The 56,839-nt window shown below is 64.2% G+C and carries 51 protein-coding genes, 2 tRNA genes and 1 riboswitch (1 of these 54 only partly in view); of the genes, 23 read left to right on the top strand and 30 right to left on the bottom strand.

The window, feature by feature from the left end:
* The 3 genes in view from IVB48_RS29275 to IVB48_RS29265 are tightly spaced (at most 8 nt apart) and all read right to left on the bottom strand, a layout consistent with a single transcriptional unit that may run on beyond the window.
* Positions 1-586, bottom strand: the 5' portion of a protein-coding gene (locus tag IVB48_RS29275) for an SDR family oxidoreductase (protein WP_247405393.1). It extends 734 nt beyond the left edge of the window; only the first 586 of its 1,320 coding nucleotides appear in the window; it begins with the start codon at positions 584-586; its stop codon lies off the left edge, out of view.
* Positions 587-594: 8 nt separating this feature from the next.
* Positions 595-1,062, bottom strand: coding sequence for a DUF2269 domain-containing protein (locus IVB48_RS29270; RefSeq protein ID WP_247405390.1), 468 nt, complete (start codon positions 1,060-1,062; stop codon positions 595-597).
* Entirely contained in the window at positions 1,059-1,958 is a 900-nt protein-coding gene (locus IVB48_RS29265) for an alpha/beta fold hydrolase (protein WP_247405387.1), read from the bottom strand. The genes IVB48_RS29270 and IVB48_RS29265 overlap by 4 nt, the downstream gene beginning before the upstream one ends.
* A 262-nt stretch (positions 1,959-2,220) precedes the next feature.
* On the opposite strand from IVB48_RS29265, the gene IVB48_RS29260 reads away from it, so the two are divergent.
* Complete coding sequence (locus IVB48_RS29260; protein WP_007598725.1) at positions 2,221-2,730, top strand: GNAT family N-acetyltransferase; 510 nt, start codon at positions 2,221-2,223, stop codon at positions 2,728-2,730.
* A 177-nt stretch (positions 2,731-2,907) separates the two neighbouring features.
* A complete protein-coding gene (ppa, locus tag IVB48_RS29255) occupies positions 2,908-3,444 on the top strand; it encodes an inorganic diphosphatase (RefSeq protein ID WP_247405384.1) in 537 nt (178 codons plus the stop codon).
* Positions 3,445-3,574: 130 nt separating this feature from the next.
* Here the strand turns inward: ppa and folD are convergent, their stop codons facing one another.
* The 3 genes from folD to IVB48_RS29240 are packed head-to-tail and all read right to left on the bottom strand — an operon-like array spanning position 3,575 to position 5,125.
* A complete protein-coding gene (gene folD, locus IVB48_RS29250; protein WP_247405380.1) occupies positions 3,575-4,459 on the bottom strand; it encodes a bifunctional methylenetetrahydrofolate dehydrogenase/methenyltetrahydrofolate cyclohydrolase FolD in 885 nt (294 codons plus the stop codon).
* A 10-nt stretch (positions 4,460-4,469) separates the two neighbouring features.
* The gene (locus IVB48_RS29245; RefSeq protein ID WP_027566322.1) at positions 4,470-4,814 is read right to left on the bottom strand and encodes a DUF167 domain-containing protein; all 345 of its coding nucleotides are present in this window, start codon (positions 4,812-4,814) and stop codon (positions 4,470-4,472) included.
* A gap of 20 nt (positions 4,815-4,834) precedes the next feature.
* Complete coding sequence (locus IVB48_RS29240) at positions 4,835-5,125, bottom strand: YggT family protein (RefSeq protein WP_007598721.1); 291 nt, start codon at positions 5,123-5,125, stop codon at positions 4,835-4,837.
* 188 nt (positions 5,126-5,313) lie between these two features.
* Between IVB48_RS29240 and IVB48_RS29235 the strand changes: the two genes are divergently transcribed.
* Positions 5,314-5,389, top strand: a tRNA-Ala gene (locus IVB48_RS29235).
* Positions 5,390-5,505: 116 nt separating this feature from the next.
* On the opposite strand, the gene IVB48_RS29230 is transcribed toward IVB48_RS29235, so the two are convergent.
* The 7 genes from IVB48_RS29230 to IVB48_RS29200 all read right to left on the bottom strand — a co-directional run bounded on the left by IVB48_RS29230 (position 5,506) and on the right by IVB48_RS29200 (position 13,341).
* Positions 5,506-6,318: an enoyl-CoA hydratase gene (locus IVB48_RS29230; protein WP_247405377.1), complete on the bottom strand. Its 813-nt coding sequence runs from the start codon at positions 6,316-6,318 to the stop codon at positions 5,506-5,508.
* Positions 6,319-6,415: 97 nt separating this feature from the next.
* Positions 6,416-7,210: a glutamine amidotransferase gene (locus IVB48_RS29225; RefSeq protein ID WP_247405374.1), complete on the bottom strand. Its 795-nt coding sequence runs from the start codon at positions 7,208-7,210 to the stop codon at positions 6,416-6,418.
* Between the two features lie 127 nt (positions 7,211-7,337).
* Positions 7,338-8,117, bottom strand: coding sequence for an SDR family oxidoreductase (locus tag IVB48_RS29220; protein ID WP_247405372.1), 780 nt, complete (start codon positions 8,115-8,117; stop codon positions 7,338-7,340).
* Positions 8,118-8,343: 226 nt separating this feature from the next.
* A complete protein-coding gene (locus tag IVB48_RS29215; RefSeq protein WP_247405369.1) occupies positions 8,344-8,832 on the bottom strand; it encodes a TerB family tellurite resistance protein in 489 nt (162 codons plus the stop codon).
* A gap of 279 nt (positions 8,833-9,111) precedes the next feature.
* Positions 9,112-10,521 (bottom strand): adenylate/guanylate cyclase domain-containing protein, encoded by a 1,410-nt coding sequence (locus IVB48_RS29210; protein ID WP_247357308.1) that lies wholly within the window; start codon positions 10,519-10,521, stop codon positions 9,112-9,114.
* A 50-nt stretch (positions 10,522-10,571) separates the two neighbouring features.
* Positions 10,572-11,939, bottom strand: coding sequence for a cytochrome P450 (locus IVB48_RS29205; RefSeq protein WP_247405366.1), 1,368 nt, complete (start codon positions 11,937-11,939; stop codon positions 10,572-10,574).
* Between the two features lie 34 nt (positions 11,940-11,973).
* Positions 11,974-13,341 carry a hydrolase gene (locus IVB48_RS29200; RefSeq protein WP_247405362.1) on the bottom strand — a complete coding sequence of 456 codons (1,368 nt, stop codon included), beginning with the start codon at positions 13,339-13,341 and terminating at the stop codon, positions 11,974-11,976.
* 172 nt (positions 13,342-13,513) lie between these two features.
* Here IVB48_RS29200 and IVB48_RS29195 point away from each other — a divergent pair, with 172 nt between their 5' ends.
* Complete coding sequence (locus tag IVB48_RS29195) at positions 13,514-15,202, top strand: MFS transporter (protein WP_027566314.1); 1,689 nt, start codon at positions 13,514-13,516, stop codon at positions 15,200-15,202.
* A gap of 25 nt (positions 15,203-15,227) precedes the next feature.
* On the opposite strand, the gene IVB48_RS29190 is transcribed toward IVB48_RS29195, so the two are convergent.
* Both IVB48_RS29190 and IVB48_RS29185 read right to left on the bottom strand, forming a co-directional pair.
* On the bottom strand, positions 15,228-15,440 hold the full coding sequence (locus tag IVB48_RS29190; protein ID WP_247405358.1) for a hypothetical protein: 213 nt from the start codon (positions 15,438-15,440) through the stop codon (positions 15,228-15,230).
* Positions 15,441-15,606: 166 nt separating this feature from the next.
* Complete coding sequence (locus IVB48_RS29185; protein ID WP_247285455.1) at positions 15,607-15,933, bottom strand: hypothetical protein; 327 nt, start codon at positions 15,931-15,933, stop codon at positions 15,607-15,609.
* Positions 15,934-16,186: 253 nt separating this feature from the next.
* Here IVB48_RS29185 and IVB48_RS29180 point away from each other — a divergent pair, with 253 nt between their 5' ends.
* A complete protein-coding gene (locus IVB48_RS29180; RefSeq protein WP_247357311.1) occupies positions 16,187-17,233 on the top strand; it encodes a polysaccharide deacetylase family protein in 1,047 nt (348 codons plus the stop codon).
* A gap of 75 nt (positions 17,234-17,308) precedes the next feature.
* Here IVB48_RS29180 and IVB48_RS29175 read toward each other — a convergent pair whose 3' ends face one another.
* The 6 genes from IVB48_RS29175 to IVB48_RS29150 form a co-directional block, all read right to left on the bottom strand.
* Positions 17,309-17,698 carry a hypothetical protein gene (locus tag IVB48_RS29175; protein WP_247405354.1) on the bottom strand — a complete coding sequence of 130 codons (390 nt, stop codon included), beginning with the start codon at positions 17,696-17,698 and terminating at the stop codon, positions 17,309-17,311.
* 104 nt (positions 17,699-17,802) lie between these two features.
* Positions 17,803-20,178, bottom strand: a complete 2,376-nt coding sequence (locus IVB48_RS29170; protein WP_247405351.1) for a hypothetical protein — start codon at positions 20,176-20,178, stop codon at positions 17,803-17,805.
* Between the two features lie 212 nt (positions 20,179-20,390).
* Positions 20,391-20,466, bottom strand: a tRNA-Thr gene (locus tag IVB48_RS29165).
* 100 nt (positions 20,467-20,566) lie between these two features.
* Complete coding sequence (locus IVB48_RS29160) at positions 20,567-22,366, bottom strand: heme biosynthesis HemY N-terminal domain-containing protein (RefSeq protein ID WP_247405348.1); 1,800 nt, start codon at positions 22,364-22,366, stop codon at positions 20,567-20,569.
* A gap of 36 nt (positions 22,367-22,402) precedes the next feature.
* Positions 22,403-23,674 (bottom strand): hypothetical protein, encoded by a 1,272-nt coding sequence (locus IVB48_RS29155; protein WP_247405345.1) that lies wholly within the window; start codon positions 23,672-23,674, stop codon positions 22,403-22,405.
* A gap of 69 nt (positions 23,675-23,743) precedes the next feature.
* A complete protein-coding gene (locus IVB48_RS29150; protein WP_247405342.1) occupies positions 23,744-24,490 on the bottom strand; it encodes a uroporphyrinogen-III synthase in 747 nt (248 codons plus the stop codon).
* Between the two features lie 164 nt (positions 24,491-24,654).
* On the opposite strand from IVB48_RS29150, the gene tsaD reads away from it, so the two are divergent.
* The 3 genes from tsaD to IVB48_RS29135 are packed head-to-tail and all read left to right on the top strand — an operon-like array spanning position 24,655 to position 27,127.
* The gene (tsaD, locus tag IVB48_RS29145; RefSeq protein ID WP_247405339.1) at positions 24,655-25,728 is read left to right on the top strand and encodes a tRNA (adenosine(37)-N6)-threonylcarbamoyltransferase complex transferase subunit TsaD; all 1,074 of its coding nucleotides are present in this window, start codon (positions 24,655-24,657) and stop codon (positions 25,726-25,728) included.
* Between the two features lie 2 nt (positions 25,729-25,730).
* A complete protein-coding gene (locus tag IVB48_RS29140; RefSeq protein WP_247405336.1) occupies positions 25,731-26,711 on the top strand; it encodes an NAD(P)H-dependent glycerol-3-phosphate dehydrogenase in 981 nt (326 codons plus the stop codon).
* 2 nt (positions 26,712-26,713) lie between these two features.
* A complete protein-coding gene (locus IVB48_RS29135; protein WP_247405333.1) occupies positions 26,714-27,127 on the top strand; it encodes an EVE domain-containing protein in 414 nt (137 codons plus the stop codon).
* An 81-nt stretch (positions 27,128-27,208) separates the two neighbouring features.
* Here the strand turns inward: IVB48_RS29135 and IVB48_RS29130 are convergent, their stop codons facing one another.
* The gene (locus IVB48_RS29130; protein WP_247405483.1) at positions 27,209-28,303 is read right to left on the bottom strand and encodes an adenylate/guanylate cyclase domain-containing protein; all 1,095 of its coding nucleotides are present in this window, start codon (positions 28,301-28,303) and stop codon (positions 27,209-27,211) included.
* Between the two features lie 100 nt (positions 28,304-28,403).
* Here IVB48_RS29130 and IVB48_RS29125 point away from each other — a divergent pair, with 100 nt between their 5' ends.
* Positions 28,404-28,859, top strand: a complete 456-nt coding sequence (locus IVB48_RS29125) for an SRPBCC family protein (protein WP_247405329.1) — start codon at positions 28,404-28,406, stop codon at positions 28,857-28,859.
* A 10-nt stretch (positions 28,860-28,869) separates the two neighbouring features.
* On the opposite strand, the gene IVB48_RS29120 is transcribed toward IVB48_RS29125, so the two are convergent.
* Positions 28,870-30,039 carry a DNA topoisomerase IB gene (locus IVB48_RS29120; protein WP_247284991.1) on the bottom strand — a complete coding sequence of 390 codons (1,170 nt, stop codon included), beginning with the start codon at positions 30,037-30,039 and terminating at the stop codon, positions 28,870-28,872.
* A gap of 398 nt (positions 30,040-30,437) precedes the next feature.
* On the opposite strand from IVB48_RS29120, the gene acs reads away from it, so the two are divergent.
* Together acs and IVB48_RS29110 are read left to right on the top strand one after the other, a co-directional pair.
* Complete coding sequence (gene acs, locus IVB48_RS29115) at positions 30,438-32,384, top strand: acetate--CoA ligase (RefSeq protein ID WP_247405326.1); 1,947 nt, start codon at positions 30,438-30,440, stop codon at positions 32,382-32,384.
* 465 nt (positions 32,385-32,849) lie between these two features.
* Positions 32,850-33,365, top strand: a complete 516-nt coding sequence (locus IVB48_RS29110) for a L,D-transpeptidase (protein ID WP_027566299.1) — start codon at positions 32,850-32,852, stop codon at positions 33,363-33,365.
* Positions 33,366-33,420: 55 nt separating this feature from the next.
* Here IVB48_RS29110 and IVB48_RS29105 read toward each other — a convergent pair whose 3' ends face one another.
* Both IVB48_RS29105 and IVB48_RS29100 read right to left on the bottom strand, forming a co-directional pair.
* Positions 33,421-34,011, bottom strand: a complete 591-nt coding sequence (locus IVB48_RS29105) for a thermonuclease family protein (protein WP_247405323.1) — start codon at positions 34,009-34,011, stop codon at positions 33,421-33,423.
* A 57-nt stretch (positions 34,012-34,068) separates the two neighbouring features.
* Positions 34,069-34,278 (bottom strand): DUF1674 domain-containing protein, encoded by a 210-nt coding sequence (locus IVB48_RS29100; RefSeq protein WP_027566297.1) that lies wholly within the window; start codon positions 34,276-34,278, stop codon positions 34,069-34,071.
* Positions 34,279-34,465: 187 nt separating this feature from the next.
* Here IVB48_RS29100 and IVB48_RS29095 point away from each other — a divergent pair, with 187 nt between their 5' ends.
* From IVB48_RS29095 to purH, 3 genes are all read left to right on the top strand, one after another.
* Positions 34,466-35,812: a transcription antitermination factor NusB gene (locus IVB48_RS29095; RefSeq protein ID WP_247405320.1), complete on the top strand. Its 1,347-nt coding sequence runs from the start codon at positions 34,466-34,468 to the stop codon at positions 35,810-35,812.
* Between the two features lie 156 nt (positions 35,813-35,968).
* The gene (locus IVB48_RS29090; protein ID WP_247405480.1) at positions 35,969-37,690 is read left to right on the top strand and encodes a heparinase II/III family protein; all 1,722 of its coding nucleotides are present in this window, start codon (positions 35,969-35,971) and stop codon (positions 37,688-37,690) included.
* Between the two features lie 49 nt (positions 37,691-37,739).
* Positions 37,740-37,821: riboswitch (ZMP/ZTP riboswitch) on the top strand.
* Between the two features lie 25 nt (positions 37,822-37,846).
* Positions 37,847-39,439, top strand: coding sequence for a bifunctional phosphoribosylaminoimidazolecarboxamide formyltransferase/IMP cyclohydrolase (purH, locus tag IVB48_RS29085; RefSeq protein ID WP_247405318.1), 1,593 nt, complete (start codon positions 37,847-37,849; stop codon positions 39,437-39,439).
* A 139-nt stretch (positions 39,440-39,578) separates the two neighbouring features.
* Here purH and IVB48_RS29080 read toward each other — a convergent pair whose 3' ends face one another.
* Positions 39,579-40,964: an MFS transporter gene (locus tag IVB48_RS29080; protein WP_247405313.1), complete on the bottom strand. Its 1,386-nt coding sequence runs from the start codon at positions 40,962-40,964 to the stop codon at positions 39,579-39,581.
* Positions 40,965-41,063: 99 nt separating this feature from the next.
* Here IVB48_RS29080 and ggt point away from each other — a divergent pair, with 99 nt between their 5' ends.
* A complete protein-coding gene (ggt, locus tag IVB48_RS29075) occupies positions 41,064-42,815 on the top strand; it encodes a gamma-glutamyltransferase (RefSeq protein ID WP_247405311.1) in 1,752 nt (583 codons plus the stop codon).
* Positions 42,816-42,924: 109 nt separating this feature from the next.
* A complete protein-coding gene (locus IVB48_RS29070; RefSeq protein WP_027566291.1) occupies positions 42,925-44,220 on the top strand; it encodes an MFS transporter in 1,296 nt (431 codons plus the stop codon).
* A 10-nt stretch (positions 44,221-44,230) separates the two neighbouring features.
* Here IVB48_RS29070 and IVB48_RS29065 read toward each other — a convergent pair whose 3' ends face one another.
* Positions 44,231-44,896, bottom strand: a complete 666-nt coding sequence (locus IVB48_RS29065) for a glutathione S-transferase (protein WP_247405309.1) — start codon at positions 44,894-44,896, stop codon at positions 44,231-44,233.
* Between the two features lie 150 nt (positions 44,897-45,046).
* On the opposite strand from IVB48_RS29065, the gene IVB48_RS29060 reads away from it, so the two are divergent.
* The 4 genes from IVB48_RS29060 to panE all read left to right on the top strand — a co-directional run bounded on the left by IVB48_RS29060 (position 45,047) and on the right by panE (position 48,910).
* Positions 45,047-45,643, top strand: coding sequence for a DUF2239 family protein (locus IVB48_RS29060; protein WP_247405306.1), 597 nt, complete (start codon positions 45,047-45,049; stop codon positions 45,641-45,643).
* 89 nt (positions 45,644-45,732) lie between these two features.
* Complete coding sequence (locus tag IVB48_RS29055; RefSeq protein ID WP_247405303.1) at positions 45,733-47,082, top strand: MATE family efflux transporter; 1,350 nt, start codon at positions 45,733-45,735, stop codon at positions 47,080-47,082.
* An 86-nt stretch (positions 47,083-47,168) separates the two neighbouring features.
* Positions 47,169-47,783, top strand: a complete 615-nt coding sequence (locus tag IVB48_RS29050) for a 2-hydroxychromene-2-carboxylate isomerase (protein WP_035961073.1) — start codon at positions 47,169-47,171, stop codon at positions 47,781-47,783.
* A gap of 203 nt (positions 47,784-47,986) precedes the next feature.
* On the top strand, positions 47,987-48,910 hold the full coding sequence (panE, locus tag IVB48_RS29045; RefSeq protein WP_247405300.1) for a 2-dehydropantoate 2-reductase: 924 nt from the start codon (positions 47,987-47,989) through the stop codon (positions 48,908-48,910).
* Between the two features lie 12 nt (positions 48,911-48,922).
* Here panE and IVB48_RS29040 read toward each other — a convergent pair whose 3' ends face one another.
* The 3 genes from IVB48_RS29040 to IVB48_RS29030 all read right to left on the bottom strand — a co-directional run bounded on the left by IVB48_RS29040 (position 48,923) and on the right by IVB48_RS29030 (position 52,356).
* Complete coding sequence (locus IVB48_RS29040) at positions 48,923-49,516, bottom strand: c-type cytochrome (protein WP_211394972.1); 594 nt, start codon at positions 49,514-49,516, stop codon at positions 48,923-48,925.
* A 183-nt stretch (positions 49,517-49,699) separates the two neighbouring features.
* Positions 49,700-50,992 carry a PQQ-dependent sugar dehydrogenase gene (locus IVB48_RS29035; RefSeq protein WP_247357336.1) on the bottom strand — a complete coding sequence of 431 codons (1,293 nt, stop codon included), beginning with the start codon at positions 50,990-50,992 and terminating at the stop codon, positions 49,700-49,702.
* 377 nt (positions 50,993-51,369) lie between these two features.
* Positions 51,370-52,356 carry an NAD(P)-dependent oxidoreductase gene (locus IVB48_RS29030; protein WP_247405297.1) on the bottom strand — a complete coding sequence of 329 codons (987 nt, stop codon included), beginning with the start codon at positions 52,354-52,356 and terminating at the stop codon, positions 51,370-51,372.
* Between the two features lie 289 nt (positions 52,357-52,645).
* On the opposite strand from IVB48_RS29030, the gene IVB48_RS29025 reads away from it, so the two are divergent.
* The 3 genes from IVB48_RS29025 to IVB48_RS41420 all read left to right on the top strand — a co-directional run bounded on the left by IVB48_RS29025 (position 52,646) and on the right by IVB48_RS41420 (position 56,639).
* A complete protein-coding gene (locus tag IVB48_RS29025) occupies positions 52,646-53,926 on the top strand; it encodes an integrase arm-type DNA-binding domain-containing protein (protein WP_247405294.1) in 1,281 nt (426 codons plus the stop codon).
* A 140-nt stretch (positions 53,927-54,066) separates the two neighbouring features.
* Positions 54,067-54,339 carry a hypothetical protein gene (locus IVB48_RS29020; RefSeq protein WP_247405291.1) on the top strand — a complete coding sequence of 91 codons (273 nt, stop codon included), beginning with the start codon at positions 54,067-54,069 and terminating at the stop codon, positions 54,337-54,339.
* Positions 54,336-56,639, top strand: coding sequence for an AAA family ATPase (locus IVB48_RS41420; RefSeq protein WP_247405288.1), 2,304 nt, complete (start codon positions 54,336-54,338; stop codon positions 56,637-56,639). Before IVB48_RS29020 ends, IVB48_RS41420 begins: the two co-directional genes overlap by 4 nt.
* Positions 56,640-56,839 lie beyond the last annotated feature (200 nt).

Below are 56,839 nucleotides of genomic sequence, written 5' to 3'. Positions count from 1 at the left end.
TGGTGGCGGAAATATCCTCGACAGCAACGGGCTGGAACGGCGTCGCCATCTCCTTCTCCGGCAGGTCGAGCGGAAAGGCCGCAAGCGCGCGGAGCATCGCACTGCCGCCATAGGCCGACGGCGCGACCACGAAACCGGGCCGCAGGATGGCGTGGGGAAGGCCGGAAGCCGCGATCATACGTTCGGCCTCACGCTTCGTTGTTGCGAACGCGGTTCGATCCTCGCCCGCGGTCCCGGGAATCGAGATGTGCACCAACCGGATCGCACGGCCGCTGCCGCCAATCGCCTGAAGCAATCGTGCGACGAGATTCCGATGCACCGCGTTGGTGTCGCTGCCGGGTCCGTCCTGGAGCACACCGAGGCAGTTCACGACGACATCGACCGCGTACTCGCCGAGGAGGTGCGCCAGCGCGGCTACCTCGAGCGAGAGGATCGGCAGCTCGATGTCCAGCGTGCTCATCTTGTGGGCGGGCGACAGGCTGCGCGCCACCCCGATCACGCGAAGTCCCTGCGCGCGAAGAGCGTCGGTGACATAGCGACCGATCAGGCCTGAGGCGCCGAGCACGAGAATGGTTCGCTGGCTCATGACCCTCCTCAAAACGGTTTTGCGATCATCAGCCAGAGGATCAGCATCGTGGCCCCGAAGCCGGGGAAACCGAACGCGAACCAGCGGCGAAACAGGACGAAATAGCGCTGCGGAAGCGCGCCACGCTGCTCGGCGGCCTTCCGCGCGAGGTCGCGCATCTCGATCTGCATGAAGATCACGGGGATCCAGAACAAGCCAGCAATTGCATAGAGCGCAAGGGAGGCGAGCAGCCAGCGCTCGGCGACCGATGTTGCCGAGAGCATCATCAGCAGGCCGCCCGTGACCGGCTGGAGGATCACGGCGGACAACGTGAAGATCGCGTCGGCGATCACGACTACCGAAGCGGTGCGCGCGATGAACGCCACGTCGTTCGTGCGATGTGCCATCAGCATGAAGAAGGCAATACCGGTTCCGGTGCCGAGGATGACGATAGCTCCGAGCACATGCAGATATTTGATGAGGAAATACAGCGTCATGGCTTCTTGGTCACCACGGGCTTGGGCAGGTTCAACCCACGCGCAAGCTCGGCACTCGCGGCTTTGACGCCGGCCTCGGTTTCGATCATCCAGTGGCCCTCGCTGCCGACGGCCGGCGTCGTGCGGAAGTCGACCTTGCCACCGCCGCCGCGAAACGCATCGACCAACGCAAGCGAAAATGCCGGTGCAAAGTAGCTGTCATTGGCGGCAACCAGCCACGTGATGGGGATGCGCGCGGCCTTGCCGAATTCAGCCGCCGCGGCGAGAAGTGTATGCGGCGCGCAGATCCGGTTCGGCTCGTCATTGGCATAGCCGCCACGGCCCGGCGCAATGGCGATGATGGCGGAGATCGCCTTCGGATCGGCATTCGCGAGCGCCAGCGCGCCCCAACCGCCGGCGGAATGTCCGATCACGATCGCGGCGTCGTTCCGGATAAAATCCTGCTTTCGCACATAGTCCAGCGCGAGCGCGATTTCGTCGGCCGTTGCGCGGCCCGAGCGCACATAGTCCGCCTCGTCGCAGCCACCCTGGTCCTCGACATAACGGCCGCCTGTTACGCCATGGCCGAGCCGTTCCGGCACCAGCACGGCGAAGCCGCGCGCGATGAGGAACGCAGCGAGCGCGCGGTATTCCGGCTGAGACATTTGCGCGCGCCGCAACCCATTTTGCGTCGAAGCATGCGCGATCACCGCAAGCCGGAACGGGCCGGCACCCGGCGGGCGAAACAGCAAGGCATGAGCGGCGATGTCGGTATCCGGCGACGGCACGTGCCATTGCTGACGGCGAAACGGATCGCCCTCCGCTCCGGACGAACCAAAAATGACCTGAGCGCACACAGGCGGCGCAGTCAGCAAGGCCAACAGAGCCAGGAGCACGAGAATGTTGAGGAGCCGCATGAATGGCCGGAGGCGAGAACAGCGACAGTTAGACTAGTAGGAACGAATCAATATCGGCAGACTTTCTGCGTTGCCATTGCCGTTCATTCGTTGCCGCAAAGCAGTTTTGCACCGACGCAGAGCACCCCGGTGCCATTCGAATCGGCGTCTTGTCTTTTTTCGGTACAACATGGTTCAAATACTGATGCAGAAAGTCCACAGGTTAACCGATAATTAAGGATAGGTCTTGCCGCCGGCGCGGCGACTTGGTTTGATCACGTCCATGAGCACAACCCTGATCGAGGTCCGGCCGGCCAAAGCCGCAGATGCAACTGCGGTGGCGTCCACCCATGACGAAGCCTGGCGCTCCGCCTATCAGGGCATCATTCCCGGCGCCGAACTGGAAAAGCTGATCAACCGCCGCGGTCCGCAATGGTGGGACAGCGCGATCCGCAAGGGCAGCCGCGTCAGCGTGCTGGTGTTCGGCGACAAGATCGCAGGCTACGCCAATTACGGCCGCAACCGCGCCCGCAGCCTGCATTTCGACGGCGAGGTCTACGAGCTCTATCTGCGTCCCGAATTCCAGGGCCTGGGCTTCGGCCGCCGCCTGTTCACCGCGGCCCGCCGCGACCTGATGCAGAGCGGCCTGAAGAGCATGGTGGTGTGGGCGCTCTCGGACAACGATCCGGCCACCGAGTTCTACCGTGCCTTGGGCGGCCGCATGGTGGCGCGCTCCTCGGAGCGTTTCGGGCCGAAGTCGCTCGACAAGGTTGCCTTCGCTTGGACCAATTGAGCTGCTGAAGTCCGGCCGGCAGCAATTCCCTTCCGTCGATACCGCTGCCTTTTGAGCCGGTGATCGCCGGATTCATTATTTCACAAAAACGCGATGGATCAGCGGGCCAAGCCCGCGTATGACAGCGCCAAAATCGCTGCCGGGTGCGATTTAACCTCGGCAACAACGGAGCCTTGAATGCGTATCGATGCGATCTCGATCGGGAAAAACGTACCCAATGACATCAACGTCATCATCGAAGTCCCCGTGGGCGGCGAACCGATCAAATACGAGATGGACAAGGAAGCGGGCACGCTGGTGGTCGACCGCTTCCTCTACACTCCGATGCGTTACCCCGGAAACTACGGCTTCATCCCGCACACGCTGTCCGATGACGGCGATCCCTGCGACGTCCTCATCATCAACACTCGCGCTATCATCCCAGGCGCGGTCATGAGCGTGCGCCCGGTCGGCGTTCTGTTCATGGAAGACGAGGCCGGCGGTGACGAGAAGATTCTGGCGGTGCCTTCGTCCAAGCTCACCCAGCGCTACGACAAGGTGAAGTCGTATTCCGACCTGCCGGACATCACGCTCCAGCAGATCCAGCACTTCTTCGAGCACTACAAGGATCTCGAACCAGGCAAGTGGGTGAAGATCCTGCGTTGGGGCGGCCCCGAGGATGCGCACAAGCTGATCCTCGAAGGCATAGATCGCGAGAAGAAGAAGAACGGGTAGGTCTTTTGTCCCGGACGCAGCGCACCGTGACGACGCGCTGCTGAGCCGGGGCCAGTACTGCGGTGCCATGCGTCCCGGCTCAGCGTCGCGTCATTTCATGCCGCGCCGCGTCCGGGACACGAGAGTGGCGTTACACCGCCGGTTTCGGCAGCCCTGCAATTGCGCAGGCCGCGCGCAACGTGTTCACCAGCAGGCAGGCGACTGTCATCTGACCGACGCCGCCCGGCACCGGCGTGATGGCGCCAGCCACTGCGAGCGCTTCCTGATAGGCAACGTCGCCGACGAGACGCGTCTTGCCGTCGTCCTTCGGGATCCGGTTGATGCCGACGTCGATCACGGTCGCCCCCGGCTTCAGCCAGTCGCCGCGCACCATCTCGGACTTTCCGACCGCGGCATAGACGAGGTCTGCGCGCTTGACGAGCCCGGGCAGGTCGCGCGAGCGCGAATGCGCGATGGTCACCGTGGCGTTCTCGTTCAGCAACAGTTGCACCAGCGGACGGCCGACGAGGTTGGATCGGCCGATGACGATGGCGTTCATGCCTTCGAGCGAAGCATGCACGCTCTTGGTCAAAATGATGCAGCCGAGCGGCGTGCAGGGCGACAGCGCCTCGAAACCGCCGGCGAGGCGGCCGGCATTGTTCGGATGCAGCCCATCGACATCCTTGGCGGGATCGATGGCATTGACGACGGTCTCGGTGTCGAGGCCCTTGGGCAGCGGCAGTTGCACCAGAATACCGTGCACGGCGGGATCGCGGTTGAGTTTTGCGACCAGCGCCAGGAGATCTGCTTGCGAGACGTCGGCCGGCAGCTTGTGCTCGAACGAGGCCATGCCGGCGGCCTGGGTCTGGGTATGTTTCGAGCGGACATAGACCTCGCTGGCGGGGTCGCTGCCGACCAGGACCACCGCAAGGCCCGGTACCAGATTGTGCTCGCGTTTGACGCGTGCGACCTCGTCGGCGACGCGGGCGCGAAGTTCCGCGGCGATGACTTTTCCGTCGATGATCTTGGCGGTCATGTCAGTTCCCTCAGTCCGTCGATTTGGCTGATGCGAGCTGGCGCAGGGCCTCTCCGAGCCGCGCCGGATCGCCGTCGACCGCGATCTGCTTCAACCGCGAGGTCGCTCCCGACAGGAGCTTGACGCTGGCCTTGGGCACGCCCAGCGATTTCGCCAGCAGCACCAGAACGGCCTTGTTGGCCTCGCCGCCATCGGCGATGGCGCGCACCCGCACCTTGAGCACGCTGCGGCCATCGGAGAGCTGCTCGATCCCGTCGATGTCGTCACGGCCGCCGCGCGGCGTTACCCGCAGCGCGATGCTGATTCCTGCGGCCCCGTAACGCCAAGGTTCCTTGATGACAAGGTTCTTTGGCAACCCGGGGCGCTCCAGCCTGCTTAGATCACGTTCGGGTAGATGTAATACAGGATCACCCGCTCGATGAACATGATGAGCAGGATCAGGATGATGGGTGAGATGTCGAGGCCGCCGAGGCTGGGCAGGAAATTGCGAATCGGCGCCAGGACCGGCTCCGTGATTCGGTACAGGAACTCCGCCACCGCCGACACGAACTGGTTGCGGGTATTTACGACGTTGAAGGCGATCAGCCAGGACAGGATCGCGGACGCGATCAGCAGCCAGACGTAGAGGTCGAGCACGATGATGACGATGTCGAGAACGGCACGCATGGCTTTTAAAAACTCTGGCTGCGGTCGGGATTGACGTCTTTTGCTAGATATCGGTTCCCCCCGGTCCAAACAAGGGAAGTCGGTGCCGGGATGGCTAAAACCGGGTTACAGCCGTCCTTGACTTGACCTTGGCGGGGACTTAAATGGCGCCCGGTTGTCGGCCGCATTGACCAGAGCGGCCTACAAAAGGGGCCATAGCTCAGCTGGGAGAGCGCGTCGTTCGCAATGACGAGGTCGGCGGTTCGATCCCGCCTGGCTCCACCAGCCTTCGCTCGCTTCGCGAGCTACGGCTCGGCAAGCCCGGAAGGTCTCTCGCAGCGAAGTAAGCGAAGGCTGCCGCGGCGTAGCCCGAAGGGCGAAGCCGGGCTCCATCCGCCCCCCTACTTCCCCGTAAATCTCGGCGGCCGCTTCTCCATGAAGCTTGCGACCCCCTCCCGGAAATCGCTGCCGTTCAGCGCCACCATCATGTCCCGGTTGGCCGCGATCGTCGCCTCCGCCAGCGTCTGGAACGGCACCTCGTAGAGCTGCCGCTTGATCACGGCCATCGCGCTCGGCGAGACGAAATCGGCGAGGTCGCGCGCATAGGCATAGGTCTCCTCGCGGAGTTTTTCCGGCGAGCAGAGCCGGTTGACCAGCCCGATCCGCAACGCCTCGTCACTCGAAACGCGCCGCGCCGAGAGCAACAGATCCATCGCGTTGGCGTGGCCGACGATTCGCGGCAGCATCCAGCTGATGCCGTGCTCTGCGATCAATCCGCGCCGCGCGAAGGCTGTCGTGAACACCGTGTTGTCGGCGGCAAAGCGCAGGTCGCAATAGAGCGCGTGGACGAGGCCGATGCCGGCGGTCGCGCCGTTGAGCATGGCGATGACGGGCTTTCCGATCGACGGATAGAAGCCATAGCGCGTCTGCCAATCGGGCCGCCGGTTCATGTCGAAGGGCGGCAGGTTCGACGCGCGCCTGACATCATCGGGGTCGAGCCCCTTCAATGCGTCCATGTCGGCACCGGCGCAAAAGGCACGGCCCGCGCCGGTGATGACGATGACGCGGACATTGTCATCGGCGCTCGATGCTTCCATTGCGTGGCGCACGTCGCGCTCCATGATCGGCGTCCACGCATTCATGCGGTCGGGACGGTTGAGCGTGATGGTCGCGACCTTGTCACGGACCTCATAGAGAATGTGTTCGTAGGCCATGGCGCTCTCCCTTTGTTTGCCGGCACGCGTTCGCGCGCGCTCGTTGACAATGAGCCTAGCATACAAACGGATGAGAAGAGCTTGCGCTAAGGCGCGATCACTCGGCTGCTTGCGCCAGAACCGGTCGGCGCGTCAGCCAGCCGTCCATGAAGTGATCGAGCCAGGCGCGTTCGGCGGCATCGTAGACGGCACGATCCGCGAAATGATGATGCCGCTGCCGCGCGCCGGGCGCGCTGAGGCCGTCATAGCCGCGCGTGGTCCAGCGATGCATCATCGCGTAGGTCACGTCAGGATGAAACTGCACGCCGAAAGCGTTGCCGGTGCGGAACGCCTGCACCGGAAAATCATCGCCTTCCGCAAGCAGTTCAGTGCCGACCGGCAACTCGAAACCTTCGCGATGCCAGTGATAGACCCGCGCCGGCCAATTCGGGCAGAGCCGGTATCCCGCTTCTGTCGGGCGGATCGGGTAGTAGCCGATCTGGGTCAGCGCATCGGCATGCGGCGCAACGCGAGCTCCTAACTGCTTCGCCAGCATCTGCGCGCCGAGGCAGATGCCGAGGAACGGCCGCTGTTCGCGGAGCGGAATTTCGATCCAGTCGATCTCGCGGCGGATGTAGTCGTCCGGATCGTTGGCGCTCATGGGACCGCCGAAGACCACCGCGCCGGCATGCTGGTCGAGGGTCTCGGGCAGCGGATCGCCGAAGCGGGGACGGCGGATGTCGAGGCGATGGCCGAGCGCGCGCAGCGCATTGCCGACGCGGCCGGGTGTCGAGGATTCCTGATGCAGGATGATCAGAACCGGCAACCGGGTTTCGGAGGCGGCGACGTTCGGCGTCCTTCTGGGGAAGGGCACCACTTCTGCGCCACCAAACCTGTTCGTCCGGAACGACATGGTCTCTGCGAGTGCTATCGGTTCAGACCGCCAGCATAACTAAGCGATCGTTAATTTCGTGTGAGTTTGCGCACACACACGCCCGATAGAAAGCAAGCTCCGGGCCACGACCGACCGAGAGCTCTCTTTACTGTCTTTGCCTCTGAAACCGGCTGGTAGCCGACAGGATGAAGCCGCGCGGGAAGAAGCGCAGCGCAAATGGCACGATCTTGATGCCCATACCAGGGAGCACTGCCCGCTTGTTGGCCATCAGGCCGCGATAGGCCTGCCGTGCGACATCGGCGGCAGGAACATTGAGAAGGGCCGTATCATGGCCGGACCCAACGCCGGCGCGCGCCTGGAATTCGGTGGGCACCGGGCCCGGGCAAAGGACGGTGACGCGAACGCCGTGCGGTGCAAGCTCCGCCCGCAAGGCCTCCGTCAGGGAAATGACATAGGCCTTGGACGCGTAGTAGACGGCCATGCCGGGTCCGGGCAGAAAGCCGGCGACCGATCCGACGTTGAGCAGACCGCCCTTGTTCTTGATGAGCTGATCGGCAAAGCGCAGCGACAGATCCGTCAGGGCCCGGACATTGACATCGACGATGCCGAGCTGCTCGACGCGGTCGCGCTCGATTGCGTCACCGAATACGCCGAAGCCGGCATTGTTGACGAGATTGTCGAGCTCGACGCCTTCGGCGACGAGTGCGGCCGCGATCTTCTCGCCGGCATCCGCATCCTCGAGATCGCAGGCGATCACGATCGGCTTCTTGCCGCCCTTGGCGGCGAGCTCGTTCGCGAGCGCCTCGAGCCGGTCCGCGCGTCGCGCCGTCAACGCAAGACGATGTCCGTTCGCGGCGAACACACGCGCCAGCTCCGTGCCGATGCCCGCCGAGGCACCGGTGATCAACGTTACCCGCTCAGTCACGATCGAGATCTCTTCAATTGAAGTTTTTTGGCCCCGCAATGCTGGAACGAGAGCATAGGCCGAGCGCGACAGGCAAGCGGCGCTGGCAGCATGGCCACTTGAGCGGGTGACAGGGGGCGCAAAACCCCGGGATTTTACGGACGAACCCCGGAGTCGAGACGGCCGGGGGCTACATTAAAGTTTCGTCATGTGTCGCCACAACCGTCAATTGGTTGTGCTGGCGAGATCACCCACCGAGCGCGCTGTCCTTGACCTGACCACCGGCACGATCTGCGACCGCGTGCTTCAGGTCGATCCGGTCGCGCTGGGCGATCCCGAGCAGGTCGGAGGCGCGCCAGACCACATTATCCTCGAACTCGGTGACCTGGCCGTCGGCGTAGACCAGCTCCCACATCATCTGGACGACCCGCTTGCGGCCCTCTTCGTCGAGTGAGCGCATGATGATGCTGGTGAAGTGATAGAGGTCGACCGCCTCGCCCTCGACCTCCGTCGCATCCGCGATCAGACGATCGGCAGTGCCGCGATCGAGCCCGAAGTGGCTTTCGATCAGGCTATGCAATTTGCGCTGCTCGGCAGCCGTCGGCTGGCCGTCCAGCGAGATCACGTGAACCAGCAGCGCGGTCGCCGCCAGCCGGTAATCACTGTCACCGAATGCGCGGTCCTGGGCATGGGGAGCAACAATGTCGGCGATGAATTGGCGCAGGCCGTCGAGCATAAGGTCCTACCGAAATCGATGAAGCCGCGGAGCACGGCCGCTACCAGCATTATATGAGCAGGAAACTCAACCGGCGCAACGTGCGTCAGTTCCGCGCGACGCATTACGTTTCGGCAATCTGGAGCGTTTGCCGGGCTCACGACAGAGGTTTGGCGCAAATTGCCTCCACAACGTCATTGCGAGCGCAGCGAAGCAATCCAGGATCTTTCCGCGATGACACTGGATTGCTTCGTCGCAAGTGCTCCTCGCAATGACGGAGACCGTAGGGACCATCGTCCGTCACGGTATCTCGTACACCACCATCTTGTCGGCGATGCCGCGCAGTGCGGCCTGCTTCTGGATCGGCCTGATCTCGCGCTGCTTGAGGACTTCGGCGACCGCCGGTGCATCCAGCACCGGGCCGGTGATGTGGATCTCCTGCGCGGTCGAGAGGCTCTGCACGCGGGCGGCGATGTTGACGGTCTGGCCGAAATAATCCTGCCGCTCGTTCAGCATCACCGCGAGACACGGACCCTCGTGGATGCCGATCTTGACGATCAGATCGGCAGTGCCGCGCTTTTTGTTGAGCTCGTCCATCGCCGCGCGCATCCGCAAACCCGCTGCGATCGCATGCTCGGGACGGACGAAGGTCGCCATCACGGCGTCGCCGATGGTCTTCACCACCGCGCCTTTCTCGGAGGAGATGATCTCGAGCAGCGCATGGAAATGCGCGCGCACGAGGTCGAAGGCGGCGAGATCGCCGACGCGCTCATAGAGCGCGGTCGAGCCCTTCAGATCGGTGAACAGGAAGGTCAGCGAGGTGATCTGGAGCCGCTGGTCGAGACTGAGATTGTCCGCCTTGAACACGTCGCGAAACGTCTGGTTCGACAGCATCCGCTTGGCGGTAAGAAACGGTTTGCGCTTGCCGATGAGGTGATGGAGTGCCTCGGCCGCGATGAACACCGACGGCAGCACGCGCACGCCGGCCTGGTTTTCCAGCGACAGCCGCAGCGGGCCCGGCCGCATGGTCGTGGTTCCCGTCGGCGCCTGCACCTTGTTGTACATGATGGCGAGCTGCTGACGGTCCTTGGTCGGCTCGCCCTGCACGTCGATGAAATGGGCGGCGTGCGTCACCGGTTCGAAGATGATGATGAAATCGTTCGGCAGTTGCAGCGACATGGTCGCCTTCTCGCCGGCCGGCAGCTCCATCGTATCCAGCGTCACCTCGTTGGCGAGCGTCGCAAACGATTCCTTGTTGAAGTCGACGCCGGAGCTCCAGAACACCTGCTTGAAATACTCCCACACCGGCAGCGTATCGGGATCATGCGCCGCAATGCGCCGGACACGTGAATTGACGGTGAAGGAGACTTCGACCTGATCGTCGACCGAGGTCTTGTAGCCGCAGGCGCAGAGCGCGCAGTGATACTCATCTGGCTTGAGCGCCTTGAGGGTCGAATGCGCGCCCAGCACGCCGCCGCAGCCCGGGCACAACACGTTCCAACCGAGATCGAACAGGCCGAGCCGCGCCGAATGCAGAAACGCCGAAATCACGCGCTCTTCGTCGAGATTGTGCTCTCTGGAGAAGTCCAGGACATTGACGCGGTTGAGCTCGTGATCCTCACCATCTTCGATGAGGCGCGTGATCGCGTCGACCACTTTCGCATCGGCGGTCTGCTTCAGAACGGAAAACTGGGCCTGGATGTCGCTCATGGCGTAACTCTATCTGGTGTGGATTACGCCGTCGGCCAGGCGAATGCCTGTCACCGACGCGTGATGCGGAACAGGGGTGAACGGTCCGGCTGGGTCGTGACGACGCCGAGCGGAATGACAGGGCTGGTATCGGCAAGCTCGACACGGAACGCGCCGATCAGCCGGGCCAGCGCCAGCACGGATTCGGCTTGCGCGAACGGTGCGCCGATGCACACGCGCGGACCCGCGCCAAAGGGCAGATAGGCAAACCGATCGGGCGCTTCCGTCGACATGAAGCGTTTTGGAATGAACGCGTTCGGCTGATCCCACAGTTTCTCGTGCCGGTGCAGCAGCCACGGCGCGATCATGATGATGTCGCCCTTGCCGATGGCGACGCCGGCCGCGTTGTCCTTCTCGCGCGCGGCCCGGGCGATCAGGAAGGCCGGCGGATAAAGCCGCATGGTCTCCTCGATCGCGGCGCGGGTGAACTTCTGGCGATCAATGTCGGCCATGCTGTCGAGATGCTCGCCACGGGTCTCGGAGGCGATCTCCTCCTGCGTATCGGGATCGAGCGCGAGCAGATAGAGCGCCCAGAATAGCGCGGTCGCCGTGGTCTCGTGGCCTGCGAGGATTATGGTCGCGACTTCGTCGACGAGTTGCTCGTCCGAAAAGCCCTTGCCGGTCTCAGGATCGCGCGCCTCGTCCATGAGATCGAACAGATCGCGCGGCGGCGCGCCGTCCTTTTTGCCCATCTCACGCCGCTCGGCGATCAGCATCGCGACGAATTCGGTCCAGCGCTTGCGGAAACGGGCGCGGGCAAAATCCATCGGGCTTGGCCAGGACAGCGGCAGCACCATGTCGAGCAAGTACGGCCGTCCGAGTCGGGCTCCATACTCCATGACGAAGTTGCGCAAGGTCGGACCATGACGGTCCATGCCGAACGAGAACATGGTGCGTCCGGCGATCTCCAGCGTCATCCGCTGCATGATCTCGCGCAGATCGACCGGCTCGCTCGTTTGCGCGTCGAGCTTCGCGATGGTCTCGTCGAGCACCGCCGTCATGTGCGGAACGAGATTTGCGGTCGCACGCGGCGTGAACGCCGGCGCGAGCGTGCGGCGCTGAAACGTCCACGAATGGCCCTCCGCAATCAGAAGACCGTCGCCGAGCACGGGACGAAGCATGCGGATGCCCGCCGGGGTGCGGGAATAATTCTCGTAATTGCTGAGCAGGACATGCCGGATCGCATCCGGCCGGTTCAGGATGAAACTGTTGCGGAAGAAGAAGCGGCTCTCGATGACGTCTTCCTCATAGGCGCGCTGCCCCCAGGTCGCGATCATGTTCCGCTTGATCACGGCAAGCCGGCCGAGGAACGACATGTCGTCGGGCGCACGCGGCGGCGTCGGAGGGACGATGGGCCGACGCACACTGGCGATGTTCATGGCTCGCTCCCGCAGAGGTGACGCAGGCAATTAGCTAGTAAGTCAGCTCGGCAATCGCAATCCTGTTCTCGGAGGCAGGCCAGGCGCGTGCCACAATTCGTTCTTCGCTAAATTGGGCCACGATGTTACGCCCGACCTCGCCGGCCGAAAGGCGCAGTGTTGCTGTCGAATCCGTGGGCACACCCGATTTGACGTCCGACGGCTCCTTGCCGTCGAGCAGCACCACGTCCCGCGGCAGGCCGAAATAACCGCGCGGGCGCGACATGATCACGACAGCCCCGGCGTCCTTGTCCGCGGGCCCGAGCGGACGCGCAGCGCGCAGATGCACCAGGTCGGACGAGCGCGGGAAGGGCGAGCGGTAGATGTGCGTGGTCGGCGCATCCGGCGCTACGAGGGCGAATTCGAGCGACCAGGAAGGCTCGACCTGCGCCGGTCCCCAGCGGCCGTCGGCGCCGGTCTTCGCGCTGTACACGGCGCTACCCTTGCGCTCCCCGGTTTCAGGATCGACGCGAAAGACATCGACGGTTGCGCCGGCCACCGGCCGATTGGTCGGCGCGCCTCCCGGTGTGCCCGTCACAAGGCCACTCAGCCTGACGCTCTGCTCCGGCACAATCGCGATCCGCGCGGGCTCGCGAGCGGCGATGAACTTATAGATCTCGCGGAAGGCTCGGGGGTGAAACGCCACCTCGCGATGATCGAGGGCGCCGAGCACGAGGTTGGTGGCCCCCTTCAACTCCGGACCTTCGACGCTGACGCCGGTTGGCGTACCGGGCTTGCCGATGAAACGGCCATCGGCCTGCGCGTATTTGTCCATGCCGTCACTGCGCAAGGTGAGGAAGGCAACACCCGGTGTCACTTCGCTCTCGCCATCGTTCAGGCTGCGCAGGAACGCGCCGCGACCGTTGAACTCGCTGTTCGGCTGGTCGTCGGTCGCGAACACGCCGTGATTGGGCGTGCCGCACAGCACGGCATGGCTGACATCGCCGCCGCCGCCGTTCCTGATCGCGTTTCGGATCGCGTAGCCGCCGCGCGAGCTGCCGACCAGTGCCACGCGGCCCGCGCCGGTGCGGCGCTTCAGTTCGGCTATGGCGGCGGCGAGCTCGCGGCGCTGGTCCTCGGTCGAGGAGCGGCCTGCCTGTTCGACCTTGTCGTCACTTCGTGCATTGGGATCGGTGAAATTGATCGCCGCCATGCGGTCGCGCGCGATACCGTTGGATTCCATCCGCCACAAGGTCGTCATCCAGAGCGCGTCGTAGTCGCCATTGCCGTGCACGAACAGGATCGGAGGCACCTCGCCCGGCCCGGCAGGTGAAGGTTGAGCCAATGCGCCCGTCCGCAGGCTCGCAACTGCGAAGGGCAAGCTGCCGGCCCCTTGCAAGATCATCCGTCGTGACAGCTTCATCTGTTCCTCCCCGGCAAAACCATCTCTTTGCACCGCTTATACCGGCCTAACCACTGGACAGCGAAGGACTTTCGCAGGCATCACTGAACTTGCCGGAATCGCCCGAAGGCCGCTCCAAGACAACTTCAAGACAACTCCAAGACCACTTCTGCCAGCCCATTTGGAAGGGGACATGACCGAGCAGACGAACCGCCAGAAAATTGCGGCCGACGGCATCATGGCGCCGCTGCGGTACACCGTGTTCCGGCGCATCTGGCTCGCCAGCCTGCTCTCCAATCTCGGCCTGCTGATCCAGGGCGTGGGCGCCGCCTGGGCCATGACGCAGATGGCGGCCTCGGCGGACAAGGTGGCGCTGGTGCAGACCGCTCTGATGCTGCCGATCATGCTGATCTCGATGCCGGCCGGCGCCATCGCCGACATGTATGACCGCCGCATCGTGACCCTGATCGCACTCATGATCGCGCTGACTGGCGCGACAGCGCTCACGGTCCTGGCCTGGCTCAACTACATTTCCCCGGAAACGCTGCTCGTCTTCTGCTTCGTCGTCGGCAGCGGCAACGCACTGTTCGGTCCGGCCTGGCAGTCCTCAGTCAGCGAGCAGGTGCCGCCCGATGCCCTGCCATCGGCCGTTGCGCTGAACGGCATCAGCTACAACATTGCGCGCAGCTTCGGTCCGGCGGTCGGTGGTGTCATCGTCGCCGCGCTCGGTGCGGTGGCGGCGTTTGCGTGCAATGCGATCCTCTATTTGCCGTTGCTGGTGGTGCTGCTGCTCTGGCGGCGCAACACCGAACCCTCGCGCCTGCCGCGGGAGAAGCTCAACCGCGCCATGGTGTCGGGCTTCCGCTACATCACCAATTCGCCGCCGATCAAGATCGTGCTGTTGCGCACGTTGGTGATGGGCCTGATTGGCGGCGCCATCATGGCGCTGATGCCGCTGGTCGCGCGCGATCTGCTGCATGGCGGCGCGCAGACCTACGGCATCATGCTCGGTGCCTTCGGGATGGGCGCCGTGGTCGGTGCGCTCAACATCCACGAATTGCGCAAGCGCATGAGCGGCGAAGCTGCGATCCGCGCCTGCACCATCTCGATGGCGTTTGCGATGGCCGCTCTTGCCGTGAGCACCGAGCCGGTGCTGACCGCGGCTGCACTGGTGCTCGCCGGCGCGGTCTGGATGGCCGCCATTGCGCTGTTCAATATCGGCGTGCAGCTTTCGGCGCCGCGCTGGGTTGCGGGCCGCTCGCTCGCAGCGTTCCAGGCCTCGATTTCCGGCGGCATCGCGATCGGCGCCTGGGGTTGGGGCCATCTCACCGACTATGCCGGCGTCGAGGTCGCGCTGCTGACGGCCGCCGGCCTGATGCTGATCTCGCCGGTGCTCGGGATCTGGCTCACGATGCCGCGCGTCGGCGCGCGCAACGAAGACGCCGATGTGCTGGCCGATCCTGAAGTCAAACTGTCGCTCACGGCACGCAGCGGGCCGCTGGTGGTCGAGATCGAATACCGCGTCGCCCAAGAGAACGCGCGCGCCTTTCACAACGTGATGCAGGACGTGCAGCTCTCTCGGCAGCGCAACGGCGCCTATGGCTGGTCGATCGCGCGCGACATCGCCGATCCCGAATTGTGGACCGAACGCTACCACTGTCCGACCTGGCTCGACTATCTACGCCAGCGCAACCGCTCAACCCAGTCCGAACGCGCACTGCATCAGGAGGCGATCGATTTCCACGTCGGCCCCGATCCGGTGCGGATCCGCCGCATGCTCGAGCGTCCGTTCGGCTCGGTGCGCTGGAAAGAGGAGACGCCGGACCAGGCAGCAAGTGAGGTGCTGCCCGTGGTCGCCACTGCGGCGGGAAGCAGCACGTAGGTTTTTGCGAGTCCGCAGCGACGCCTTATTGCCCGTGATCCGTCAGCACCTTGTCGCAGCCTTTGGTGAGCCGCGTACGGTTCTGCTTGAGGCAGGCGAGCACAGCCTGATCGCCATTGTTCATCACCGGGCGGCAGAAGCGCGTGACGTCGCGTGCGCAGGCGTCGTGACCGGGCTGCTGCGCTGACGCAGCCGATGCAAACAGGATCAATGGAATGATGGAAAGAAATCTGGTCATCGCGTAATGCCTCTTACCCGGAAGATGTGCGGGCGAAGCTAGAGCGACGATCCCGAGGCCGCAACGGCTTTATTGACAGGCGGGCCTGCGCCGCCGCGTGGCTCCGGCATTCACGCCGGGGCACATCGCGAGGGGAGCGAACCGACGCAACGAGCGATCGTTGCTGTTACTGACTGTCCTGGGCGTCAGCGACCTTGCGTGACGCGCCGCCCTTGGCGAGTTCCTTGTCCATCACGGTGCGGCAACCGGCGCTCAGATCCGAACGATGCTTCATCATGCACGCCGTGATCTTCGGGATGTTCGGGATTTCCGACGAGCACAGACGGAAGGCGTCGCCAGTGCACTGCTGCTGCGCTTCGGACGAGAAGGCGAAGCTCGAGCCGGTCGAGGCGATCGAGAGGATTGCGGCAAAGCCCAGAGCCAGGCTGGTGTCGCGGATCTTGCTACTTAAGGACTTGGTGTTCAGAGACTTGGTGTTCAGCGAGTTGGTCATTTGAAGCTCCCATTGGCACCGCTGGAAGCGGGCCCGTTGTTGATGGGATCGACCATGCTCCAGCAAAACAGTTTCCACTGTGATGACGGTCACGGGAGGCCCACCCTCTGTGACTTCGGTCACGTTGGCGCACCTCGCTGAATTTCCTTCATATCCGCTGCCGTGTTGGTGTCACGTTAACTGTTCCTTCGCATTAATGGCTCGGCGAGCGGGAAATTCCGCCGGTTTGGTTGCGTAATTGGAAAGAATGGCGATGCGTAATGCGTTGGGCCTGATGCTGGCCAGTGTAGTTGCGGCGGTCGTGATTGCCGCCGGCGGTTGGTTTTATTATTCCTCGCGCGCCGACCAGGCCGCTCCCAAGACAATTGCCGCCCGTGCCGCCGATCCATTGCCGGCACAGGCGAAGCTCGCCGCCAAGGACGACGTCGCGACCACGGCGACGATTGCGGCCAAGCCGGCCGCAGCCGCCCCGGCGCCCGCACCCGCACCGATGCCGGTGCAGCAAAAATCGACCTGCGCCAATCCCAACGCGCTCGGCGTCTCCCGGGTGGTCGAGATCGACACCACCGGCGGTCCGGGCTTCGGCTTCGATCATTTCAAGCAGTTCGACTTCCTCACCGACAAAGAGGTCGTGCTGACCTTCGACGACGGCCCCTGGCCGGTCAACACGCCCGCCGTGCTGAAGGCGCTCGCGGATGAATGCACCAAGGGGCTATTCTTCTCGGTCGGCAAGCATGCGACCTACCATCCGGAAATCCTGCGTCAGGTGCTGGCCCAGGGCCACACGGTCGGCGCGCACACCTGGTCGCACGTCAATCTGAACGGCAAGAAGATGACGGAGCAAATGGCCAAGGACGAGGTCGAGAAGGGCTTCAGCGCAGTGAGGTTTGCGCTCGGCACCAACCCCGCACCGTTCTTCCGTTTCCCGCAGCTTCAGCACAATCCGGCGATCGTGAGCTATTTCGGCACGCGCAACGTCGCGATGTTCTCGACCGACATCGACTCCTTCGACTTCAGGAAGGGCGCGACGCCGGAGAAGATCATCGAGACCGTGATGACCAGGCTCGACAAGCTCGGCAAGGGCATCATCCTGATGCACGACTTCCAGAAGCACACCGGCGAAGCCATGCCGGCGCTGCTCGCGCGTCTCAAGGCCGGCGGCTACAAGGTCGTGCAGATGAAGGCCAAGACGACCTTCCAGACGCTGCCGGAATATGACGAGGCGCTGCTGAAGGACCTGAAGGTGCCGACCTCGAGCGCGCGTCCGATCGGGAGCGTGGTGCAGACGGTTTCGCAGTAACGCGTCAGTCCGATCCAAAACTCTTGCGTCATGGCCGGGCTTGTCCCGGCCATATGCTTTTTGAGAGCAGGCATCTTACCAGTAGATGCCGTGACGATGCAGTTCGCTGATGATGCGGCCTTCGGTCCAGCTGCGCTTGTGCTTCGGCTTGTCTGCCTTGGCCGTCGTCTTCGCGGCGGGTTGGGTCGTCGTCGCGGGCGCTGAGGCCGTGGTGGTCGTCGGTGTTGGTGTGGCGGCCGCCGCAGGCGGAGTGAGCGAAACCGCCGGCGGGCGATCGAGATATTTCGGAGCTTCGGCGGCTGGCGCTGCTTCGCTCACCTGCGTCGGCGCGGCAGCAAGCGCCGGCGCCGTTTGCTGAACCGAAGCCGGCTCGCTCACCGCGGACAGCGACAGGCTGCGCGGGCCTCCGGCCTGGGCAGAGGCAGAGACCAGCACCATGGTGGCCACCAGAATGATCTTGCGCATATGAAATCTCCCCGTGTTTGGTGTGAGCTGGATACTAGGAGAGCCGCGCTCGGGGTAATGTGATGCGAATCACGCCGGCGGCATCCCTCGCATCTGTTCATTGGCTACCGGCGAACGCTCAGCTCCCGGATCGCAAAACCGAGGTCGCGGGGATCGCCCGGGAAATGCGTGACGGCATTGGTGTCCAATTCGACCACGAGCGTCTCGTCGCTTGCGAATCGATCCAACGGAAATGACAACGGGCCTGCGGGCACGACGCCTTTGTAGATCTCACGTCCATTGATCTTGACCAGGAATTCGTTTCCGGAGATCGGCATGGGCCACAATTCGAGCTTCAACGTGCGCGCCGGTATCAAAGGCTTGTTCGGAATCTCGAGGCGCGCGTTCGGCGATGCCCATTGAAGCGCACCGCCAGGGGTCATTTCCTTGCCGAAAATGCCGCGCGTTGCGATCCCCGGCGGAGCTTCTGCGCCGACCTCAAGCACATTGCGTTGCCCATCCATGAATTCGCGCGAAGACCGGTCTGTGGCCACGGATATCAGCCGCTGCCCCGGATTGGCCGTGAGCCGTCCGGACGCCACCAGACAGTCGAACTTTTCAAAGCCTTCGGGAAAATACGGCCGCCCCGCCCTGTCGGGCCAGGACATGATTCGCGGCGCCGCCCAAGGCACACGAAGCTCCGCTGCGAGCCGGCGCAACAAATTGTGCATCATCGGATTCGCAACATCGATGACAAGTCCGTTGCAGCTTTTGATGTCCGCCGACAGGCGATTGTAGTCCCAGTCGAGAGACGTCGCCTTTTGCGCGTTGACCTGCGCGGCGGCGGTCGGAAGACCCGGAAGACCCGCGCCCACCGCTTGCATCACCAGCAGCGGCCGCAATATGCCGAGGCCGAGGTGAACAGCCACGACGACGGCAACGGCGGCAACGGCGCCTGGATTCCAACGCTTCGCAGCCAAGGGCGCCAAGGGAGCAACGACAAGAGTGAAGAGCATCGGCATCGCCATGGCCAGGCCCTTGCCCGCGGCCCAACCATGACCGGCCGCGAGGATGGCAATGGGTACGAGGCATCCGGCAAGGCTGCCTGCCAGGAGTCGAGCAGCGCTTCCGTCCGGATCGGCGCGCCAGATCGTCCACGCTGTTCTTGCAATCCCCCTCAACAGCACGAACAGAAAGCCATAGAGCAGCAATTTCCACGCGACCGCCGCGGCGACGAGCCAGCCCGCCGACGGCAGCACCGCATAGAGGCCGAGACCCGCAAGCGCGGATTCGACGGGCAATGAGAACCAGGCGTTCGCCAGTTCTCCGATACGACTGTCGGGACTGGTGATGACGGCGAGAAAGTTCGCGTCGCTGCCAAATAGGTAACGCTGATAGTACTTCCACCAGTCGGGCGGGTTGATCGCTGCATGACTCAGCTGGCGGACGACATAGGCAACCGTGCCGGACCAGAGCGGGATGCACGCGAGCAGCGATATTCCCACACCCGCCGCCAAGCCTGACGCAGCCGCGGGCAAGGCCTTGCGCGAGGCGCGTTGCCAGCAGCCCATCGCGGCCGCAACCGCCGCGGCGGGACCGTAGATCGTCAGCGATTCCGGGTAGAGAAAGAACGCGCCTGTCATCAAGGCCGCAAAGACCGCTCCCAACCGCATGATCGAGCCGGGCATCTGCCCAAAGCGATTGTGGTCGAAGGCGAAAGCCACGAATGCGAGCAGAAGCAGGAAGATCGGCTGCGTCGCAAGTTGCGACCATGCGTTGATGTCGAAGACGTACTGCTCGAAGAATCCGATCGTAAGCGCCGCGGCGCACGCAAATGCCAGCCAGCGCCGCATCGAGAGCGCGTTGACAAAGACGAACAGCGCCGCAAACAGCATGTTGAGCTGCATGCCGACCATATACGGATAGACGCAATCGACGACATCGCCGCGACCGATGGCGGCGATTGCCGCATGGATCATCGACACGGCGCCGCGATAGTCGACGAACTTCAGCGCCATCACTGAAATTGGATTGGAGTTCGTCTCGTCGGCGCCCTGGACTGCCAGGGCTGCGTGGTCGAGCACCCGATACGAAACCGAGGAGCCCACGTACAGCATGTGATCGTAGACGTTGGCCTGGAAAACGCGGAAGCGCGCGCCTCCGGTCCAGCCGGGAGCAAGACACACCATCGCAATAGCCGCGACCGCGATCGCCATCGCAAGCTGGCGTCCGAACGATGGCTCGGGCCGCCGACGCAGCGCCGGAAAGCGCATTGCGGCGGCAATGACAAGACCGGCGATTGCCATCGCAAGCAGCGTCACCCATGGAGCGACGCCGGAGAGATACAGGACCGCGGTTCCTGCGGCGAGAAGGCCGAAGCCAAGCGGCGGCGCGAGCGCCCAGCGCACAGCAAACTGGTCCGACGGCAGAAGCAGGGAGAACGGAAGACCAATGGCGCCACTCGTGAGCGCGACGAGCCCAACCACCAGGATATCGTGCATGCTGCCTCGCGCCGCCGCATTGCCGTTAGTTTCGGCCGTCCGGACGCGCTGTCAATCCAAGGCAAATGACCAAAGCGCGCGGCACGCGGGCCGCGAAGCATTGTCAGCTTCATGCATGATTTGGGATATTTCGACCTGGAACAGAAAACCCTGCAACGTCTCGACTTAGGTCCGTTCCGCCACCAAAATCTTCGGGCCGGACGCTGGGGCGCTGGTGCCGCAAGAGGGATTCGAACCCCCGACCCCGTCATTACGAATGACGTGCTCTACCAACTGAGCTATTGCGGCGAACCTTGCCGGGGCCCGCGCGAGGCCGGTCCCGTTACGCGCGCTCCTGATATCGGGCATGGCCCGAATTGGCAAGGTGGCGCCGGCTCCCAAGTGCCGCTCACCCGCCCCAGCGAGACCAGAATCCGCGCCAGCCGCCGGCCTGGGCCTTCGCGTGGTCCCTGGGCGTGCCGATTTGTTCCGTAAATTCATCGCTCGGACCCTCGTCGTCGATCCCTGGATCATCAGGGGCGCGGACGATCGGGATAACGGCGGGAATAGGTGCTGGTGTGGGCTTGCCGAGGTCGGCGCGGGTCCGGAACACCGGCGTTGCCGCCGCCGGCGATGATTCGACGATCTCGGGGGCCTGTTGGACCGGCTCGGCGGGCGTGATGGCCGGCTCTTCCTTGGCTGTTTCCTTGACAGTTTCCCCGGCGATTTCCTTTGAGATTTCCTTGTCCTCAAGGGGCGGCGAATTGTCCTGCGGGGCAGGCACCGGATCCGGCGCCGTGACAACCGGTTCCGCCGGGCCTTCGCTCGGGGCCGCCGTCACCCGCTTCGGCGGCGGAGCCGCCAGCATGGCTTCCTCGAAGGCTGAGGATTCGATCATCGCGCCCCTGTCGGAAGGAAGACTAGCGACCGGCGTCTGCCACTGGAACGCGTCAAGCCGGCCGGTGACCGGGGACACCGGACGCCAGCGGTCGCTGACATAACCGTCCGCGGTCCAGGCCGGATCATGGCGGGCGCGCACCGCGCGCAAAGTCCAGGCGCGGGCCCGGCCGCCGTCACCATGCTCGGTACGCTCGATCTCGGCCATCAGCAGCGCCACGCGCTGGGTCGGATCGTTGACGTAAGGCGCTAGCACCGCGCGCGCACGGGCGAACTCGGACGCATCGATCGCGGCGCGCGCGATCGCCAGCTGGCCCTCGACATAACCAGCCTTGTCGGCGGGAATCTTGGCCGCAAGCGTCTCGACCCGCTGCAGACGCTGCCGCGCGGAATCGCCGAGCTTCACATGCGCATAGGCATCCGCGAGATCAGGATGCGGATTGGCGAGCCAGGCGGCTTCCACCAGCTTCATGGCGCGTCGCACCTGATGCGCCTCGCTCTCGAATTTTGCAGCAAGCACTGCGGCCGGGACCAGGGTCGGCGCGAGCTTGACCGCCTGCATCACGCTCTCGCGCGCGACGTCGCGGTCCATCGTTTCCAATTCCAGCGCGCGGGCGGCGAGCAGCACGCCGCGCTGGCGGCGATAGGCCTGCTTGTCGATCAGACCCGCGGACAGATTCGAATCGAGGATCGCGAGCGCGCCGCTCCAGTCGCCGCGCGCGCAGCGGAAGCCGAGCACCGCATGCGAGGCCCAGGTCGAGGACGGCAACAGCTTGATCGCTTCCTCGGCGATCATCACCGCGCCGACCGCGTCGTCGGCGCGCTGCGCCTCGATGAACAGGCCGCGCAGGCCGAGCAGGCGCGTGTCCTCGCGCTCGGCCATGGCGCGGAAGACGCGCTGGGCCTCGTCGCGATTGCCCTCGAGCTGCGCCGATTGCGCATGCAAGAGAAGCGCGAGCGGATCGTTTGCGGCCAGCCGCCGCGCGGTATCGGCGTGACGACGGGCAAGCGCGGTGTCGCCATGGCCGATCGCAAGCAGGCCGTGGGTGATGGCGTGGCGACCGCGATCATGACGCTTTTCGTGACGACGGCGGCGCAGACGCCCCGGAGCGCGCCAGGCCATCGTCAGCAGGCTCCAGACCAGCACGACTGCCGCGGCAAAGAGGCCCAGCAAGAACACGAATCTGGGAAGCGTCGTCGTGGCGCGGAAACTGCCTGCGGTCAGGACGAGATCGCCGGGCTGATCGGCAACCCAGGCCGCGCCGGCCGCCGCCAGCGCGATCAGGACGAGGAAGAGGACGATGCGAAGCATGACGATCCCTATACGCGCTGATTGTTGCGCGAACCTTTATTGACCAGGCTTGACGAGATCCGCCATGGCGGCGTCGGCGAATTTGCGTGAGGCGGCGAGCGCGGCGTCACGGGCATCGGCCTTGTCGAGCCAGGCTTGCGCCGGTGCACGATCGGCCTCCGGCAGCGTCTTCAACTCGCGCCGTGCCTCGACGAAATCGTTGCGCAACGCAGCCGCCGTCACCCGCGCGACGATGGCGCCGCGATCATTGCCGACCCCATCGGTACGCTCGATGCGGACAAGTTTCGACGCCCCTGCCTGAAGGCGCTCGACGATGCCGGTGCCGCTGGCCGGAGCTTCCGCCGGCGGCGACAATTTCGGCACGATGTTGAGGAGCTCGCGACTGAGCGCGACCGGCGTCGGAATGCCTGACGAAGCAAAGGTGTCGAGCGGCTTCAGCATATCCGGCTTTGCTGCCAGCGACCGCGCGGCGGCGAGCTGCGATTCGTAGGCGTCGCCGTGGCGAACGGCGACGTCGAGCAGGGCCGCCGCCACCACGTGGCGCAGCGGCTTGTCGTCCATCGTCTTCGCTTCGGCGATCTTCTCGCTTTGCTGCGCGAGTTCCGCACGTTCGGTCTTGCTGGCACGCTCGAGCTGCGCGAGGCGGTCGTTGAGAGCGGCAAGATCGGGCGCGGCAGCGCGCGGCGCCGATGTCGCGTCGTTCAGGACGCTCGCGGTCTTGTCGGATTGTGCGCGCAGATTGGCGATCTCGCTGCGCAGGCTCGTTGCGGATTTCTCCAGCGCATCGATCCGCGCCACCATGGCCGGATCGGCGGCAGGCTTGCCCGCCTTGGCTTCGACCGCGGCCACGCGCCCGCTCAGCGCCTCGACGGTTGCGCCCGTCACTTGTGGAGCAGCCGGCGGCGCCTGCACCGCAGGCCAGCCTAGCATCCAGCCGACCGCGATCACAATGGCGGCTGCCACGGCGCCGGAGAACGGAGCGATAACCCAGGGTGAAATTGACGGCGATACCGACGCGGACGCAACAGAAGATTCTTCCTGGGCAAGCTCGGGCTTCGGCTCGGCATGAGCTTCTTCGGACTTTGCCTCTTGAGACTTTTCCTCCTGAGACTTTTCCTCCTGAGACTTGCCCTCTTCAGATTTGGCTTGCTCATGCGCGGCCTGTTCGGTCGCTGCCTCAGGCTCGCCCGCCACCTCCTGCGGCTGGGTCGAGACCTCGGTTGCCTGGAGGTCGATGGTGGGCGGGATGCGCTTGGCGCGGCCGGACTCGGGAGCCAATCCTGCGTCTTCAGGCTTGTCGTCGGCCATCGTGACGGTTCCTCACACTTACATGCCCTGAACGAACGGATCCGATTGCGTCGGATTCGGCCCGACCTCTTACGCCAAACGGGTGCGCAAAGCACGCTCCAAGGTGCCAAATAAGGCATTTTCGTCCGGCGTCGCCGCCACCAGAACCTGCGAGGCACCCGCCTCGCGCAGCACGCCCGCGACCGTCTCGGACAGGCAGCATTGCGGGATCGCCAGAGCCGAGATTTCGACACCTTCGGCGCGCGCGGCCTCCAGGAAAGCCCGCGCGCTGCGCCGGGAGTAATGCAGCACCGCCTCGATCCCATGGGCGGCAAAGCCCTCACAGACATCGCGCGGCAACAGCTTGACCGGCGCCATGCGATAGGTCGTCTGCGTGACGACGTTGAAGCCTTCGGCGCCCAGCTCACCGCCGAGGTCGCGCGACAGGTCCGCGCCCGCGAGATAGAGCAACGTGCTCTTTTTCTTCAGCCGCTTGTCGCGCGCGCTCTGCATCACCTTGTCGCGCAGGGCCGCGGCGTCGCCGCCGGCGACGATCACCTCGGCAAAGCCAGCATCGCGCCCGGCGGCGGCGGTGTGCTCGCCGACGGCGAACAGCGGCAGCTCCAGGAGACCAAGGTCCGGTAATTGCGGCGCGACGGCACGAATTGCATTGGCCGACGTGACAATGACGGCGCTGTAGCTCGTTTCACTCTCGGCACGGAAGGCGACCGGCTCGAACTTGAGCACCGGCGCGAGCAGCACCACATGACCCCGTGCACAAAGATTTTCCGACGTCGCCTCATTGTCGGGATGCGGCCGTGTGACAAGAATGGACATCGCTTGTGTTCCCGAACCACGTGGCGGTGGCGCTTTCACGAGGGACGGCCGCGCGTGACGATTGCGTTGGCCGACCCCGGAATGCTACCGGACGTACCAGAACTCTGCTTTGCGGATGAGCGCAAGGGGCGTGAGAAGGGCGCAAATTGGATAACAATTCGCCAATGCTGGTACTGGGCATCGAAACCACCTGCGACGAGACCGCCGCGGCGGTGATCGAGCGTGCGCCTGACGGCACAGGCAAGATCCTGTCCAATGTCGTACGGTCGCAGGTCGAGGAGCATGCCCGTTTCGGCGGCGTGGTACCGGAGATCGCTGCCCGCGCCCATGTCGACCTGCTCGACGGCATCATCGACCGCGCCATGACTGAGGCCGGCATCGACTTCGCCCAGCTCGACGGTGTCGCGGCCGCCGCAGGCCCGGGACTGATCGGCGGCGTCATCGTCGGGCTCACCACCGCGAAGGCGATCGCGATGGTGCACGACACGCCGCTGATCGCGGTGAACCATCTGGAAGCGCATGCGCTGACACCGCGCCTGACCGACGCACTCGAATTTCCCTATTGCCTGTTTCTCGCCTCGGGCGGCCATACCCAGATCGTCGCCGTCACCGGCGTCGGCCAGTATGTGCGGCTCGGCACCACCGTGGACGATGCGATCGGCGAGGCCTTCGACAAGGTCGCGAAGATGCTGGGACTGCCCTATCCCGGCGGGCCGCAGGTCGAGCGCACGGCAGCCAACGGCGATCCGGCGCGATTTGCGTTTCCGCGGCCGCTGCAGGGACGCCCCGACGCCAACTTCTCGTTATCGGGATTGAAGACGGCGGTACGCAACGAAGCGAGCCGGTTGGCCGAGATCACGCCGCAGGACGTCAGCGATCTCTGCGCGAGCTTCCAGGCTGCCGTGCTCGATTCCACCGCCGACCGGTTGAGCGTCGGTCTGAAACTCTTCCGCGAGCAGTTCGGCGCACCGCGTGCGCTGGTGGCGGCCGGCGGCGTCGCCGCCAATCAGGCGATCCGCGGCGCCTTGGATGAGGTTGCGAGGAAAGCCGGTACACAATTGATCATGCCGCCGCCGGCGCTCTGCACCGACAACGGCGCGATGATCGCCTGGGCCGGCGCCGAACGTCTCGCGCTCGGCATGATCGACACGATGGAAGCACAGCCTCGCGCGCGCTGGCTGCTCGATGCGAACGCGACGGCACCGGCCGGATACGGCAAGACACGCGCGGGATTCTAGCAATGACAGCGTTCCGATCTGTCGCGGTGATCGGCGCGGGCGCCTGGGGCACGGCCCTGGCGATGGTGGCGGCGCGGGCCGGACGGAACGTGACGCTGTGGGCGCGCAATCCCGAGCACGTGACGCGGATCGCATCGAGCCGCGACAATCCGCGGCTGCCCGGCGTGCGGCTTGCTCCGGAGATCATCGTCACGAGCGACCTGGCGCTCGCCGCGCGCGCGGATATGCTGCTGATCGCAGTGCCCGCGCAGCATCTGCGCGGTGCTGTCAACATGCTCGCCTCGCATCTGGCTAGACCGGTGCCGATCATTGCCTGCGCCAAGGGCATCGAGCACGGCACCCATAAATTCATGACCGACGTGATCGCCGAGGCCGCGCCTCACGCGCAGCCGGCGATCCTGTCGGGCCCGAGCTTTGCCGACGATGTCGCGCGTGGCCTGCCGACCGCGGTCACGCTGGCGGCGAGGGAAGAAACGCTGGCCAACCATCTGGTGCAGGCGCTGGGCTCGCCGACGTTCCGGCCCTATCACTCCACCGATGTCCGCGGCGTCGAGATCGGCGGCGCCGCCAAGAACGTGCTCGCGATCGCGGTCGGCATCGCGGTCGGGCGCAAGCTCGGCGCTTCCGCCCAGGCCGCACTCACCACCCGCGCCTTTGCCGAGCTGACACGCCTCGGCCGCGCGCTCGGCGCACGCAGCGAAACACTCACGGGCTTGTCTGGCCTCGGCGATCTGATCCTGACCTGCTCGAGCCCACAATCGCGCAATTTCGCGCTCGGCCTGGCGCTTGGCCGCAGCGAGCAGCCGCCCGCCGGCAAGCTTGCCGAAGGCGAATTCACCGCGCCGGTACTGATCGAGCTCGCGGCTTCGCAAAACATCGAAATGCCGGTATCGGAAGCCGTCGCATCGATTCTGACCGGCAGAAGCACGATCGACGCCGCGATCTCGGGGCTCATGACGCGACCTTTCAAGGCAGAGGAATGAACATGGCGTACTGGCTGGTGAAATCCGAGCCATCGGTGTGGTCCTGGGACCAGCAGGTGGCGAAAGGCGCCAAGGGCGAAGCCTGGACCGGCGTGCGCAATTACACCGCGCGCCAGAATCTCGTCGCCATGAAGAAGGGCGATAAGGCGTTCTTCTATCATTCCAACGAGGGCAAGGAAATCGTCGGCATCGCGGAGATCGTCAAGGAAGCCTATCCGGATCCGACCGACAAGACCGAAAAATTCGTCTGCGTCGACATCAAGGCCGACAAACCGTTGAAGAGTCCGGTGACGATGGCCGCGATCAAGGCCGAGAAGAAGCTCGCCGACATGGCGCTGGTGAAATATTCGCGCCTCTCGGTGCAACCGGTGACGGCCGAGGAATGGAAGCTCGTCTGCAAGATGGGCGGGATGTAGGCTTAGGCGCTGTAGCCCGGACGGGCGAAGCGATATCCGGGACTACTGCTGCGATCCCGGATGTCGCTACGCTCATGCGGGCTACGATATCGGAGCTTGTTTCTCCGGCAGCGCAAACACCTCGCAAGGCGCGGCGATGCCGCGCAGCGAATGCGATCCGAGCGCGATCAGAGGCATGTCGGTCTCCGCGGCGAGCGCACCCGACACCAGCACGGTTCTGCCGAGCGGCTTGCACAATCCTTCGAGCCGGCTGGCGAGATTGACGGCGGGGCCGATCGCCGTGAAGTCGAGCCGATTGGCCGCGCCGATATTGCCCCATAGCATCTCGCCAAGATGCAGCGCCGCGCCGAACGCGAGCGGCGGCAGATTTTGGGCACGGCGCTCCGTGTTGAGATACGCCATCCCGGCTTCGGCGGCGCTCGCGGCACGCAGAGCTGCATCGCACGCTTGGCGCGCTGACGCCCCGACCACCGGAAAGATCGCGAGCACGCCGTCGCCGATGAATTTCAGCACCTCGCCGCCGAAGGCGTGGACCGCACCGGCGATGCGATCGAACCAGGCATCGAGCGCCGCGATGACGCCGGCAGGCGGCGTGGTTTCCGACAGGAGCGTGAAGTTGCGCAGATCGGCATAGAGCAGCGCGGCCTGAATGGTCTCGCCGAGATCGCGCCGCAGGGGTGCCGCCAGCACCCGCTCCGCGCTGCGCTTGCCAAGATATGCATCCAGCGTCGCGCGCAAGGTTGCACGCGCGGCAAGCACCGCAAGAGGTGTCGCGGCAAAGCGCGCGGCCTGGCGCAATTGCTCGGTCTCGTCCGCGGTGAACGGACGCGGCCCGATCCAACCTAGCAACGGCCCGTCGGGCCGTCCGACCAAATCTTCGTGCACTTCACCCTCCGCGATGTCGCGCAGCCAGCGGCGGCCGGCATCGTTAGGCGGGTCGGGCGCGAGGCCGCCTGGTACGAAGCCGAGCGCTTCGATCACCCGGCCGTTCTCCGCGCGCCACAACCATGTCCGCTTCGCGATCAGCGGATGCGGCACCTCGAGTGTCAGGCTGCCTGCCGCAAGCGGCACGCCGTCGGCGACCAGATGTGCGCCGATATCCGCGAGCAGGCGGTCGGCTCCGGTGCTATCGGCAGCGGCATCGACAAGCCAGGCGAGCGTCGGCGAGAGGTGCATGGCCCGATCATGACGAACGCAGGCGGTCTTTGTCACGGGCAATCCTTGACGGGCCGCTCGCGCGCCGCCATGTCCCAACGTCAGCCCAGGATGATCGCCGATGGCCGAACCGTTCATAGTGCGACGCGAGACCCAGATCGCCGCCCCACGCGCCACCGTTTTCGCTTACCTGACCGACCCCGAGAAGATTCTGAGCTGGATGGGTTCCGACGCGACCACGGAGCCACATCCCGGCGGGCTGTATCTACTCAACGGCATCGGCCCCCGCGGCGGCGTTGCCCGCGGCGCGTTCCGCGAAGTCGTGCCGGTGCATCGTCTCGCCTACACGTTTGGATGGGAGGGCGGCCAGGAAGTGCCGCCCGGCTCGAGCCTGATCGAGATCGACCTGATCGAACACGACGGCGGCACATTGCTGCGCATGACCCACAGCGGGCTGCCGACCGAGGAACAGGCTGCCGCACACGCGACGGGATGGGCGCATTATCTGGGACGACTCACGACCGCAGCCGCGGGCAGCAATCCCGGTCCCGACAACGGCGTTCCCACCAAGGCGTAGCGACGCCAGGTCAGACCGCCGCGGTCGCCACCACCTGCTGCAAAAGCTGCTCGCGCCTGGCCTGCGAGCGCTGGCCTTTCATGGTCGCGGCGAAGCGTTCGAGGATGCCGTCCTCGAACGCGGTGACGATGGTATCGTGAACATAACTCTTGCGGCAGATCGCCGGCGTGTTGGAGAGCTGATCGGCAGCGCCGCGGATCGCCTCCAGCACCTGCTTCTTGCGGCCGCGCTGGCTGGTCGCCGGCGTGATCCGCGACAGCGATTCCACGACGACGGCAGAGGCCATCAGCGTGCGGAAATCCTTCAGCGAGATTTTGATGCCGGCGATCTCGCGCAGAAACGCGTTCACCTGGGTGGTGCTGACCGCACGCACGATGCCGTAGGCATCGCGATACTGGAACATGCGCTTGCCGGGAACGTCCTGCAAAATCCCAATGGCACGCACGAGCTTGGCCGCGTCGCATTCTTTGCGCACAGCCTTGCCGCCCTTCGCCTTGAAGGTCAGCACGAAGCTGTCGTCTTCCAGCGAAACGTTGGACTTCAGCAGCGTGGTGGCTCCGCGGGTGCCGTTGAGACGGGCATAGGATTCGTTGCCGGGGCGGATGGCGGTGCGCGCAATCAGTTCGATGACGGCGGAGAGCGCGAACTCGCGGGTCGGCTCGTCGCCCGACAGGAACGCCGAGACCTTGCGCCGGATCTTGGGCAGCGCGCCGACGAGCTTCTCCAGGCGATGCGCCTTGCGTTGCTCGCGGACCTTCTCCCAATCGGCGTGATAGCGATATTGCAGCCGGCCCGCGGCATCGCGTCCCACCGCCTGGAGATGCGTGCTCGGATCGGCCGAGTAGCGCACCTCGCGATAGGCCGGCGGCACTGCCATCGAATGCAGCCGCCGAATGGTGCGGGCATCGCGGATGTGGACGCCGTTGGGCCGCACGAAGGAATAGCCCTTGCCGCGCCTGATGCGACGAATGGTCAGTTCGTTCTGGTCGCCGAGCCGCAGGCCCAGTTCCTTGGCGAGGGCCTCGACCGTCGCCGCAGGCGCCGTGTCGAACGCTTTTTTCGGGCTGGGACGGCCGGAACCGGCCGGTTTCGGCCATTGTCCGAGGGCTTTGGCCAGCGCAATGGCTGCAGGATCGGCTGAAGCGGGCCGCAAAGTCCCGAGATTCTGCTGATCCATCATAGTCTTATGCCTTAGCCCTGTCTGTTATCGGTCAATGCCGCTGTTCTGATTTTTGTTCCAAGGGGTCTCGTTGGGCCCGGGTTGGCCATTTAGGGTGTTCCGAACCGCATTGCGAGTCCCGAATCAGTGAGGGCGGTTTCTAAATACCGCTGCCGGGAGCATGGCGCTCTGCGCCGGCCCATTCCGAGGATTTCGGTAAAGACCCGAAAGCCCCCGTCGCCCTGTTTCAAAACTGCGACAGTCGCACGAAGCGGCTTGATCCTCCGCATGGCCGGCTGCTCGCCGAAGGTCCAGCTTGTGCACCTTGTCGGGTCCGGTTAGCCCGACGCATAATCGGTTCAACGATCAAGTCGGCTCGCCCGTGGTCTGTGCTCGGCTTGCCGTATGTGGAGGGAAACATGTCCGAGAAGATCTACGACGTCCCCGCGGAATGGGCGAAGCGCGCCTGGGTCGACCAGGCCAAGTACAAGGACATGTACGCCCGCTCGATCTCGGACCCGAACGGTTTCTGGGCGGAGCAGGCCAAGCGCATCGACTGGATGCACGCTCCGACCAAAATCGAGAACGTCTCCTTCGCGCCCGGCAACATCTCGATCAAATGGTTCGAGGACGGCATCCTCAACGTCGCCCATAATTGCATCGACCGGCATCTCCACAGCCGCGCCAACCAGACCGCGATCATCTGGGAAGGCGACGATCCCTCACAATCCCGGCACATCACTTACAAGGAGCTGCACGACGAGGTCTGCCGGATGGCCAACATCCTGCGCACCCGGAACGTCAAGAAGGGCGACCGTGTCACCATCTACCTCCCGATGATTCCGGAGGCGGCCTACGCGATGCTGGCCTGCGCGCGGATCGGCGCGATTCACTCCGTGGTGTTTGCCGGCTTCTCGCCCGACAGTCTCGCCCAGCGCATCAACGACTGCCAGTCCAAGGTGATCATCACCGCGGATGAGGGCCTGCGCGGCGGCAAGAAGGTGCCGCTGAAGGCCAATGTCGACGCGGCGCTCGCCAAGGCAGACGGCGTCGACTGGGTCGTCGTGGTCAAGCGCACCGGCGGCGCGGTCGAAATGAATCCCTCGCGCGACCTCTGGTACCACGACGCCGCCAAAATGGTGACGACGGAATGCCCGGTCGAGCACATGCACGCCGAGGATCCGCTGTTCATCCTCTACACCTCGGGCTCGACAGGCCAGCCCAAGGGCGTGCTGCACACATCCGCCGGCTATCTCGTGTTCGCCGCGATGACGCATCAATACGTCTTCGACTATCACGACGGCGACATCTACTGGTGCACCGCCGACGTCGGCTGGGTCACCGGCCACAGCTACATTCTCTACGGACCGCTAGCTAACGGCGCGACCACACTGATGTTCGAAGGCGTGCCGAATTACCCGGATAATTCGCGGTTCTGGAACGTCATCGACAAGCACAAGGTCAACATCTTCTACACTGCGCCGACCGCGATCCGCGCGCTGATGCAGAGCGGCGACGTGCCCGTGAAGAAGACCTCGCGCGCCAGCCTCCGCCTGCTCGGCTCGGTCGGCGAGCCGATCAATCCGGAAGCCTGGGAGTGGTATCACCGCGTCGTGGGCGACGACCGCTGCCCGATCGTCGACACCTGGTGGCAGACCGAGACCGGCGGCATTTTGATCACGCCGCTACCCGGCGCCACCAAGCTCAAGCCAGGCTCGGCGACGCAGCCGTTCTTCGGCGTGGTGCCTGAGATCGTCGACGCCGACGGCAACGTGCTGGACGGCGAGACATCAGGCAATCTGTGCCTGACGCGGTCATGGCCCGGCCAGATGCGCACGGTCTATGGCGACCACGCCCGCTTCGAGCAGACTTATTTCTCGACCTACAAGGGCAAGTACTTCACCGGCGACGGCTGCCGGCGCGATGCGGACGGTTATTACTGGATCACCGGCCGCGTCGACGACGTCATCAACGTCTCCGGCCACCGCATGGGTACCGCCGAAGTCGAAAGCGCGCTGGTGGCGCATGAGAAGGTCTCGGAAGCCGCCGTGGTCGGTTACCCGCACGACATCAAGGGTCAGGGCATCTACGCCTATGTGACCCTGATGGCCGGCATCGAGCCAACCGAGGATCTGCGCAAGGAGCTCGTCACCTGGGTGCGCAAGGAGATCGGCCCGATCGCTGCGCCCGACCAGATCCAATTCTCGCCCGGCCTGCCCAAGACCCGCTCCGGCAAGATCATGCGCCGCATCCTGCGCAAGATCGCCGAGGACGAGCCGGGCAGCTTGGGCGACACCTCGACCTTGGCCGATCCCGGCGTGGTCGACGACCTCGTCAAGAACCGGCAGAACAAGAAGTCGGCGTAAGGCAGTCTCGTGCCCCCGGACGCAGCGCAGCGCTCTTTAGCGGTGCGCTGCTGAGCCGCGGCCCAAGCAACAGCAGACTCTGTGGCGTCCTGGATCCTGGCTCTGCGTCGCACCTCTTCGCGCTGCGCCGCGTCCGGGACACGAGACCGCATCGCCGCGTTAGCGTCTCCGGCATCAACCGCCGTTCACATCCTCACGCACTTGTCAGGCCGCGACCCGGCGCCCGGGCATCTTTCCGGCTGAGTGTTGTTTTCAGGTCATTTACTTTGTTTCGAACATTTCCTTTGTTCCCCCTGCTGGCCGGCCCTTGGCGGCCGTGCGTGGAAACCATCCGGTTAACAGGCGCGGTTAAGAATGTCCCCTGACAAGGACCTGTAACAAGGACTTGCAACAAGGACTTGGCGGGCCGGCGATTGCCGGTTTTGCGTAATTTTGGACGGTCCGTTCGGGGCAAGGGGAAAATCGATGTCGATGAGGATTGCTGTGGCGCTGGCCGCCACCGTCGGGGCTGGGGTCTTGATGTCGACGGCGGCGCAGGCACGGCCGGAAATGGTGGGGACGCACCTGGCTGACTATTCGCCGGGCACCATCGTGGTCAAAACCAACGAGCGTCGGCTCTATCTCGTCCTCGATAACGGCCACGCCGTGCGCTACCCGGTCGGCGTCGGCAAGTCCGGCAAGCAGTGGGCCGGCACCACCCGCATCGACGGCAAGTACCGCAATCCGGCCTGGGCGCCGCCTGCCGAAGTGAAGCGCGACAAGCCGAGCATCCCGGACGTCATCCCGGGCGGCTCGCCGCGCAATCCGATGGGCGTCGCGGCGATGACGCTGTCCGGCGGTGAATATGCCATCCACGGAACCAACGTGCCGGGCTCGATCGGCGGCTTCGTCTCCTATGGCTGCATCCGCATGCTCAACGACGACATCACCGATCTCTACAGCCGCGTCTCGGTCGGCACGACGGTGGTCGTGACGCGCTGATCGCCGGCATCAGGGCGAGACAACAAGAGCCGCGTCTTTCGACGCGACTTTTTTGTCACCAGAAGCGCCAGCTCCGCGCGCACCAGCCGTCACGATGGCCGCCATTGTAGCTCCGCGCATAGCCGCCGGCGAGCAACGCCGCCGAGACATTGGCCGTGCGTTTGGTCGCGACGTCAGCAAGAACGCGTCCGTATTTGTCAGGTCCGAGATTGGTGATCGTCACGCCACCTTGGCCGAGCAGGTCGCGGAGCGCGGCGGCGGCGGCTTCAGCCTTGTCGAGTTCTTCCTGGCAGGAGGCTTTCATCTCAGGTGCATCGATGCCGCGCAGGCGAACGCGCACGACGAGATCGCGGCCGTTATGCTGACGAACGCGTGCGAGAAAGGTGTCGCCGTCGATGGTGCGAACGACATCGACCGGCTCGCGACGATCGGGATGGCCGTCTTGCTGGAGTACAATCTCGGCGTCTCGTGATCGACCGTCGGTCGCGTGAGGGAACGGCCAGTTCATCCCGTGCCGGAACGTGAACACCACGGCCACCACGATTCCGACCACGAACATCCACGGCAACAGCCCTGAGAACCGGCGACCAAATGGCGAGCCGCTGTATGAAGGCCGATAGGGACGGCTTGGATCGAAACGCGACATTCGCGCACGCTAGGGCTGAGTCGGGCAATCCGGCAAGCGAGCCTCGAAAGGCAAGCTTCAGAAATCCGAAGCGATGCCCTTGCGCTCCCAATCGCCATAGCGGGTCGGCTCGGGTCCTTTTGGCCCCTGCAACTCCTTAGGCGCCGCCTGGGCGTCGTTTTTGGCTCGGACTGCCGCAGCCTGCCGGCGCGCTTCGGCCTCGGCCAGCGCGCGCTGGGCGGCCGGCGTGAGCTGCTTGCGGTCGGGAACGGAAGGCTGGTCACTCATCGTCGGCTTTCTAGCGCGGGGCGGCCCGCGACGCGACGCCCAATAACGCATTCCTGAAATGGCTCCGAAAGGGCTGAAAAACCCGGAAGCGATTCTTACATTTGGCATATTCGCGTGCCAGAGATCACCTCCTCAAGGCATGCGCCCATTACGGCGAACTGCCGCTCGCTCAGAACCTTGTTTCCGCATGCCTTCTCAACGTTTCGCTCCTCCATCCGAAGTGCCCGGTCTCGCGGCGCGGCGGATTGCCGCCGACATCGTCGACGGCGTGCTGCAAAAGCACCGCACGCTTGACGAGCAGCTCGACGGCAGCGGCGCCCATCCCGGACTGAAGACGCTCCCCGACCGCGACCGCGCGCTGATGCGCCGCCTGGTCGCCACCGTGCTGCGCCGGCTCGGCACGCTCGGCCATGTGCTGTCCCGCCTGCTCGACAAGGGCATTCCCTCCGACGCGCCGCGCGCGCAGAGCGCGCTGTTGATCGGCGCCGCCCAGATCCTCTGGATGGACGTGCCCGATCACGCGGCCGTCGATCTCTCCGTTCGCCTCGTGCAATCCGACCGGCGCGCCGCGCGCTATGCCGGCCTCGTCAACGCCGTGCTGCGCCGTTGCGCCCGCGAGGGCAAAGCGCTGGTGGACGAGGTTGCCGCACAATCGCTGGACCTGCCGCCCTGGATGGTCGCGCGCTGGCGCGCGCACTACGGCGAAACAGTCGCAAGAGACATGGCGCTCGCGCTCAGCCACGATCCTTCGCTGGATCTGACTGTGAGGTCGGACGCCGCGCAATGGGCGAGCCGCCTCCATGGCGAAGTCCTGCCGACCGGATCGGTTCGTACGGTGCTGCACGGCGCAGTGACCATGCTTCCCGGCTTCGCCGAAGGACAATGGTGGGTGCAGGACGCCGCCGCTGCGCTGCCGGCCCGGCTGTTCGGCGACATCAAGGGCAAATCCATCGCCGATCTCTGCGCCGCTCCCGGCGGCAAGACCGCGCAACTGGCGCAAGCCGGCGCCCATGTCACCGCCATCGACCGCTCGCCGGCCCGGGTGGCGCGCCTGCGCGAGAATCTGACGCGGTTGTCGCTCCAGGCCGAGATCGTCGTCGCCGACGCCGCGGAATGGTCCGGCCCTGCCGATGGCTTCGACGGCATCCTCATTGATGCGCCTTGCACATCGACCGGGACGATCCGCCGCCATCCCGACGTATCCTGGCTTCGGCAGGAATCCGACATCGCCGCAATGACCGCGCTTCAGCGGCGGCTGCTGCAAAAATCAGTCTCGCTGCTCAAGCCCGGCGGAACGCTGGTCTACTGTACCTGCTCGCTGGAACCCGAAGAGGGCGAGCATGCGGTCGCCGCGCTGCTGGCCGCAGAGCCTGGGCTTCGCCGGGTTCCGATCGATGCGTCCGAGGTGTCGGGACTTAGCGAGATCGTCACCGCCGAGGGCGATCTGCGCACTCTGCCCAGCCATCTGCCAAACGCTGATCCCAAGCTCGGCGGGCTCGACGGATTTTTCGCGGCCCGGCTCGTTAAATCCTGATTTTGCACTGGATTTTGCAACCACGGCGCTGATTCGCGTCGTTCAAGGTGGTGTCGGCCGTCCGATTTTGGGATTAATAAGGATTCGTCGGAATCCTCTCCCCCATCAAGGCAAGGCGTGTCGGTCGCTCAACGCAGACGTATCTCGACGCTGGTGATGAACCGCTTCGCGCGGAACATGCTCGCGCGCGCGAGCGGCGGTTCCGTCGCCCTGTCGCGGGTCTGGCCCGGCCGCGCCGACCGGTTGATCATCGCGCCGCATGATCTGCGCACCGCGGACGCGACCCGCGCCGCCGAGATCTATGCCGGCCGCTTCGTCTTCGCCGGCAAGATCGTCAACTGCCACGGCCGTTCGATCTTCGATCTCGAGCCGCCGTCGGAGGATTGGGAGGTTGCGCTGCTCGGCTTCGGCTGGCTGCGCCATTTGCGCGCCGCCGACACCGCGCTGACGCGCGCGAATGCGCGCTCGCTGATCGAGGACTGGATCGGCAACCCGGCCAGCAAGCGCCGTCCCGTCGCGCGACGCGCCGACGTGCTGGCGCGACGCGTGATCTCCCTGCTGTCGCAGGCGCCGCTGGTGCTCAACGATACCGACAACAAATTCTACCGCCGCTATCTGCGCGCGCTGGCGCGCGAGATCCGCTTGCTGCGCTACACCATGGTCAACATTCCCGACGGAGTGCCGAAGCTCCAGGTGCTGATCGCGCTGTGCTATGCGGCGCTGTGCCTCGCCAACCAGGCAAGTCACATCCGCAGCACCTCGAAAAAGCTCTCGGATGAATTGCAGCGGCAGATCCTGCCCGACGGCGGGCATGTCTCGCGCAACCCGGGCGCGCTGATCGAGCTGTTGATCGACCTGTTGCCGCTGCGGCAGACCTTTGCCGCGCGCAACATCGCGCCGCCGCCCGCGCTGCTCAATGCGATCGATCGCATGATGCCGATGCTCCGCTTCTTCCGCCACGGCGACGGCAATTTCGCGCTGTTCAACGGCATGAGCGCGACGCCCTCGGACCTGCTCGCGACGCTGCTTGCCTATGACGACACCCACGGCGCGCCGATGTCGAACATGCCGCATACCGGTTTCCAGCGCCTTGATGCCGGCCAGACCACTTTGATCATCGACACCGGCCCGCCGCCGGCGGCCGGCGTCAGTCACGACGCCCATGCCGGCTGCCTGTCGTTCGAACTATCCTCCGGCATCAGCCGCATCGTCACCAATTGCGGCATGCCGACCACGGGCCGCGACAATTGGCGGCCGTTCGCACGCGGCACGGCGGCGCATTCGACGCTGACCTATCACGACACCTCGTCATGCCAGTTCGTGGAGATGTCGGCGATGAAGCGGCTGTTGCACGGTGCTCCGGTCACCAGCGGCCCCGTCGAGGTCGAGAGCTATCGCGAAATCGTGCAGAACGGCACGCTGCTGACGACGTCGCATGACGGCTACCTCACAAAATTCGGCGCGATCCACCGCCGCGTGCTGATGATCGCCAATGACGGCGCACGCATCGACGGCGAGGACACGCTGTCGCCGCCGCAAGGCGGACGCTTCAAGGGTCCGGATGCCGATTTCGCGCTGCGATTCCATCTGCACCCGGCGGTGAAGGCGAGCCGGCTGTCCGACGCCCGTGGCGTCATGCTGGTGCTGCCGAACCGCGACGTCTGGACCTTCGAGGCGCTCGACGACAAGGTCGAGCTGGAGGACAGCGTATCCCTGGCCGGCAATGACGGCCCGCGCCGCACCGCGCAGATCGTGATCCGTCAGGATGCGCGGCAGGCGCCCTCGATCCGCTGGAGTTTTGTCCGCTCCACCGCCTCGCCGGCGATCACGAATGCCCGCAGAAATGCGCGGCGGGAGCCGGAACTTCCGCTCATGTGATTCGGCCCGATCTGAACGTTGTGAAAGCGACCGAAAACTGCTATCGAGCCCTCGCTCGCGCGACTGGCGACCTTGGATGGAGCACCATCGGGAAGCGCGAGACTGAGAAGCCGCGCGCCTGGGCATAGACACTCCTTCAGACAGAGGATCTTGCTCATGACTGACCATCCCCGCCGCGTCACCCGCGCCCTTCTCTCCGTTTCCGACAAGACTGGCCTGATCGAATTCGCGAAGGCGCTTGCCGCGCACGATGTCGAGCTGGTCTCGACCGGCGGCACCGCGAAGGCGATCGCCGCGGCCGGCCTCAAGGTGAAGGACGTCTCCGAACTGACCGGCTTCCCGGAAATGATGGATGGCCGGGTCAAGACGCTGCATCCGAAGGTGCATGGCGGCCTGCTCGCGATCCGCGACAACAAGGACCATGCGGACGCGATGACGGCGCATGGCATCGCGCCGATCGATCTCCTCGTCGTCAATCTCTATCCGTTCGAGGCGACCGTCGACAAAGGCGCGGGCTTCGAGGATTGCATCGAGAACATCGATATCGGCGGCCCCGCGATGATCCGCGCCGCCGCGAAGAATCATGACGACGTCGCCGTCGTGGTCGAGGCGCAGGACTATCAGGCCGTGCTCGACGAGCTCGCCGCCAACAAAGGTGCGACCACGCTGAAGTTGCGGCGGCGCCTTGCCGCCAAGGCTTACGCGCGCACTGCCGCCTATGACGCCGCGATCTCGAACTGGTTCAACCGCCAGCTCGAAATCGACGCGCCCGATTTCCGCGCCTTCGGCGGCCGGCTGATCCAGTCGCTGCGTTATGGCGAGAATCCGCACCAGACCGCGGCGTTCTATGCGACCCCCGACAAGCGGCCGGGCGTCTCGACCGCGCGGCAGCTCCAGGGCAAGGAGCTCTCCTACAACAACATCAACGACACCGATGCCGCCTATGAATGCATCGGCGAGTTCGACGCCAAGCGCACTGCGGCCTGCGTCATCGTCAAGCATGCCAATCCCTGCGGCGTCGCGGAGGGCTCCGACCTGGTCAGTGCCTATCGCAAGGCGCTGGCCTGCGATTCCACCTCGGCCTTCGGCGGCATCATCGCGATGAACCGCGCGCTCGATGCCGACACCGCGCGCGAGATCACGAAAATCTTCACCGAGGTGATCATCGCACCTGACGCAAGCGAGGAGGCGATCGCCATCATCGGTGCGCGCAAGAACCTGCGCCTGCTGCTCGCCGGCAGCCTGCCCGACCCGCGCGCGCCGGGCCTCACCGCCAAGACGGTGGCGGGCGGTCTCCTCGTGCAGAGCCGCGACAACGCCGTGGTCGACGACATGACCTTCAAGGTTGTCACGGAGCGCGCGCCCACTGATGCCGAGATGCGCGACCTGAAGTTTGCTTTCCGTGTCGCAAAACACGTCAAGTCCAACACCATCATCTACGCCAAGGATCTCGCCACCGTCGGCATCGGCGCCGGCCAGATGAGCCGGGTCGATTCAGCGCGGATCGCGGCACGCAAGGCTCAGGATGCGGCCGCCGAGCTGAAGCTCGCCGAACCGCTCACCAAGGGCGCGGTGGTGGCGTCGGATGCGTTCTTCCCGTTCGCCGACGGCATGCTCGCCTGCATCGAGGCCGGCGCCACCGCCGTGGTGCAGCCCGGCGGCTCCATGCGCGACGACGAGGTCATAAAGGCCGCCGACGAGCACGGCATTGCCATGGTGTTCACGGGCACGCGGCACTTCAGGCACTGATGGATTGGCGTACGGGCGATTCCGTCGAATTCGTCATTGCGAGCGCAGCGAAGCAATCCAGAATCTTTCCGCGGAGAAAACCTGGATTGCTTCGTCGCTTCGCTCCTCGCAATGACGGGAATGAATCGCGGTAGCGTGGCTACTCCCGCACCCGCATCAACAGCGCCAGCCCCGCGACGAAGAACACCACCAGCACGGCCATGCCGGCCTTCTGGCTCGCGGTCACCGCGGTGATGACGCCGATGAGAAGCGGGCCGATGAAGGACGTCACTTTCCCCGTCAGTGCGAACAGACCGAAATACTGCGCGATGCGGTCCTTGGGTGCGAGACGGACCAGGAGCGTGCGTGAGGCGGCTTGCAGCGGGCCGCCGGCTGCACCGATCAGGCAGCCCAGCACCAGATAAGCGCGCTCAGCCGCAGCGGCGAACAATGCACCGCCGGGCGCGGGCGGCGCGACCTTGATGAAGAAGATCGAATCCTTGTCGACCAGCAGGATTGCCGCCAGCGCCAGCAGCAGGATCAGCATGCTGCCGGCGATCACGCGCTTCGGCCCGAAGCGATCGTCCAGTTTGCCGCCAAACCACGCGCCGATCGCGCCGGCAATCGCGAGCATGATCCCGAACGTGCCGATCTGGATCGTGTGCCAGCCGAACGTGCCGGCAGCATAGATGCCGCCGAAGGCAAACAGCGACACCAGACCGTCGGTGTAGATCATGTTGGCGAGCAGAAACGCGGCAAGCGACTTCTGCTGCGGCAGCCCCTTGATCGATTGCTTCAGCTCCAACAGGCCTTCGTGCAGCGCCTCGCGCACCGGGCGCTTCGCCGGATAGTCGGGTGTGAACAGGAACATCGGCGTCACGAAAATGATGAACCAAAGCCCGGTCAACGGTCCGGCGGCGCGGTCGCCCTGATGGCTGACCGGATCGAGCCCGAACAGAGGCGTGAGACCGAGCAGCGTGCGGCCGGTCTCGGGATTCGCGGCGAGCAGGCCGAGGACGATGATCAAGCTGACGATGCCGCCGACATAACCCGTCGCCCAGCCGGTGCCGGAGAGCCGCCCGATGCGCTCCGGCGGCACCAACGTCGGCATCATCGCATTGTTGAAGAGAGTGGCGAATTCCGCGCCGACGCTGGCGAGCGCGACCGCGGTGAGCAGCGGCGGAATGATCGAGGGATCGCCGGGCTTGCCGATCCACAATGTGCTGGATGCCAGCACCAGCACTGCGCCGAATCCGGCGATCCATGGCTTCCTGCGGCCCGAAGCATCGGCGATAGCCCCCAGCACCGGCGACATCAGCGCGATCGCGAGGCCCGCGGCAGCCATCGCAAAGCCCCACAGCGATTGCCCGGTGGCGGGATTCGGCGCAATGCCGGTGGCGAAATAGGGCGCGAACACGAAGGTCGTGATCAGGGTGAAATAAGGCTGCGCGGCCCAGTCGAAGAAGATCCAGCTGACGACGGCGCTGCGCGGCGGATAGGTCCGCTGCGCGCCGGCGATGCGCGCATCCGGGGCGATCGTCGTCACTCCATAATCCTCATCACGAACAGTTTTGCCTCTGTCGGGGCAAACCGTATAGCATTGCAGCGCTGCATGTGAACTGCCGATGGCTATTGCGGAAGTTTGATGATGTCGTCTTTCTCGACACGGCGGACATTTTTCGCCTTCCTTGCCACTCTGGCGTTCGGACTTCCGGCCGCGACCGCGCAGGATGCGCGGCGGGCCTATGTGCCGCCCGCGCTCGACACGGTGCATGCCGTTCCCGCCGAGCACGGCATGGTGGTGGCGCAGGAGAAAATCTCCGCGCAGGTCGGCGCCGACATCCTGCGGCGCGGCGGCAATGCCGTCGACGCTGCGGTCGCGACCGGCTTTGCGATGGCCGTGACCTATCCGCGCGCCGGCAATATCGGCGGTGGCGGCTTCATGGTGATTCATTCCACGGAGCGCAACGAAGACATCACGATCGACTATCGCGAGACCGCGCCGGCCGCGACCACGCCGGAGATCTTCCTCGGCGCCGACGGCAAGCCCGACGCGGCGAAGTCGCGGGATTCCGCGCTCGGCGTCGGCGTGCCCGGCACGGTCGCGGGTCTTGCGCTGGCCCTGGAAAAATATGGCTCGGGCCGGTTCACGCTGGCGCAACTGCTCGAGCCCGCGATCGCGCTCGCCCGCGATGGCTTCCTCGTCGGCGACGACATTGCCGACACGCTGCCGGGCTGGCACAAGCGGCTGGTGCGTTGGCCCTCCTCGGCCAGGATCTTCTCGCGGCCCGATGGCACGCCGCTCGGCGAAGGCGACAGGCTGGTGCAGAGCGATCTCGCCGAAACGCTGTCGGCCGTCGCCGCACAGGGCCCGCGCGGTTTCTATGAGGGGCCGGTCGCTGAGAAACTCGCCAAGGCCGTGGCTGACGCGGGCGGCATCATGACGCCGGCCGATTTGAAATCCTATCAGGCGGTCATCCGCGCGCCGGTGCGCGGCACTTATCGCGGCTATGACATTGTGTCGATGCCGTTGCCGTCGTCGGGCGGCGTGGTGCTGGTGGAGACGCTCAATATTCTCGAAGGTTTTCAGCTCGCTGATCTGAAGCAGGGATCGCCGGCCTCGCTGCATCTGCTGATCGAGGCCATGAAGCGCGCTTATGCGGACCGGGCGCGCTATCTCGGCGATCCCGCCTTCGTCAACGCGCCGATCGGGACGCTTACCGCCAAAGACTACGCCGCGAAGCTGCGGGCAACCATCTCCGCCGATCGCGCCACGCCGTCGAAACAGCTCGTTTCCACCGCGACCTCACCGCATGAGGGCAGCAACACCACGCATTTTTCCGTCGTCGACGGCAGCGGCAACGCCGTCAGCAACACCTATACGCTGAACTTCAGCTACGGCGTCGGCCTCGTCGCCGACGGCACCGGCGTGCTGCTCAACAACGAGCTTGACGATTTCACAGCGGCGGTCGGCGCTTCCAATGCCTATGGCCTTGTCGGCTTCGAGGCCAATTTGCCCGGGCCGGGCAAGCGGCCGCTGTCCTCGATGTCGCCGACCATCGTCCTGAAGGACGGCAAGCCGGTTCTGGTGACGGGCTCGCCGGGCGGCAGCCGGATCATCTCGACCGTGCTCCAGGTGATCGTCAACGTCCTCGATTACAAAATGGACGTCGCGGCTGCCGTGGCCGCACCGCGGCTGCATCACCAATGGTTGCCCGACGAGGTCCGGGTCGAGAGCGGCTTTTCCGATCATGTGCTGCTCGAGCTGAAGGCGATGGATCATCTCATCGTCGCGCCGATGGGGCAGACATCGGCGAATTCGATCGCGGTGACCGCCAATGGTCCGCTCGGCGCGCCTGATCCGCGTAGCCGAGGTGCGGAAGCAGCGGGGCAGTAACTCTGTCCTTGCATGGCGCGAAGGCCGGTGGCCGGCTTGCGCGCGCCGCCGCGCGTGCTACCACCGCGAGGCCAAAGACTACGAAAGAAAACACTGTCGGGAAACGCACATGACCACAGTTGATCCGAACCAGCGCATCGAACGCGCCGAGATCGAGGACACCAGCCTTCTTGCCTTCTACCGCGACATGAACGCGCCGGAGCGGCGGACGTTCTGGGCCTGCGCCGCAGGCTGGGCGCTCGACGGCATGGACTTCATGATCTATCCGCTGGTGATCGGCACCATCATCGCGCTGTGGAAGGTCGATGCGGGATCGGCCGGGCTCGCCGGCACCGTGACGCTGCTGGCCTCCGCCATCGGCGGCTGGCTCGGCGGTTATCTCTCCGATCATATCGGCCGGGTCAGAACGCTCCAGATCACCATCATCTGGTTCTCGTTGTTCTCGCTGGTCTGCGCGGTCGTGCAGAATTTCGAACAGCTCCTGATCGCACGCGCGGTGCTGGGCCTCGGCTTCGGCGGAGAGTGGGCGGCGGGCGCCGTGCTGATGGGTGAAGCGATCCGGCCGCAATATCGCGGGCGTGCGGTCGGCTCGGTGCAGTCGGGCTGGGCCGTCGGCTGGGGCCTTGCAGTGCTGTCGCAGGCGATCCTGTTCTCGGCTTTGCCGGCGGAGACAGCGTGGCGCTGGATGTTCGTGATCGGCGCGCTGCCGGCGCTGCTGGTGTTCTACATCCGCCGCTCCGTGACTGAGCCGGAGATCGCGGCTGAGGCCCGCGCCAAGCAGGCCGCGAGCGGCAATCGTCCGGCGCTCTGGGAAATTTTCTCGGGCCCGATCCTGAAGACCACGATCCTGGCGTCGCTGATGGCGACGGGCTGCCAGGGCGGCTACTACGCCGTCACCTTCTGGGTGCCGCAGTTTTTGACCAAGGAGCGGCATCTGTCGATCGTCGGCTCGACCGGCTATCTCTCGACGCTGATCATCGGCTCCTTCATCGGCTATCTCACCGGCGCCTGGCTCGCGGACCGGATCGGACGACGCAATCTCTTTCTGACCTTCTCGATCGGCGCGATCGCGGTTGTGCTGCTCTACACGCAGCTGCCGCTCACCAACGAAATCCTGTGGGTGCTCGGCTTCCCGCTCGGCTTTTTCGCCTCGGGCTATTTCTCCGGCGTCGGCGCGTTCCTGACCGAGCTTTATCCAACGCGACTGCGCGGCTCGGGCCAGGGGTTCTGCTACAATTTCGGCCGCGGCATCGGCGCGCTGTTTCCGTTCCTGGTCGGGGCGCTTTCGGCGACGACGTCGCTTGCGAATGCGATCGCGATGTTCGCGGTGGTGGCTTACGCGCTGTTCTTCATCGCCGCCTTCGCGCTGCCGGAGACGCGCGGGCGCGTGCTGCATGCGGACTGATGCAGGCTAGCTATCGTCCGACCTGATACGGCCCGCCCTTTTCGAGGGCGCGGCTGTATGCTGGCCGCGCATGAATGCGCTCCAGGAACGCCATCGCCTTGGGATGGCCGAGCTCGAGCCCGCCGCGCGCCTGGGCTGCTTCGAGCGGAAAGCTCATCTGGATGTCGGCGGCGGTGAACTCGTTGCCGGCGAACCACTCGCTCTTCGCAAGCTCGCCTTCCCAATAGTCCATGTGCTGCTTGAGCTGCGGATTGACCAATGCTGTGAGCGCCTGGTTCGAAACCTTGCGCACCAGCGGGCGGAGCAACGCCGGCGCGCGTTTCGGCATCAGCGTGAACAGCAGCTTGAGCAGCAGCGGCTGCATCGCCGAGCCTTCCGCATAGTGCAGCCAATAGGTGAAGCGCAGCCGTTCCGGCGTGTTCGGCGGCGGGACCAGCCGACCGTTGCCGTAGGTGGCGATGAGATATTCGATGATCGCGCCTGACTCGGCGACGGTGTTGCCGTTGTCGGTGATAACGGGCGACTTGCCGAGCGGATGGATGGCGCGGAGCTCCTTCGGCGCGCGCATGTCAGGCTGGCGCTCGTAGCGCACGATCTCGTAGGGCACGCCCAGCTCCTCGAGCAGCCACAGCACGCGCTGCGAGCGGGAATTGTTGAGGTGGTGAACGGTCAGCATCGCGTGGTCCCCGGGGCTAGGCATGGTCGATCGGCCGCGCGTTCGTGCCAGCCCGGGAACACAATGTCGAGCCATCCGGTCGGATATTTTTATCCGGGTATATTGACCTTTGTAATTCACCCGGGTATTAAAGTCGCCACCGTGACCAATATGGCAATGATTCCAATGCAGAAGACTTTCACCGCTTTCCAAGGGCATCGCCGTCTGGTCTCCGGGCCAGCCGGAGAGGTCGCGCTGGTCATCAAGCGGATGGCGGAGCGGCCGGACGAGCCCATCGTCGTCTTCGAGGACGCCACGGGCCGGTCGATCGACTTCGATCTGCGCGGCGGGGACCGCGAGGTGCTGGCGCGGCTCGCGAAGCTTGTGCCGCCCCCGGTTGAGGAGACCGCATCGCCGAGCGAGCCACGCGGTCGCGGCCGGCCGAGGCTCGGCGTGGTCGCGCGCGAGGTGACGCTGCTGCCGCGGCACTGGGAGTGGCTCAGCGCGCAGCCAGGCGGCGCTTCGGTCGCGCTGCGGAAACTTGTCGAAGAGGCGCGGCGCGCCAGCGGCGACAAGGACCGCGAGCGGCAGGCGCGCGATGCGGCCTATCACTTCATGTCGACCATGGCCGGCAATCTGCCGCAGTTCGAGGAGGCATCGCGCGCGTTGTTTGCGGATGACCGGCGGCGTTTCACCGGACTGATCGCAGATTGGCCCGCCGACATCCGCGACCACATCGTCAAGCTCGCCTATAGTGATCGCGCTTAGGCGCGCGCCTTCTCCCAACCCCATCGACGGCCAAGCCACGCCCACTTCGCGTGGCGACGGTTTCGCACGCCCTGATGAAAGGCTAATCCATGTCCGCCGCCAAGCCGCTCTGGAAAAGTTTTCTGCGGTTCCTCGCACCGTTGATGCTGAGCAACGCGCTGCAATCGCTGTTCGGCACCGTCAGCAACGTCTATCTCGGCCAGATGATCGGGATCGACGCGCTCGCATCGGTCTCGGTGTTCTTTCCGGTGATGTTCTTCCTGTTCGCCTTCGTCATGGGGCTGAGCACCGGCGCCACGGTGCTGATCGGCCAAGCCTATGGTGCGGGCGAGCAGGGCCGGATCAAGCTCATCGTGGGCACGACGCTCGCGATCGGCCTGCTGCTCTCGATTGCAATTGCACTGATCGGCGGGATCTTCAGCCGCCAATTGATGACGATGCTCGCAACGCCCCCGGACATTCTCGACCAGGCCAGCGCCTATGCCCGCGTCATGCTGCTCACCATGCCGCTCGGCTTCGTCTTCTTGCTGACGACGGCGATGATCCGCGGCGTCGGCGACGCGCTGACGCCGCTGCTGGCGCTGGCCTTGTCGACTGCGATCGGCTTGATCCTGACGCCGATTCTGATCCGCGGGTCGTTCGGATTGCCGGCGGCCGGCATCACCAGCCCGGCCTGGGCCGCGGCGATCGCCAACGTTCTGACGCTGATCGCGCTGGCGGCCTATCTGCTGCGAAGAAAACATGCGTTGGCACCGGACGCTGCACTGCTGCGCCATCTGCGGCTCAATCGTGTGGTGCTGGGACAAGTCCTCGGCATTGGACTGCCGAGCGCGATCGGTATGGTGGTGATGGCGATCGCCGAGCTGGTGCTGCTCGGCCTCGTCAACGGCTTCGGCTCGAACGCAACCGCAGCCTATGGCGCGGTCAACCAGGTGATGGGCTATACGCAGTTCACGGCGATGTCGATTTCAATCGCGGTCTCGATACTCGGTGCCCAAGCGGTCGGCCGCGGCGACAGAGCGGGGCTCGACGGCATCGTGCGCACCGGACTGGCGTTCAACATCGTCCTGACGGGCGGGCTGGTGGCGCTGATCTATCTCGCGCCGCGCGCCGTGCTGGGCATCTTCATCACTGATGATACCGTGCTCGATCTGGCGAAGGGCTTGCTCAACATCGCACTGTGGAGCTCGGTGCCGTTCGGCCTGGCGACGGTGTTTTCCGGCGCGATGCGCGCTGCCGGCGTGGCACTGACGCCAATGCTGCTCGCGATCTTCGCCATCGGAGCAATCGAACTACCGTCCGCGGTGATCCTGAGCCGCACCATCGGCCTTGAGGGTGTGTGGGCCGCCTATCCGATCGTATTCTGCGCCATGTTCCTGTTGCAGATGGGCTATTACCTTCTGGTGTGGCGCAAGCGGACGATCCGGCGTCTGTTCTGACGAACATCAAGAGATTATGACCGTCATTAAAAGGTGGACCCACGGGCCGCGCTACGCCACAATGCGAAAAAGCGATGTCAGGGAGAATGATTTTGACCCGCACAGCCCCGCAATTCCTGTTCGATTTCGGCAGTCCGAATGCCTATCTCAGTCATCTCGCGATTCCGGCGATCGAGCAGCGCATCGGCGTCAAATTCGAGTACGTGCCGATCCTGCTCGGCGGCATCTTCAAGTCGACCAACAACAAGTCGCCGGCCGAGACGCTCGCCGGCGTCAAGAACAAGCGGGAATTCCAGGCGGTCGAGACCGAACGCTTCGTCAAGCGCTTCAAGGTGCAGCCCTATGTCTGGAATCCGTTCTTCCCGGTCAACACGCTGAACCTGATGCGCGCGGCAATCGCGGCCCAGCTCGAAGGCGTGTTCGAAACATACGTCGAGGCCGCCTTCCATCACATGTGGCGCGAGCCGAAGAAGATGGACGATCCGGAAATCGCGGCGAAGGCGCTGGCGTCCTCCGGCCTCGACGCGCAAAAGCTGTTCACCCGCGCCGGGGAACCCGAAGTGAAGGGCAGACTGATCAAGAACACCGAGGACGCCGTCGCGCGCGGTGCGTTCGGCTCGCCGACCTTCTTTGTCGGCGACGAGATGTTCTTCGGCAAGGAGCAGTTGCGCGAGGTCGAGGAGATGGTGTCGGGGAAGTGATTTTCGTATGATGGACAGATCGAGCCATCATCTCCGATGTCGTCCTGGCGAAAGCCAGGACCCATAACCACCGAAGGCTATGGCTGTGACGTGCTGGGCCTCCAACTTGCCCGACAATACACAGTCGGGGTAATGGGTTCTGGCTTTCGCCAGGACGACGGCAAGAAACAACGACGACGGCAAGAAACAACAAGGACGATCCCATGCGTATCCTCGTGGTCGGCGCTGGCGCCATCGGCGGCTATTTTGGTGGCAGGCTGTTGCAGGCCGGCCGCGACGTCACCTTCCTGGTCCGGCCGCGGCGCGCCAGCGAGCTCGCGAGCGCCGGCCTCGTCATCAAGAGCCCGAACGGCGACGTGACCTTGAAAAATCCGCCGACCGTTCAGGCCGACGCGCTCAAGGACAAGTTCGACGTCGTGCTGCTCAGCTGCAAGGCCTTCGACCTCGACGACGCAATCAAGTCGTTCGCGGCAGCAGTCGGGCCGAATACGGCGATCATCCCGATGCTCAACGGCATGAAGCATCTCGACATCCTCGACGACAAGTTCGGCAAGGAGCGCGTGCTCGGTGGCCTCTGCGCCATCGCCGCAACGCTCGACGAGAAGCGCGAGGTGGTGCAGCTCCAGCCGATGCAGTCGATCAATTACGGCGAGCGCGATGGCAAGCTGTCGGATCGGGTCAAGGCGATCGACGAGGCCTTCAAGAGCGGCATCAATGGTGCAACGGCCAGCCAGAACATCATGCAGGACATGTGGGAGAAGTGGGTGTTCCTCTCCTCGCTGGCGGCGTCCACCAGCCTGATGCGTACCTCTGTCGGCAACATCCTCGCCGCTCCCGGCGGCAGGGATTTCCTGCTCGGCATGCTGGACGAGACCAGCGCGATCGCCGCCGCGTCTGGCTACACGCCGGGCGGGCCGTTCTTCGAGCGCGTGAAGGGCAACCTCACCACCGAGGGCTCGCCGATGACGGCCTCGATGTTCCGTGACGTCAAGGCCGGCCTGCCGGTCGAAGCCGATCACGTCATCGGCGACCTCATCGCGCGCGCCGACGCCGCCAAGGTGCCAGTCCCGAAGCTGCGCATCGCCTACACGCATTTGAAGGCGTATGAGAAGCAGCGAGCTAGCTAACCGCAGCTTCAGCTATTTGAAATACGCGAGATAGTGCGAGACGGCGGTGATTTCCTCATCACTCATGTGATAGGCGACATCGGCCATCGCAGCGCCTCCACCGCCGACGCGCTGGCTGCTCTTGTAGTCGTGCAGCGCCTTGACGAGGTATTCCTCGCGCTGGCCCGCGAGCCGCGCAACGGCCTTGGTGCCGGCAAAGCTATCCGTATGACATGAGGCGCAGCGGCGGCCGACGGCGACCTGGGCGCCCTTTTTCGACAGGTCCGGATCCTTGTCCTCCGCCGCTGTCGGCGGCGTCAGCGCGGCGAAATAGGCGCCGAGATTGCGGACGTCCTCGTTGGTGATTTCCTCGGCAATGGGCTGCATCTGGTCGTTCTTGCGCGAGCCGGCGCGGAAAAACACCAGCTGCCATTGCAGGAACTGATCGGGTTGGCCGGCGAGCGAAGGAATGTTCTCGGTCTGCGAGATGCCATTCTCACCGTGACAACCGGCGCAGACGGCGGCCTTCTCCTTGATCGCGGCATTGTCCGCGGCGCTTGTCGGGAGAGAACCGAGCGCGAGAAGCGCAACCGCGCTGATTGCGTGCGAGATGAACTGCCGGCGCATGATTGGAATTTCCGATCTGTCGAACGCTCATTCCGGGGCGGCGAAGCGCGTGCCCCGAGTTCGATAACCCCCGTTCGTCACTATGGGTTCCGGACTTCTACGTAAGCAGGAACGACAGCGTGCGAAATTGAAATGAGAAAGGCTGCGGCGCCCCTCGGCACCGCAGCCTTGTGTCGTCTTAGGCTACTTCTTGCTGTAGCTGATGCGGTAGATCGCGCCGGCCCAATCGTCGGCGACGAGGATCGAGCCGTCCTTGGCGAGGATGATATCGTCGGGACGGCCGAGATAGCCCTGGTCGCCCTCGATCCAGCCGGAGGCGAACACCTCCTGCTTGGCGTTCTTGCCGTCGGGACCGACGATCACGCGCATGATGCGGCCGCCCTGGTACTTGTGACGATTCCAGGAGCCGTGCTCGGCGATCAGGATGTTGTTCTTGTACTCGGCCGGGAATTGGTCGCCGGTATAGAACTTCATGCCGAGCGGAGCGACGTGAGCGCCGAGGTTCAGCACGGGCGGCGTGAACTCGGAGCATTTGTGGCCCATCGCGAACTTGGTATCCGGCAGGTCACCCTGGTGGCAGTAGGGATAGCCGAAGTGCTCGCCGATCTTGCTGATCATGTTCAGCTTGTCCGAGGGAAGATCGTCGCTGATCCAATCGCGGGCATTCTCGGTGAACCAGAACTTGCCGGTGCGCGGATCGACGTCGCCGCCGACCGAGTTGCGAACGCCGAGCGCATAGATTTCCGCATTGCCGGTCTTGGGATCGACGCGGCGGATCTGCGACACGCTGGTCGGGGGAACGCCGATGTTGAAGGGCGGTCCGAACGGAATGTAGAACCAGCCTTCCTTGTCGACCGCGATGTACTTCCAGCCATGCGCGGCATAGGACGGCATGTCGTCATAGACGACCTTGCCCTCGCCGGGATTGTCGAGCTTGTTTTCGATGTCGTCGTAGCGGATCAGCTTGTCGACCGCGATGACGTAGAGCGCACCGTCCTTGACGGCCAGACCCGTGGGCATGTTCAGCCCCTTGAGGATGGTCTTGACCTCTTTCTTTCCGTTGTTGTCCTTGATGGCGTAGACGTTGCCGAGGCCGAACGAACCGACGAACAGCGTGCCCTTGTCACCCCAGGCCATCTGCCGTGCGGCCAGCACACCGGAGGCGTAGACCTCCATCTTGAAGCCCGGTGGCAGCTTGACCTTCTTGACGATGTTGGCGAGCTCGGAATCGGACGCGCCGGTCGGCGGACCGGACGGCGGCGCCAGGCCCTTCTGCGCCTCGGTCTCGTCGCCGAGGAACCAGTCGTCCGGCGGATGGGTCCAGAACTCCTTGGTGCCGGATTCGTATTTCTTCAGCGGCTTGTTCTTGTCCTGCTGCTGCGCGTGACCGGCGCTTGTCCCCGCGAGAAGGGCAACCGCTGCAAGCGCCAGGACGGATTGAAAGGCGGATTGAAAGACGGATCGATGGAATTTCATCGCGTCACTCCCCTAAGGCAGCCGTCAGGGCTGCACATTTATTTTATTTTGCTATCGAGAGGCGAAGTTCGGACTCTGTCGAGAGGACAGACGCAGAAGGTTAGCACATCTGCGAGCGGTGAGAAGCGCGCCGCGTGCGCCGCGATAGCGCTCAGTAAAAATTGAGACGTAAAGTCAATGATGGCGAATGCCGCGACGACACCGCTCTCGCTGCAGCGCGGAATCAAGATCACGCGCGGCTAATTTGCAGGCAGCAGGAGGTCCGGAACAAAAAAACGCGAAACAACCCCATGCACAGTAGAAATGCTCTGGCCGCCTTGCTGCCGGTGGCGCCGGGTAGACATTTGACGCGTCGAGCGAATTCGCGAAGGTGGCGGCTAAGGGGCGACGGGGTAGGGACCATCGTCGAAAATCGTCTCATGATAGCCTTTCGAGCCGACATCGCGCGCGAGCGTGCTGCGAAAATCACGGTCATCGCGAAGGCATTTCAGGACATGCGCGAAGTCGAATTCGGGCCGCCAGCCTAGTTCGCGCCGCGCACGTTCATTGACATAGACGCGGTCGATCGCGGGGAATAGCCGCCAGCCGCGCGCAGCAAAGAGCTCCGCACAATCCGGATAGAGCTCGCGCACGACACCGGCCGCGTCACGTGCCAGCGCCGCGAGACGGCGTTGCTCGAACGGGCTCGTGGCCGACAGGATGTAGCGGGCAAACCCGATGTCCGGCGCGCGCTCTGCGGCGAGGAGATGGGCGTTCACCGCGTCCGCGATATCCAGCCGGCGATAGAGCAGCTCGTTGGCCTGCGCGTTCTCCGGCGGGTAAGCCGACCGCATCGCCGGATCGTCATCGTCTTCCGGGAAGAAGCGCGAGGTCCTCAAGACCACGACGGGCAGGCCGCGCTCGCGACAGAACAGCTCGCAGAGAGTTTCGGCCATCAGTTTGGTCGTGCCGTAGACGTTCTTCGGGATCGGCGCCAGGTCCTCGGTGACCCACACCGCGGCTTGGCCCGCGTCGGAGCGGAGTTGCGAGCCGAACGCGCTGGTGGTGCTGGTGAAAACAAAACTGCGCACGCCGGCGGCTGCGGCCGCCTCAAGCAGGTTGAGCGTGCCGGTGACATTGGTGTCGATGAAATCTTGCTTGCTGTGGGTCGCCGCATGCGGCTTGTGCAGCGTCGCGGTGTGGATCACCGCGGTGACGCCGTCCATCTGGTGCCGCACGAAATCGGGATCGACGATCGAACCGACGGCGTCGGTGAAGGGCGACGCCTTCAGGTCGATGCCCCGCGCAGGCGAACCGCGCCCGCGGAGCGTGCGGAGAAGGGCCTCGCCAAGATGGCCCGCGCTGCCGGTAACCAGAATCGTCATTCGTGACCCAATACAGCCGCCAGCGGCGTGGAAAACGACGTGCCCGTCCGGTCCGGCTGGATGCTTTGGGAAAAATTGGAGCGGGCGAAGGGGCTCGAACCCTCGACCCCGACCTTGGCAAGGTCGGAACCCCTTCCCTCATAGGGCAACATCTGCCAACTCCAGTAGCGCGCCTTAACCTTGAAAACACTGGTGAATTGCGAGTTTGTTGGCCTTCGTATCTAACGTAAGCCAAAGGAACATTTTGCCCCGGAAAGATACCCCAAGGTACCCCGGAGAGATTTTCGCCATGTCCCCCGCCGTTAAACTGACCCGCGACCGGGTCGAAAAAGAGAAGCCCGCCAGCACTCGCCGCGAGGTCAGGGACGCAATTGCGCCCGGCCTTCGGCTGGTCGTGCAGCCGTCCGGCCATCGGTCATGGGCGTTCCGCTACAAGCTCGCCGGGGTCGCCCGGAAGCTCACCCTAGGCGACTATCCGTCTGTGTCGCTCGAAGCCGCCCGCACAGCCGCCGCCACGGCGCGCGGCGAAGTCCTAAAGGGCGGCGACCCAGCCGCCGACAAGGCAACGGCTCGCGCCCCGTCGAATAGCATCTTGGCCGCCTTTAAAGACTATGACCGGGATTACCTCTCATGGGGCCGCGAGTATCAGGACCACGAAACCGGCGAAGTGTTCCCCGCCGTGACCGACGCCGTGGGGAACCCCGTCGAACCGAAGATAGGCAAAGACACGGCCGCCGCAACCCGGTCGTTCTTCATCCGCCGGATCCTTCCTAAATGGCATTCGCGAAACGTGGGGTCGTTCACGACACCGGACGTTGCGAAGCTTCTCAAACCGCTAGAAGCTTTCAAAGACGCCCATCGCAAGGGCCGAACTCGGCTGTCGCATTTCTTCAAATACACGAAACAGCACAATGACCTAGTCAAATTCAACCCCGTCGCCGACATCGAATCCGCCGGGTCCGGAACCCGCGAGCGCGTGTTGACCGCCGACGAACTGCGCATCGTATGGAATGCCTGCGAATCCCTTGGCACGTTCGGCGCGTTCGTGCGGACGCTGTTCTTAACCGCGGCACGCCGAACGGAGGTTGCACGAATGGACCGCGCCGAGTTGTCGCCGATAGTATGGTCGATTGGCGGCCACCGCACCAAGAACGGCAAGCCGCACGATATCCACCGCACTGCGCAGTTGAACGCGATTCTTGAACCGCTGTTGACAATGAGCAATTCACCTTTTGTTTTCGAGGGCCGTCGCCCCGGCCGGCCGCTTGGCGGCTTCAGCAAGTTGAAAAAGCATCTGGATAGGATCACGGGCGACGCCGTCGGTCATTGGACGCTGCACGACGCGAGACGGACGGCCAAAACGATGATGCAGGAATTAAAGATCCTGAAGGAAGTCCGCGACGCCTGCACGAACCACACGGGCGGTAAGAGCAAGGTTGATATGACCTATGACCGCTTCGCATACGCGTCCGAAAAGGCCGACGCCTTCGAAAAGCTTGCGGCCAAAATCTTGCGCGTCGTTGAAGGCCGGGAAGTACCGTCGAACGTGGTCCCGATGCTTAGGCAATGACCGGCGCGTTAACCCTTCAGAAAATTCTGACCGGCGCACTACTTGTCCGTTCGAACGCGGCGGGCTATTTTGCCCCCAGTTGGTTGCGATAGACACCGCCCTGACCTAGATGGGCTCGCAATCTTTTCAAGGCGCCATTCGTGGCGCAGGAAAGGTTGGCTGTCGTGTCTATTCACCCCCCCAAAAGCAAATTCACTCGAGTCGCACCGCTGAAAGCCCGCTATGGCGGCGTCAGCGACATGTGGATCACGCGCAAGATGCGGGACGAAGGTTTTCCGCAACCCGTTTTTCTCGGCGGCCGCGACCGATTCTGGATCACAGAACAACTCGACAGTTGGGACATGGCCATGATTGAGCGGGGTTCGATCGCGCATCACGGCGTTGCTGGTAAGCGTAAGGCGGTGCAATCGTGAAATCTCAATCACAGTTGCCCACCCAAAGCCAGGCTGCGAACCCCGACAAGGCCGCAGATGCGCTAGTCACCATTCGTCCTAAGGGGCTGTTGAAGGTCGTCACAATCGCGGCCGATGGCGACACGCCGCAAGTCCGTTGCTTCACCCTTCCCGCCGAGCGCGACGACATGCGGGACCATATTGCGGCCAATGACGGCGAGCGGAATATTTATTTCGAGCCCAACCCGCCGAAGGTTAAGGCCCACAAGCGGTCGAAGGAGTCCGATATCGCTGCCGCCGTCTTCGCGTACGTCGATTGTGACCCGAAGCTGGGCGGCATGCCCGAAGACCCGCTCAAGGCGCAGGCGCGCCACGATGCCCGATTGAATTCCGGCATCGTGCCGAAGCCGACTTTTAAATACGTGTCGGGCGGTGGCACAGTCGGACTATGGAAGCATTCCAAGCCCATCAAACTTGACGGGCCCGACTCCATTGAAGCGGCAAAGGCGATCAACAATGGCCTCGCACGCGAGCTTGGCACCTCGGCGGATGGTTTCGACACTTGCCAATCGGTTGAACATCTGTATCGCGTCCCGAACACCACGAACTTGCCCAACGATAAGAAACGCAAGGCGGGCCGCGGTGTGTCAGTCGCTGGCGGCTTGAAGGGGAATTCATCGCGTCGCTATGAACGCGACGCCTTCCCCGTGGCCAAGGTTGACAAGCCGACGACAACGAACGATATCGGCGACGCCCTTAGCGTTGACCTTTACGAACTGGAAATCGGCGACCGGTCGCGATCGATTATCGAGACGGGTGAGGCTGAAGGAAAGCAGCCGAATGATGACTCGCCGTCAGGCTGGCGCATGGCGTTAATTCATAGTCTGATCAAAGACGGCGTGGACAGCGAAACGATCCTCGGCATTCTGCTGGATCCTGACAACATGGTCAGCGCCGAGCGCGTCAAGAAAGCCGGAAGCCGCAAGGCAGCCGAACTATTCTTCAAAAAGGAAATCGCCAAAGCAACCGCGATGCGTGCGGCGACTGCCAGCGAGGACTTCGACGACAACCCCGACATCCCTGATGACGATGGCGACGCCGATTTAGATTTTAAAAAGCCTATCAAAGATGAACTCACTTTTGACCTGACGCCCTATATCCCCCAAAACGCGTCGAAGATTCCGACCCGCAAATGGCTGTATGGTACCGCATACATTCGGAAGTTCATCGGCTTAACCGCGGCGACCGGCGGCGCGGGCAAGTCGTCTCTGATTCTACTTGAGTGTGTCGCCATGGCTTGCGGCAAAGACCTACTAGGGGTCGAACCGGCGGAAAAACTTCGCGTCCTATACTGGAACGGCGAAGACCCGCTCGAAGAGCTTGAACGCCGTGTCGCCGGGATTCTGAAATACTATGGGCTGACTAAAGCCGACCTTGGCAGCCGGCTGTTCATCAAGTCTGGCCGTGACATGCCGATTAGAATTGCCGAGCTAGATCAGGGCAAAGCCAAGATTGCGAAACCGATGACGCGGGCCATGGACAAAGCTGTACGGGATCACAAACTAGACGTGGTTGCTATCGACCCGTTCGTATCGTCGCACGGCGTCCCGGAGAACGACAACAACGCGATTGAATTGGTCGCGAAGAAATGGGCAGACATTGCCGACAAGACAAATTGCGCCGTCGTCCTTTCGCATCATACTCGCAAAACAAACGGCATGGGGGCCTCGATTGAGGATTCACGTGGCGCGTCGGCGCTCAATTATGCCGCCCGGACCCGGCGAGCCATCAATACCATGACCGCCGCTGAAGCCAAAGCAGCCGGGTTTAAAGATGACGATCGTTCGCGCCTGTCTTACTTCAAGGCAGACATGATGGGGTCGTCGATGATTAAGCCAACCGCCGCGCTTGACTGGTATCGGTTCGAGCCGGTTAATCTGATGAATGGCCCACCTGATGAACTGACCGGCGAATCGACAGAGGGCGATAGCGTCGGAGTGGTAGTGAAATGGGAATACCAGAAATTGACTCTAGAGCTAGACGCCGACAGCGCGCGGGACGCGGTCGCTGCCCTCAACGTCGATGGGCCATGGCGGTATGATGGGCGGGCAGCCAAATGGGCGGGACTGGCAATTGCTAGATCAGCCCAGGTTGAAGTGACAGACCTCAAGGTCAAGGCGCAGATCGCGGCCTTGATTGAGGAATGGATTAAAGACGGTACCCTAGAGAAGTATTCGGGGACGGACGGCAATCAACGCAAGGAAAAGGTGTTTGTGCGTCCCGCCCTGGCCGAAGATGATGACCAGCTCGACTTCGGTTGATATGCGTCAGTCACAGTGCGTCACTGACGCAAGCACTGTCGCACTGCCCATTAATTGCGGTGCGTCAGTCAGTTCGTCCCTATAGGGGACGACTGACGCCAGTGACGCAAAGGAGTTATTTCTCTGAAAGAACTGGCGCAGATTGTGAGCCTGACATGGCAGCGGGCTCGCAACATGGCCTGCATCATACCCCTGATAGA

This window comes from Bradyrhizobium sp. 76 (genome assembly GCF_023073025.1).
Lineage (GTDB): Bacteria > Pseudomonadota > Alphaproteobacteria > Rhizobiales > Xanthobacteraceae > Bradyrhizobium.
This window is presented reverse-complemented; position numbering and strand designations above follow the sequence as displayed.

Coding starts and splice junctions, on each gene's coding strand:
- IVB48_RS29060 (WP_247405306.1), top strand. CDS start 45,047: ATGGCAATGATTCCAATGCAGAAGACTTTCACCGCTTTCCAAGGGCAT.
- IVB48_RS29055 (WP_247405303.1), top strand. CDS start 45,733: ATGTCCGCCGCCAAGCCGCTCTGGAAAAGTTTTCTGCGGTTCCTCGCA.
- IVB48_RS29120 (WP_247284991.1), bottom strand. CDS start 30,039: ATGATGGATCAGCAGAATCTCGGGACTTTGCGGCCCGCTTCAGCCGAT.
- IVB48_RS29050 (WP_035961073.1), top strand. CDS start 47,169: ATGATTTTGACCCGCACAGCCCCGCAATTCCTGTTCGATTTCGGCAGT.
- IVB48_RS29240 (WP_007598721.1), bottom strand. CDS start 5,125: ATGCGTGCCGTTCTCGACATCGTCATCATCGTGCTCGACCTCTACGTC.
- acs (WP_247405326.1), top strand. CDS start 30,438: ATGTCCGAGAAGATCTACGACGTCCCCGCGGAATGGGCGAAGCGCGCC.
- IVB48_RS29265 (WP_247405387.1), bottom strand. CDS start 1,958: ATGCGGCTCCTCAACATTCTCGTGCTCCTGGCTCTGTTGGCCTTGCTG.
- IVB48_RS29125 (WP_247405329.1), top strand. CDS start 28,404: ATGGCCGAACCGTTCATAGTGCGACGCGAGACCCAGATCGCCGCCCCA.
- IVB48_RS29195 (WP_027566314.1), top strand. CDS start 13,514: ATGACCGAGCAGACGAACCGCCAGAAAATTGCGGCCGACGGCATCATG.
- IVB48_RS29135 (WP_247405333.1), top strand. CDS start 26,714: ATGGCGTACTGGCTGGTGAAATCCGAGCCATCGGTGTGGTCCTGGGAC.
- IVB48_RS29230 (WP_247405377.1), bottom strand. CDS start 6,318: ATGGCCTACGAACACATTCTCTATGAGGTCCGTGACAAGGTCGCGACC.
- IVB48_RS29130 (WP_247405483.1), bottom strand. CDS start 28,303: ATGCACCTCTCGCCGACGCTCGCCTGGCTTGTCGATGCCGCTGCCGAT.
- IVB48_RS29205 (WP_247405366.1), bottom strand. CDS start 11,939: ATGAACATCGCCAGTGTGCGTCGGCCCATCGTCCCTCCGACGCCGCCG.
- IVB48_RS29035 (WP_247357336.1), bottom strand. CDS start 50,992: ATGAAATTCCATCGATCCGTCTTTCAATCCGCCTTTCAATCCGTCCTG.
- tsaD (WP_247405339.1), top strand. CDS start 24,655: ATGCTGGTACTGGGCATCGAAACCACCTGCGACGAGACCGCCGCGGCG.
- IVB48_RS29210 (WP_247357308.1), bottom strand. CDS start 10,521: ATGAGCGACATCCAGGCCCAGTTTTCCGTTCTGAAGCAGACCGCCGAT.
- IVB48_RS29180 (WP_247357311.1), top strand. CDS start 16,187: ATGCGTAATGCGTTGGGCCTGATGCTGGCCAGTGTAGTTGCGGCGGTC.
- IVB48_RS29160 (WP_247405348.1), bottom strand. CDS start 22,366: ATGCTTCGCATCGTCCTCTTCCTCGTCCTGATCGCGCTGGCGGCGGCC.
- IVB48_RS29150 (WP_247405342.1), bottom strand. CDS start 24,490: ATGTCCATTCTTGTCACACGGCCGCATCCCGACAATGAGGCGACGTCG.
- IVB48_RS29260 (WP_007598725.1), top strand. CDS start 2,221: ATGAGCACAACCCTGATCGAGGTCCGGCCGGCCAAAGCCGCAGATGCA.
- IVB48_RS29025 (WP_247405294.1), top strand. CDS start 52,646: ATGTCCCCCGCCGTTAAACTGACCCGCGACCGGGTCGAAAAAGAGAAG.
- IVB48_RS29170 (WP_247405351.1), bottom strand. CDS start 20,178: ATGCACGATATCCTGGTGGTTGGGCTCGTCGCGCTCACGAGTGGCGCC.
- IVB48_RS29140 (WP_247405336.1), top strand. CDS start 25,731: ATGACAGCGTTCCGATCTGTCGCGGTGATCGGCGCGGGCGCCTGGGGC.
- IVB48_RS29100 (WP_027566297.1), bottom strand. CDS start 34,278: ATGAGTGACCAGCCTTCCGTTCCCGACCGCAAGCAGCTCACGCCGGCC.
- IVB48_RS29200 (WP_247405362.1), bottom strand. CDS start 13,341: ATGAAGCTGTCACGACGGATGATCTTGCAAGGGGCCGGCAGCTTGCCC.
- IVB48_RS29185 (WP_247285455.1), bottom strand. CDS start 15,933: ATGACCAACTCGCTGAACACCAAGTCTCTGAACACCAAGTCCTTAAGT.
- IVB48_RS29270 (WP_247405390.1), bottom strand. CDS start 1,062: ATGACGCTGTATTTCCTCATCAAATATCTGCATGTGCTCGGAGCTATC.
- IVB48_RS29040 (WP_211394972.1), bottom strand. CDS start 49,516: ATGCGCCGGCAGTTCATCTCGCACGCAATCAGCGCGGTTGCGCTTCTC.
- IVB48_RS29110 (WP_027566299.1), top strand. CDS start 32,850: ATGTCGATGAGGATTGCTGTGGCGCTGGCCGCCACCGTCGGGGCTGGG.
- folD (WP_247405380.1), bottom strand. CDS start 4,459: ATGACCGCCAAGATCATCGACGGAAAAGTCATCGCCGCGGAACTTCGC.
- IVB48_RS29215 (WP_247405369.1), bottom strand. CDS start 8,832: ATGCTCGACGGCCTGCGCCAATTCATCGCCGACATTGTTGCTCCCCAT.
- IVB48_RS29175 (WP_247405354.1), bottom strand. CDS start 17,698: ATGCGCAAGATCATTCTGGTGGCCACCATGGTGCTGGTCTCTGCCTCT.
- IVB48_RS29065 (WP_247405309.1), bottom strand. CDS start 44,896: ATGCTGACCGTTCACCACCTCAACAATTCCCGCTCGCAGCGCGTGCTG.
- IVB48_RS29095 (WP_247405320.1), top strand. CDS start 34,466: ATGCCTTCTCAACGTTTCGCTCCTCCATCCGAAGTGCCCGGTCTCGCG.
- IVB48_RS29190 (WP_247405358.1), bottom strand. CDS start 15,440: ATGACCAGATTTCTTTCCATCATTCCATTGATCCTGTTTGCATCGGCT.
- panE (WP_247405300.1), top strand. CDS start 47,987: ATGCGTATCCTCGTGGTCGGCGCTGGCGCCATCGGCGGCTATTTTGGT.
- ppa (WP_247405384.1), top strand. CDS start 2,908: ATGCGTATCGATGCGATCTCGATCGGGAAAAACGTACCCAATGACATC.
- purH (WP_247405318.1), top strand. CDS start 37,847: ATGACTGACCATCCCCGCCGCGTCACCCGCGCCCTTCTCTCCGTTTCC.
- ggt (WP_247405311.1), top strand. CDS start 41,064: ATGATGTCGTCTTTCTCGACACGGCGGACATTTTTCGCCTTCCTTGCC.
- IVB48_RS29090 (WP_247405480.1), top strand. CDS start 35,969: ATGAACCGCTTCGCGCGGAACATGCTCGCGCGCGCGAGCGGCGGTTCC.
- IVB48_RS29105 (WP_247405323.1), bottom strand. CDS start 34,011: ATGTCGCGTTTCGATCCAAGCCGTCCCTATCGGCCTTCATACAGCGGC.
- IVB48_RS29155 (WP_247405345.1), bottom strand. CDS start 23,674: ATGGCCGACGACAAGCCTGAAGACGCAGGATTGGCTCCCGAGTCCGGC.
- IVB48_RS29070 (WP_027566291.1), top strand. CDS start 42,925: ATGACCACAGTTGATCCGAACCAGCGCATCGAACGCGCCGAGATCGAG.
- IVB48_RS29225 (WP_247405374.1), bottom strand. CDS start 7,210: ATGTCGTTCCGGACGAACAGGTTTGGTGGCGCAGAAGTGGTGCCCTTC.
- IVB48_RS29030 (WP_247405297.1), bottom strand. CDS start 52,356: ATGACGATTCTGGTTACCGGCAGCGCGGGCCATCTTGGCGAGGCCCTT.